The organism is Trebonia kvetii (assembly GCF_007827045.1).
Taxonomy (GTDB): domain Bacteria; phylum Actinomycetota; class Actinomycetes; order Streptosporangiales; family Streptosporangiaceae; genus Trebonia; species Trebonia kvetii.
The window spans coordinates 335388-393058 of sequence record NZ_RPFW01000002.1; the positions used below are offsets into that span (position 1 = coordinate 335388).

General features: G+C 68.5%; 44 protein-coding genes (2 of these 44 cut by a window edge). 21 read left to right on the forward strand and 23 right to left on the reverse strand.

Translation table 11 applies throughout. From position 1 onward, the window contains the following. Positions 1-409: the 3' portion of a TetR/AcrR family transcriptional regulator gene (locus EAS64_RS10290; protein ID WP_145852710.1), read on the forward strand. 179 nt of this gene lie to the left of the window's left edge; 409 of the gene's 588 nt are visible here — the last part of the coding sequence; the start codon falls outside the window, past its left edge; the stop codon is at positions 407-409. 148 nt (positions 410-557) lie between these two features. Here the strand turns inward: EAS64_RS10290 and EAS64_RS10295 are convergent, their stop codons facing one another. Then, positions 558-3719 (reverse strand): ferritin-like domain-containing protein, encoded by a 3162-nt coding sequence (locus EAS64_RS10295; protein ID WP_145852711.1) that lies wholly within the window; start codon positions 3717-3719, stop codon positions 558-560. A 31-nt stretch (positions 3720-3750) separates the two neighbouring features. On the opposite strand from EAS64_RS10295, the gene EAS64_RS10300 reads away from it, so the two are divergent. After that, positions 3751-4656 carry a LysR family transcriptional regulator gene (locus EAS64_RS10300; RefSeq protein WP_145852712.1) on the forward strand — a complete coding sequence of 302 codons (906 nt, stop codon included), beginning with the start codon at positions 3751-3753 and terminating at the stop codon, positions 4654-4656. Between the two features lie 4 nt (positions 4657-4660). On the opposite strand, the gene EAS64_RS10305 is transcribed toward EAS64_RS10300, so the two are convergent. The 3 genes from EAS64_RS10305 to EAS64_RS10315 all read right to left on the reverse strand — a co-directional run bounded on the left by EAS64_RS10305 (position 4661) and on the right by EAS64_RS10315 (position 9111). Further along, entirely contained in the window at positions 4661-5092 is a 432-nt protein-coding gene (locus tag EAS64_RS10305) for a GlcG/HbpS family heme-binding protein (protein WP_145852713.1), read from the reverse strand. 151 nt (positions 5093-5243) lie between these two features. Continuing rightward, positions 5244-6179, reverse strand: a complete 936-nt coding sequence (locus tag EAS64_RS10310; RefSeq protein ID WP_145852714.1) for a glucoamylase family protein — start codon at positions 6177-6179, stop codon at positions 5244-5246. 568 nt (positions 6180-6747) lie between these two features. Beyond that, the gene (locus EAS64_RS10315) at positions 6748-9111 is read right to left on the reverse strand and encodes a glycoside hydrolase family 3 N-terminal domain-containing protein (RefSeq protein ID WP_222849182.1); all 2364 of its coding nucleotides are present in this window, start codon (positions 9109-9111) and stop codon (positions 6748-6750) included. Positions 9112-9521: 410 nt separating this feature from the next. Here EAS64_RS10315 and EAS64_RS10320 point away from each other — a divergent pair, with 410 nt between their 5' ends. Continuing rightward, the gene (locus tag EAS64_RS10320; protein WP_145852715.1) at positions 9522-9941 is read left to right on the forward strand and encodes a hypothetical protein; all 420 of its coding nucleotides are present in this window, start codon (positions 9522-9524) and stop codon (positions 9939-9941) included. A 62-nt stretch (positions 9942-10003) separates the two neighbouring features. On the opposite strand, the gene EAS64_RS10325 is transcribed toward EAS64_RS10320, so the two are convergent. The 5 genes from EAS64_RS10325 to EAS64_RS10345 all read right to left on the reverse strand — a co-directional run bounded on the left by EAS64_RS10325 (position 10004) and on the right by EAS64_RS10345 (position 15931). Further along, a complete protein-coding gene (locus tag EAS64_RS10325) occupies positions 10004-10282 on the reverse strand; it encodes a hypothetical protein (protein ID WP_187365821.1) in 279 nt (92 codons plus the stop codon). A 119-nt stretch (positions 10283-10401) separates the two neighbouring features. Further along, positions 10402-12927 (reverse strand): CHAT domain-containing protein, encoded by a 2526-nt coding sequence (locus EAS64_RS10330; protein ID WP_187365822.1) that lies wholly within the window; start codon positions 12925-12927, stop codon positions 10402-10404. 102 nt (positions 12928-13029) lie between these two features. Beyond that, positions 13030-13539: a hypothetical protein gene (locus EAS64_RS10335; RefSeq protein WP_145852718.1), complete on the reverse strand. Its 510-nt coding sequence runs from the start codon at positions 13537-13539 to the stop codon at positions 13030-13032. Then, entirely contained in the window at positions 13536-14075 is a 540-nt protein-coding gene (locus EAS64_RS10340) for an RNA polymerase sigma factor (protein WP_222849183.1), read from the reverse strand. The genes EAS64_RS10335 and EAS64_RS10340 overlap by 4 nt, the downstream gene beginning before the upstream one ends. A 74-nt stretch (positions 14076-14149) precedes the next feature. Beyond that, entirely contained in the window at positions 14150-15931 is a 1782-nt protein-coding gene (locus tag EAS64_RS10345) for a S8 family peptidase (protein ID WP_145852720.1), read from the reverse strand. 729 nt (positions 15932-16660) lie between these two features. Between EAS64_RS10345 and EAS64_RS10350 the strand changes: the two genes are divergently transcribed. The 3 genes from EAS64_RS10350 to EAS64_RS10360 all read left to right on the forward strand — a co-directional run bounded on the left by EAS64_RS10350 (position 16661) and on the right by EAS64_RS10360 (position 20311). Beyond that, on the forward strand, positions 16661-17872 hold the full coding sequence (locus EAS64_RS10350; protein WP_145852721.1) for a GGDEF domain-containing protein: 1212 nt from the start codon (positions 16661-16663) through the stop codon (positions 17870-17872). Between the two features lie 204 nt (positions 17873-18076). Beyond that, on the forward strand, positions 18077-18448 hold the full coding sequence (locus tag EAS64_RS10355; protein ID WP_145852722.1) for a hypothetical protein: 372 nt from the start codon (positions 18077-18079) through the stop codon (positions 18446-18448). A gap of 315 nt (positions 18449-18763) precedes the next feature. Further along, positions 18764-20311 carry a hypothetical protein gene (locus EAS64_RS10360; protein WP_145852723.1) on the forward strand — a complete coding sequence of 516 codons (1548 nt, stop codon included), beginning with the start codon at positions 18764-18766 and terminating at the stop codon, positions 20309-20311. 3 nt (positions 20312-20314) lie between these two features. Here the strand turns inward: EAS64_RS10360 and EAS64_RS10365 are convergent, their stop codons facing one another. Further along, complete coding sequence (locus EAS64_RS10365) at positions 20315-20821, reverse strand: winged helix-turn-helix transcriptional regulator (protein ID WP_246115618.1); 507 nt, start codon at positions 20819-20821, stop codon at positions 20315-20317. A 112-nt stretch (positions 20822-20933) separates the two neighbouring features. Here EAS64_RS10365 and EAS64_RS10370 point away from each other — a divergent pair, with 112 nt between their 5' ends. Beyond that, on the forward strand, positions 20934-21641 hold the full coding sequence (locus EAS64_RS10370; RefSeq protein WP_145852724.1) for an SDR family oxidoreductase: 708 nt from the start codon (positions 20934-20936) through the stop codon (positions 21639-21641). A gap of 41 nt (positions 21642-21682) precedes the next feature. Here the strand turns inward: EAS64_RS10370 and EAS64_RS10375 are convergent, their stop codons facing one another. Together EAS64_RS10375 and EAS64_RS10380 are read right to left on the reverse strand one after the other, a co-directional pair. Then, the gene (locus EAS64_RS10375) at positions 21683-21811 is read right to left on the reverse strand and encodes an NAD(P)-binding domain-containing protein (RefSeq protein WP_145852725.1); all 129 of its coding nucleotides are present in this window, start codon (positions 21809-21811) and stop codon (positions 21683-21685) included. A gap of 134 nt (positions 21812-21945) precedes the next feature. Continuing rightward, complete coding sequence (locus EAS64_RS10380) at positions 21946-22557, reverse strand: TetR/AcrR family transcriptional regulator (RefSeq protein ID WP_145852726.1); 612 nt, start codon at positions 22555-22557, stop codon at positions 21946-21948. Positions 22558-22701: 144 nt separating this feature from the next. On the opposite strand from EAS64_RS10380, the gene EAS64_RS10385 reads away from it, so the two are divergent. The 8 genes from EAS64_RS10385 to EAS64_RS10425 all read left to right on the forward strand — a co-directional run bounded on the left by EAS64_RS10385 (position 22702) and on the right by EAS64_RS10425 (position 31798). Beyond that, on the forward strand, positions 22702-23436 hold the full coding sequence (locus EAS64_RS10385; protein WP_145852727.1) for an SDR family NAD(P)-dependent oxidoreductase: 735 nt from the start codon (positions 22702-22704) through the stop codon (positions 23434-23436). 33 nt (positions 23437-23469) lie between these two features. Further along, complete coding sequence (locus tag EAS64_RS10390) at positions 23470-24093, forward strand: NADPH-dependent F420 reductase (protein ID WP_145852728.1); 624 nt, start codon at positions 23470-23472, stop codon at positions 24091-24093. A gap of 334 nt (positions 24094-24427) precedes the next feature. Further along, positions 24428-25540, forward strand: a complete 1113-nt coding sequence (locus tag EAS64_RS10400; RefSeq protein ID WP_145852729.1) for a MerR family transcriptional regulator — start codon at positions 24428-24430, stop codon at positions 25538-25540. A gap of 523 nt (positions 25541-26063) precedes the next feature. Continuing rightward, positions 26064-27044, forward strand: coding sequence for a LysR family transcriptional regulator (locus EAS64_RS10405; RefSeq protein ID WP_187365823.1), 981 nt, complete (start codon positions 26064-26066; stop codon positions 27042-27044). After that, a complete protein-coding gene (locus EAS64_RS10410) occupies positions 27041-27379 on the forward strand; it encodes an SDR family oxidoreductase (protein WP_246115619.1) in 339 nt (112 codons plus the stop codon). Before EAS64_RS10405 ends, EAS64_RS10410 begins: the two co-directional genes overlap by 4 nt. A gap of 1067 nt (positions 27380-28446) precedes the next feature. After that, complete coding sequence (locus EAS64_RS10415) at positions 28447-28722, forward strand: hypothetical protein (protein ID WP_145852731.1); 276 nt, start codon at positions 28447-28449, stop codon at positions 28720-28722. Positions 28723-29097: 375 nt separating this feature from the next. Next, positions 29098-29457 carry a hypothetical protein gene (locus EAS64_RS10420; RefSeq protein ID WP_145852732.1) on the forward strand — a complete coding sequence of 120 codons (360 nt, stop codon included), beginning with the start codon at positions 29098-29100 and terminating at the stop codon, positions 29455-29457. Between the two features lie 1345 nt (positions 29458-30802). Continuing rightward, on the forward strand, positions 30803-31798 hold the full coding sequence (locus EAS64_RS10425) for a hypothetical protein (protein ID WP_145852733.1): 996 nt from the start codon (positions 30803-30805) through the stop codon (positions 31796-31798). Positions 31799-31964: 166 nt separating this feature from the next. On the opposite strand, the gene EAS64_RS10430 is transcribed toward EAS64_RS10425, so the two are convergent. The 8 genes from EAS64_RS10430 to EAS64_RS10465 all read right to left on the reverse strand — a co-directional run bounded on the left by EAS64_RS10430 (position 31965) and on the right by EAS64_RS10465 (position 43835). Next, positions 31965-33152, reverse strand: a complete 1188-nt coding sequence (locus EAS64_RS10430; RefSeq protein WP_187365824.1) for a Wadjet anti-phage system protein JetD domain-containing protein — start codon at positions 33150-33152, stop codon at positions 31965-31967. After that, entirely contained in the window at positions 33149-36538 is a 3390-nt protein-coding gene (locus tag EAS64_RS10435) for an ATP-binding protein (RefSeq protein ID WP_145852735.1), read from the reverse strand. Before EAS64_RS10435 ends, EAS64_RS10430 begins: the two co-directional genes overlap by 4 nt. Next, positions 36535-37257: a DUF4194 domain-containing protein gene (locus tag EAS64_RS10440; protein WP_145852736.1), complete on the reverse strand. Its 723-nt coding sequence runs from the start codon at positions 37255-37257 to the stop codon at positions 36535-36537. Before EAS64_RS10440 ends, EAS64_RS10435 begins: the two co-directional genes overlap by 4 nt. Next, a complete protein-coding gene (locus tag EAS64_RS10445; protein WP_187365825.1) occupies positions 37254-38762 on the reverse strand; it encodes a DUF3375 domain-containing protein in 1509 nt (502 codons plus the stop codon). Before EAS64_RS10445 ends, EAS64_RS10440 begins: the two co-directional genes overlap by 4 nt. Positions 38763-39024: 262 nt before the next feature. Beyond that, a complete protein-coding gene (locus EAS64_RS10450; RefSeq protein WP_246115620.1) occupies positions 39025-40362 on the reverse strand; it encodes an AAA family ATPase in 1338 nt (445 codons plus the stop codon). Continuing rightward, positions 40359-41858: a hypothetical protein gene (locus tag EAS64_RS10455; RefSeq protein ID WP_145852739.1), complete on the reverse strand. Its 1500-nt coding sequence runs from the start codon at positions 41856-41858 to the stop codon at positions 40359-40361. The genes EAS64_RS10450 and EAS64_RS10455 overlap by 4 nt, the downstream gene beginning before the upstream one ends. After that, positions 41855-42994 (reverse strand): hypothetical protein, encoded by a 1140-nt coding sequence (locus EAS64_RS10460; RefSeq protein ID WP_145852740.1) that lies wholly within the window; start codon positions 42992-42994, stop codon positions 41855-41857. The genes EAS64_RS10455 and EAS64_RS10460 overlap by 4 nt, the downstream gene beginning before the upstream one ends. Positions 42995-43031: 37 nt before the next feature. Further along, positions 43032-43835, reverse strand: coding sequence for a serine/threonine-protein kinase (locus EAS64_RS10465; protein WP_145852741.1), 804 nt, complete (start codon positions 43833-43835; stop codon positions 43032-43034). Between the two features lie 127 nt (positions 43836-43962). Between EAS64_RS10465 and EAS64_RS10470 the strand changes: the two genes are divergently transcribed. Together EAS64_RS10470 and EAS64_RS10475 are read left to right on the forward strand one after the other, a co-directional pair. Further along, positions 43963-45312, forward strand: coding sequence for a metallophosphoesterase family protein (locus EAS64_RS10470; protein WP_145852742.1), 1350 nt, complete (start codon positions 43963-43965; stop codon positions 45310-45312). Then, positions 45309-48521 (forward strand): AAA family ATPase, encoded by a 3213-nt coding sequence (locus EAS64_RS10475; RefSeq protein ID WP_145852743.1) that lies wholly within the window; start codon positions 45309-45311, stop codon positions 48519-48521. The genes EAS64_RS10470 and EAS64_RS10475 overlap by 4 nt, the downstream gene beginning before the upstream one ends. Positions 48522-48602: 81 nt before the next feature. Here the strand turns inward: EAS64_RS10475 and EAS64_RS10480 are convergent, their stop codons facing one another. The 3 genes from EAS64_RS10480 to EAS64_RS10490 all read right to left on the reverse strand — a co-directional run bounded on the left by EAS64_RS10480 (position 48603) and on the right by EAS64_RS10490 (position 52258). Then, positions 48603-49166: a hypothetical protein gene (locus EAS64_RS10480; RefSeq protein WP_145852744.1), complete on the reverse strand. Its 564-nt coding sequence runs from the start codon at positions 49164-49166 to the stop codon at positions 48603-48605. Between the two features lie 234 nt (positions 49167-49400). Beyond that, complete coding sequence (locus EAS64_RS10485) at positions 49401-49664, reverse strand: hypothetical protein (protein WP_145852745.1); 264 nt, start codon at positions 49662-49664, stop codon at positions 49401-49403. Between the two features lie 413 nt (positions 49665-50077). Further along, complete coding sequence (locus EAS64_RS10490; protein WP_187365826.1) at positions 50078-52258, reverse strand: WD40 repeat domain-containing protein; 2181 nt, start codon at positions 52256-52258, stop codon at positions 50078-50080. Between the two features lie 449 nt (positions 52259-52707). On the opposite strand from EAS64_RS10490, the gene EAS64_RS10495 reads away from it, so the two are divergent. The 4 genes in view from EAS64_RS10495 to EAS64_RS10510 are tightly spaced (at most 31 nt apart) and all read left to right on the forward strand, a layout consistent with a single transcriptional unit that may run on beyond the window. Further along, positions 52708-54405 carry a hypothetical protein gene (locus EAS64_RS10495; protein WP_145852747.1) on the forward strand — a complete coding sequence of 566 codons (1698 nt, stop codon included), beginning with the start codon at positions 52708-52710 and terminating at the stop codon, positions 54403-54405. Between the two features lie 31 nt (positions 54406-54436). Further along, positions 54437-55471 carry a hypothetical protein gene (locus tag EAS64_RS10500; protein ID WP_145852748.1) on the forward strand — a complete coding sequence of 345 codons (1035 nt, stop codon included), beginning with the start codon at positions 54437-54439 and terminating at the stop codon, positions 55469-55471. Next, positions 55468-56331 carry a hypothetical protein gene (locus EAS64_RS10505; RefSeq protein WP_145852749.1) on the forward strand — a complete coding sequence of 288 codons (864 nt, stop codon included), beginning with the start codon at positions 55468-55470 and terminating at the stop codon, positions 56329-56331. The genes EAS64_RS10500 and EAS64_RS10505 overlap by 4 nt, the downstream gene beginning before the upstream one ends. Beyond that, positions 56328-57671, forward strand: the 5' portion of a protein-coding gene (locus EAS64_RS10510; RefSeq protein ID WP_145852750.1) for an ATP-binding protein. Its footprint extends 684 nt past the window's final position; only the first 1344 of its 2028 coding nucleotides appear in the window; the start codon lies at positions 56328-56330; its stop codon lies beyond the right edge, outside the window. Before EAS64_RS10505 ends, EAS64_RS10510 begins: the two co-directional genes overlap by 4 nt.

Genomic DNA, 57671 nt, shown 5'->3' on the forward strand with positions numbered 1-57671 from the left:
GGCCAGCGTGGCCGTCGCAGTCATCGACTCGCTGCGGATCGAGAGCATGACCGACGGGTCGGGGCCGCCCCGCAGCCGCGCTCTCGCGGTCCTGCGGAACTTCCGCGCCAACCTGCTGCGCAGTAACTCCATGGCGGTGGTCGGCACGCTGCTGGCAGAAGAGCACCGTCACCCGGAACTGCTCGCCGCCTTCCGCGGCCGGCTAGTCGAGCCACGCCGGACTGCGCTGCGCCAGGTCCTGGCCGAGGGGATCAGCCGCGGAGAACTGTCCGACTCGGCAGACCCCGACGTCCTCGCCAGCATGCTGATCGGCTCGTTCTACGCACGGTACATCGCCACCTCCGACATACCCGATGACTGGGCAGAACAGGCCCTGCGGCATGTGTGGCCAGACGCGCGCGACACCTAGCCCCCCGGCGGCGAATTCCGTCCCGGGCGGGACAACGCCACCGCGTGAGCCTGGCTCACAGCGGCCCGCTCAGTGCTTCGGTGAACTCATACCGGGAGTCTCGCCCCCGGGGCCAAACCCCGCAATCCCCGGGAGACGACTAGGCGTCCTACGGCTGGAAACCAGACTCTGCCCACCGCCGGAAAACCTCCGTCCACGACTGCGGCCAGGCCCCGTCGCACGGCATGGTGCCGTTGCGCAGTTGCCGCAGGATCTCGGTGGCGTGCTGCTGCACGTCGTCACGGGACCACAGGTCGAACGCGAACCGCATGGACGTCCGGTCACGCTCGCGGAAAAGCGGCCGTATGTGCGCCTCGAATCCCACCGTCTCATCCGGCCCCGGCAGCTTGACGCTCGGCTCGGAGGCGCCGGCCTGCTCCCCGGATGTATCCGGCCGCCCACCTGGGCTCCAGTCCCAGCTGGGCACGTGTCCGGGGGAGTCGGCGGGGACTCGCGACGCCCACTCCAGGAAGCCGGCGAGGGCAGCACGGAACGCCGGGTCGTCCGGCAGGCCAGCCTGGTCAGCCGCCCGAAGCGCCAGCGAGGCCCAGCGCGCTCGCAGTGCGGGGGTGAGGTCCCGGCCCGCCAGCGACGTCACGCCGCGCCGCTGAGGGCCGCCGAACGCCTCCGCCAGCCAGGCCGCCTCGCGCTGCGGAGCGCCGGGCGGCAAGTCGGCGAACGCCGGCGCGAGCAGGTCGTCGGCGGGCAGCAGGCTCTCGTAAAGCATCCTGGTCATCCGGGTCAGCGCGGGCAGCCCGCCGGCCCACTCGAACAGCGTCGGATCGGCGGTGCCAGCCGGGTCGCGGAACTGCACGTACCAGTGCATGCCGCTGCAGAATGGCTTGTTCTGCGAGTGCCCGCACCGGCAGAGCGCGTAGTGCTCACGCGATGACCCCAAAGCCGGGGGTACGTCCTTTCCGGCGGCGTCCGCCAGCGGGATTGCGCCGGTCACGCGGTACGGCCCGTCCAGCGAGACCTCGATCGCCGGCTCCCGGATGCCATGCCATTCGGCCAGGTCACGGGCTTCCGTTCCATCGAATGCCAGGCTCAGGGCCCCGGACGGGCAGTCGCGCACCGCCCGGACGATCTCGTCCATCCGGCCGCCGCTCGGCGCGACAAACGGCTCAGCGTCGCTGCGGAACACCGCAGGCAGCCGGTCGGTGCAGAACCCGGAGTGCTGGCAGATGCCCCGGTTATCGAAGACCGTCACTTGCGTGCCGGGGTAGGTATCCCGCTGATCCGGAACCCGCTTGGGATCCTTGGCACCGCTGAACCCTGTCCGCGCGTGCGATCCATCGCAGAACGGCTTGTCGCCCGACTCCCCGCATCGGCAGAGCGCCAGCTGCGGTGGCACCCGCAGCCGCTCGCCGAGGTACGAGCGCACCGCGGCGGCGTTGGTAACCAGATAGGGCCCGTTCTCCGCGACCACGATCCGCGGGCGCAGACCGCGCTGCGTCTCGGCGAGCTCCGCGGCCTGCCCGGCAGCGTCTGGCGCCAGATCCACGGCGACCCGCTGCAGTGCTGCGACCGCCTCGAGCAGCTCCGGCGGTGCGGTGTCCGCCAACTGCACGCGCAGCTGGGTCGCGTCCATTGCGGCCCGGCGCGCTAGCTCGGGAACGGTCCCGTCCGGCACGCGGGGCTCCGGGACTCCTGAGGTGTCCGCCGGCCTGTCCCGGCCGAGGCGATCGGCGAGCGGCCGCAGCACGGAGTCGGTAATGCGCGCCACCGTTACGGTTTCCGCCGCCGAGTTTTCCGAACGGGTGGTGTGTTCCAGCAGAAGGTAGGCGGATCTCGCGACGTCGGCGAACGCCGAGGAGACGACGTCATCGAGAGAGCCGCCCGCACACGTTCGGTAGAAGGCACGGGCGCGGTCGAGCATGACGGGCACTTCCTCGACCGCCGCAGCTGGGGCCGGGGCTGGGCGGGAGGGCAGGTGCGCTTGGAGGGAGCTGGCGATGCCGGCCAGCGCGTCGCGGACCTCCGCCAGCGTCTGGGTGACCTCCGGGGTGGAATCGGTGCCGGACGGCTGGCAAAACGTAGCGGCCGCCTCGATCCGCTCGGCCAGGAGAACCCAGGCCGCCTCCCGGTGCGGTAGCACGTAGTCGCTCTCGTAGAAGAGCTCGAAGCTCGGGCCGGCGGTCTGGCCGGGGTACTCCGGGCCGGCGGGCAGCCTGGTGATGACGTCACCGAGCGGCTTGATCGCCTGCACCATCAGCGCGTAGGTCCCGTCGGCGAGCACCTTGAGCTGGGCATCGGTCTCCTCGGCATGCGCGAAGAAACGCTGCAACATCAGCAGGAGAACCTCGTAGCAGACGTTGAACAGGTCCATCACACGCTGCGCGAGCTGGTCGGTAACAAGCGGCACGTTGGGGTCTCGCTCGCTGGGGCGGACGTTCAGCGGGACCACCGGGCGCACCGGGTCAAAGCCGCGGTCGGCCTCGCGGAGCTGCTCGAACTCGTCGAGGATCTCGACGAACTGCCCGAAGTGCGCGTTCCGCCAGTCTCCGCGCGGCCCCTCGCCCTGCTCAAGGATCTCGCCTATTGCCCGCCGCGCCGACGTCACGTCCGTCACCGCGACCAGCTCCGGCCATTGGAAGTACTGCTGCGTGGCCTGGGCCCTGGGCGGGCCGACGAACAGCCCCCTCTCGCCGTATTTCTGCGCCAGGTGCTCGATGCCAGCCTCGATCGACCGGTACAAGTGGCCGACGGTCGCGAAATCCTGGCCGTGCGGCGCGATGTCGCCGGGTTGCATCGCCGGCGCCGCCCGGCCGTAGGCGGCCAGGCCGGGCGCGTCGTGCAGCGCCATGCCCTCCGGGCGCTCAAGGAACATGAAATGCCGCAGCGCCGCCTCGCCGAACGGCAGCAGCGTCAGGTTCACCCCGGCCGGGTAATGGCTGGCAGGCTGCGGAAAGTTCGGCCGCGACAGGTGCGGGGCCGCGCCGATCGCGGACAGCAAGTTCTGCACCAGTGCCAGATGCAGCATCTCCTGAGCGGCGACATGCGAGATCCGTTCCCGCCAGCGCCGGACAGTCGCGACCTGATCGTCCGTCAGCCCCTCCGCCGCGTCCTGCTTTATCGAGAACGCCGCGAACAGGTACTGGCACATGATCCCGTGCTCAAGCTCCGCAGCCTCGCACAGCATGTAGATCAGCGCCTCACGGTGCTCGATCACGAACGGGGCCTCGGGCGGCGCCAGGCCGCCTCGGGTCGCGATCACCTGGGCGAGCCTGCCAGGCAGTGCCTTCTGCTGCTCTTCTGTGCTCTCGGACATTGTCTTCCCCCGCAGTTAGGATGAGCTAGCGATGAACATTGAGCTGCGCCACCTCAGGTACTTCGTCGCGGTCGCCGACGAGGCGAGCTTCACCGCCGCCGCGCAACGTGTCCATGTCGCGCAGCAGGTCCTCAGCGCGCAAATCCGGCAGCTGGAAGACGCTGTCGGGACCCAGCTGCTGAACCGGACGAACAAGGGTGCCACGCTCACGCCAGCGGGCGCCGCGTTCCTCACGGTTGCCCAGGAGACGCTGGCCAGCCTGGACCGCGGCGTGGCGGCCGCACGCAACGCTGCCCGTGCGGTCTCCGGCAAGCTGTCGGTAGGGATCGGCTCCGGCTGCGAGAACGAGACCAGGACCCAGCTGCTCACCGCCTTCGAGCGCGCGTACCCGGACGTGGAGATACACCTGCGGGACTTCGACATGACCCAGCCGTCGGCTGGCCTGCTCGACCACAGCAGCGACGTCGCACTGCTGCGCCCGCCGGTCGCGGCACCCGGGATCGAGCTGGCGGTGGTGCGGTCGGAGCCGCGCGCATTCGTGCTTCCAGCGGGGCACGCGCTCGCGGCAAGCGAAAAGCTCACGTTGGCCGACGTCGCCGGGCTGCCGTTCGTCACCGCAGACCTGGCAACCGACGGCTGCGAGCCGCGGGCCTGGCAGGATGCCTGGCTCGTCAGGCCCCGGCCCGGCGGCGACGTGCCGATCATCGGTGCCACCGCCCGGACCGTCGACGTTTGGTGCGAGCACGTTGCAGCCGGGCACGGCATCGGCCTGTGCCCGTCTTCGGCAGCCACGTTCCACGGCCGTCCCGGTGTCTGCTTCATCCCGAGCGCCGGGCTGACGCCGACCACGATGTGCGTCGCCTGGCGGACAGGCGACACCAGGCCCGCCGTGCAGTGCTTCGTCTCGCTCGCGACGGAATCCGTCGCGGGCTCGTAGCACCTCACCCGGCGGCACCCGCCAGCGCCGCCTCGGCGATCGCGCGGTCCTGGGCCGCCGTCATCGCCCCGGCGATCCCGATGGCACCCGCCACCTGGCCGTCGGCCAGCACTGGCAGGCCGCCTGCGATCAGGGCGAGCCCGGGCCGGTTCGCGAACGACGCGACCGCCGCGGGGTCCGGCTCGATCGCGGCAAAGAAGTCGTCCGGCGGCATGCCGATGGCGGCGGCCGCGTACGCCTTGCTCATCGCTGTCTGCAGGCTTACCAGCGGGGCGCCATCCATCCGGCGCACCTCCCTGAGCACCCCCGACTCATCGACAGTCACGACGGTAACGCGCAGCCCGCCTGCCTCGGCCGCGGCCACGGCTGCGTCCACCAATCGCCGCGACAGCTCCAGGGAAAGCGTTGGCCGCGTTGCCCATGTGCTGGTTGGCATCTGGCTCACCTCCGCTTTGTGTTCTTCCGGCCATCCTCGCGGGCAACAGTGCCGCTAGGCCAACACTCCTTGCGGATGGGGCTACAGCCCACGGCTGTAGCCCCAGCCGCCAGCCATGATGAGCCGTGGGGGGGAGCAGGCGAAGGCTGGTTTAAATGGACATGTGCTCCAGTGACAGGTAGGTGCGGGCCGCCCAGGACACTGGGTCGCGCGCGAAGTCGCGCTGGATGGCGCGATTATTGAGCGCGTTGTCGAGGGCTGCCATGATCATCGACTGGTCGAGCACCAGGTAGCGGTGACCGACCGATCCGGTGGTGGGGCTCACGGCGTCGAAGAATCCGTCAGCGCCGTAGCTGCCCGGGTACAACGCGGTCAACCGCTGGATGTTGACGTAGGCCTGCTCCGGGGCGACATCCAGGGCGAGGAACGACGCATACGGCGTGATGACGTCCTCCGTCGCGCAGCCGTGGCACTGGGACAGTCCCAGGTTCGGATGGGCGGCGTCGGCGCCGGTCCCGTAATAGGGGAATTCCAGGCCCTCAACACCGTATCCGGCGTAGTTGCCGGTGTCGTCGGGGGTGCTTGACGGCGACATGCCCCAGACGGGGTAGTGCAACTGCTGGACGGCGTACCTGATCTGCACGTCGGCGGTGCGGGTGTCCGCGAGGCCGAAGCTGTGCGTGCCCCAGCTAGTTTCCGGGACGACCTCGTTAGGCATCAGCCCCTCGAACATCCCTCCCGAGTAGGTCGGGATGAAGGTCAGGCTGGAGCCCGGGTAGGTGTAGTGCCCCTCCCAGACCGGGAAATGCCTGCCGGACTGCGGGTCCGTGTAGGCCTGCCAGGAACCTCCCATCGGCCACTGTCCCTGCCAGGAGAAGTCAGGGTCGCTGGCCTGGCAGTCGGCGAAGGGGGCCGCCGGCGGCAACTCCCGCCAGCTGCGCCACCACACGTTGCCCGGCATCTGGCGCAGCCCCATGCCGATGTAGGCGGAGATCCGCGGGTCGCTGTAGAACGCGCCGTTGTGGTAGTAGTGCGTCCGGTTGTCGCCCTGATCTGGCGGGAGTCCGGCGTAATAGCCGCCGTACATCTGACCGGTTGGCTGGTTCCCGGCTATCGTCGAACGTGGGCGTGGGTTCTGCGGAGCAGTCGATGTCTCCCGGATTCCTGATGACGTCCCCGGTGGTGGTGTCGTACCACTGGTACAGGAATCCGTCGAACCGCTTCAGGTGCGCTACTTCGTGCAACGTGGCCGTCACCAGTTCGCGGGCTCGCGGCCTGGTGACCAGCCCGAGGTCTTGAGCGGCGACCACTGCCCACAAGTACACCCCGATGTTCGCGGCGGAGGTGTACCTGCCGTATCCGGTCGGGGTGGCGGACCCGGCCGCGAAGGTCAGGTTGTCAAGCGGCAGGTGCGTGATCGGGTCGACGTCAGCCTGGTAGAACTTCCAGGTGTCACGGGCGATGCCGAGCAAGGTCGCCTGCTGCGCCGTGGTCAGCGCGTGGTAGCGGGAAACCGGGCGTCCGGTTCCGGCCCCGGCGGCGGTCGCGGGGCCCGTGGTCAGGGTGAGTGCTGCGGTGGTGACGATGGCCATCGCGGGCGCGGCCAGCCAGCGCCGCGCCCGCGATCCTCGCCCGGATGTCGCGATTCTCATGAGTTATCCGACCGTGAACTGGCCTTGCGTGCCGCCGGTCGAGCTGTCACCGACAAAGACGTCGACGGTGCCGGGATCCACCTCGAACTGCCCGAGGTTGTTGTAGAAGCCGATGTTGCTCGGCCCCAGCGTGAACGTGATCGTCTTGGTCTGGCCGGGTGCCAGCGTGACCCGCTCGAAGCCGTTGAGCCGGCGGACGGGCTGCAGGATGCTCGTTCCGTCCTGGTGGGTGTAGGGCTGGACGACGTCGTCTCCGGCCACGGTTCCGGTGTTGGTGATGTCCGCGCTGACGCTGAGCGTCCCCTTTGTTGAGACGCTGGCCGCCGACACGTGCAGGTTTGACAGCGCGAAGGTGGTGTACGACAAGCCGTACCCGAAGGCGTACTGCGGCGTGTTCGCTACGTCGAGGTACTTCGATGTGTACTTGTTGTTCGGGTCAGCGGGGCGGCCGGTGGGCAGCTCGTTGTAGGAGATCGGGATCTGCCCCACGTTGCGCGGGAAGCTCATCGGTAGCTTGCCGCCCGGGTTTACCTTGCCGAACAGCACGTCGGCGACCGCGTTACCGCCTTCGGTGCCTGGGTACCACGCCTCGAGCAGCGCGGGGGCGTTGTCGGCGACCCAGCCGAGGGTCAGCGGGCGGCCGTTCATCAGCACCACGACATAGGGCTTTCCGGTCGCGGCGATGGCCTGGATAAGGGCGGTCTGCTGCCCGGGCAGGCTGATGTCGCTGCGGGAGGATGCCTCACTGGAGTCGGCGGACGGCTCGCCGGCGACTATTACGGTGACTGCCGACGCCTTGGCGGCGCTGACCGCAGCGCCGAAGCCGGATGTCGATGTGCAGGAGGTGTCGCAGCCCTGCGCGTAGCTGACCGTGGCGTTCGGTGCGGCCGTCTTGATGCCATCGAGCACGGGGACCACCGAGTTCAGGTCCGACGACGAGTACCCGATGGGCACGTCCGGGCCCAACTGGTCAGACGGGTTGTCGGCGAGCGGGCCTACGACAGCGATCGATGGCAGGCTGGTGCTGAGGGGAAGCGCGCCGTTGTTGTTGTTCAGCAGCACCATGGACTTGCCGGCCATGGTCCGCGCCGCCGCCAGGTTCGCCGGCGTCAGCTCGGCGGTCTTCACCCGGTTCGGGTCGGTGAACGGATGGTCGAACATGCCGGCCAGGAACTTCAGGTTCAGCACATGCCGAACCTCATTGTTGATGGTCGCCATGCTGACCTTGCCGCTCTTCACGAGGTCGGGTCCGTACAGGGTGTACGTGGAAAACTGGCTGGGTACCTGCACGCCCATTTCGATGTCCACGCCGGCGGTCAGCGCGAGCTGTGCGGCCTGCGCCCCGCTGGTCGCGTAGCCGAAGACTTCCAGTTCCTGGATCGCCTGATAGTCGCTGAGCACCGTGCCGCCGAACCCCCACTCGTCACGCAAGATCGTCGTGAGCAGGTACGGATTGGCGGAGGCAGGTACCCCGTTGAGCGAGGTGAAGGCGCTCATCACCGTTGCGGCGCCCGCGTCGACAGCGGCCCTGTACGGCGGCAGGTAGATGTTGCGCAGCTGCTGCTCGGACATGTCCGTGGACGCGTACTCGCGGCCGGCCTGCACCGCGCCGTACGCCCCGAAGTGCTTGATGGTCGCGGCCATCTTGTCCGGCGCGCTGTAGTCGCTGCCCTGGTAGCCGCGTACCTTCGCCGCGGCAATCGCCGCGCCGAGGAATGGATCTTCTCCGGCGCCTTCGACGACCCGCCCCCAGCGCGGGTCCCTGCTGATGTCGACCATCGGATTGAAGGTCCACTTGATCCCGTCTGCGGTCGCTTCGCTGGCCGAGATCGATTCGTCCCTGCTTATCGCGGCCGGATCCCAGCTGCTCGCCTCGCCAAGCGGCACCGGGAAGATCGTCTTGTATCCATGGATCACGTCGAGCCCGAAGATCACCGGGATGTGCAAGCGCGACTGCAGGGCGGCCTGCTGCACCTGGTTGATGTTGCTGACGCCGACGAGATCGAGGACGGAACCGACCGTTCCGGCACGTACCTCGTCGAGTAGCGTCTGCCCGGGGGTGCCGTTCGGGCCAGTAGGGCCGGACATCTCCAGCTGACCGAACTTCTCCGCGAGCGTCATCTTGCCGATCAGCGAGTTGACCTTGTCGCTGATCGACGCAAGCCGCTGCCTGGTCGCGGCAGACAGGCCGGCGCCGGCCTGCTGGGTGGCGGCAAGCGCCGCCTGGCCTCCGGCCCTGGCGGCAGCGTTGGTGCTGGTCGGCCCGGCCGTGGCCGCTGGGACAGTGAGAAGCGCCAGCGCCGTGAGTGCGCCGGCTCCGATGGCTAGCTGCGCGGCACGGGGGCGCCGCAGGGGACTACGCATCATTGCCCGTCCTCCTCTGCCAGGAGTCGAGCCGACTGTGCTTCGCCACAGCCGGTGAGATACCCGTCTGCTGACGCGGTCGAGTTTCCCACTGTTTCACGCAACGGAAAAGATCGAAGCCCAACAAGTCTGAAATGTTCTACGTTTTATTTCGTAATTTCTAGGCCGACACGATTGAAATCGGGCGTTAACAGTGGCTTCTTGCCGTTTATCCCGCAATCGGCTCGCCACTCGGCGACCTGTTATTACAGTTACTTATCGGTGTCAAAGTTCCTTGGGGGAATGGGGTGAACGGAGACTGCCTAGGCCGCGCATACGGATAAGTGCGCGGCATAACTCAGGTGGTATCTGGACAGCCGGGTCGCGCTCTGTACGGGCGAAAGCGCCAGTTTCGAACTCGAAGGAGACGACTCATGAGTCATGGCGGAAACCCAGAGGCCGGCACGAATTCCTTCATCGGAATCGACGGCACGGCTCTCACAATCACCAGCCCCAACGGCCCGGACACCTGGGTCATCCCGGTGAGCGACGCGTTCACCGTGTCGATGACCTGGGAACTGACGGGCATCTTCGCCGCTTGGCTGGCCGGTCTCGGCCTCACCTACACCGTTACGTACACGTTCGCCGGGGTGGGTAACGCCAACGGCACGCCGCTGTCGGTGGTGCGGACCACCGTGGCAGGACAGACCACCTACGGGGCCCCCGACACGACCGTGACCGTGCCGGCCAACTCACTGCCGGTGGGCACGTACGAGGTCCTGGCGCGGGTGACGTTCGGCGGCAACCCGCCGATGTCCGCGTACATCGAGATCCCGGTCCTCGACATCTACTAGGCCTGACGAGAGATCCGAGGCCGGCCGTGGCCGGCCTCGGATCGCCAGTTCCGAGCCGGTTCTCAGGCCGAAGTGCCGTCCCAGTCGATGCCCTGGCCGAGCAGCCACTGCCGGTCGGCGTCCGGCGGCTCCGCGGTGGCCGTGATGCCGCCCGCGCGCACGCCGCCCGTTCCGCCAACGTGAATCGCGGTAACGTCCCCTTGGTCAAGCACGAGTTTTTCCAGGTGAGGAGGCCACGGCAGCAGCAGCCGCCGCCCGCAGCGCAGGCAGGTCCACTCCTCTTCCCCTGACTCCACGCGGCTGCTGAGGACCATCTCGTGCTTCTCCGTCACGGTGTTCACCCATCCCGTTGTTCCGAGGCAGCATCGGTACGTTGTGTGCCATCAGGGTCTCACCTGCCAGCGTTGCCCGCTCACCTGCCAGCCTGCCCGCTCACCTGCCAGCCTTGCCCGGTCGGCGGCTAGCCGCCGCCGAAGCAGACGAACGGGCTGAACTTCTCGACGAGGGCGGCCTCGGCGAGTGCCTCGGCGGGCCGGGCCCCGGCCGCGAGCAGTCGATGGTAGGCGATCATCAGGTTGACGGCACTGGCGTCCGCTACCCGGGTGACGCTCGATATCACCGACGCTGTCCCGCTGTAGAGCAGGGCCGCGGTGAAGCCGAGGATCTCCTCACCCGGACGTATCACGGTCCGCCCTACATCGCACGATGACAGGACCACGTGCCGGGGAGCGGCCGCGAGCTGCTGAATGTCGTAGGCCATCAACGGACCGTCGGCCAGGTCGAGCCGCGAGAACAGGAAATTCTCGCGTTCGTGATGCCCGTGTGCGGCCAGGTGGGCTAGCGGCGCACCATCCAAGGCATGCAGGGCGGCACCGACGGTGGCCCGTTCCGCCAGCAGCGGCTGGCAGCCGGCATAACACCGTGCGATGTCGGTGACCTCCCGGGCCGCATGGTCCAGATCCGGTCCCGCGACCAGGAGCGGCGGGGCGACCCGCGGCGGCCGCGCCGCCGCGGTGCCGCTCAGCCAGGCGGCCAGCCAGGCGGACGCGGACGGGCTCACCGTGACCGGGCGCCCGCGCAGGGACGGCAGCACGCTCCAGGGGATGCTCGCCAGCGCGCCCGCGGGGACGAGGACCACGCCGTCATCGCCGAGCCAGGACCCCAGTGGCTCGATGATCTCGGCGGTCAGCACTGCTGTCTGGCGCCCTATCGACTCCCTGATCACCGCCTCCAGCCTGGCGGGCATCAGCCGTCCGGCCAGCGTGTCCAGGTCGGCGTTCAACCGCCTGGCCGCCTCGGCGGCCGCGTCGAAGTTACCGAGCCTGGCCAGCCGCACAGATCCGGGCCGGACGAGCACCGCGAGTATCTGGCCGCGCCGGACGAGGATGCTCACCAGGCACTGCCCGCTGCCCGCCAGGGCGCCGCTCACCTCACTGAGGCTGGCCTGGGCCGTGGCCATGCCGCCGCCGCTCGCCTGCCAGTCGCGCTCCCTGATCTCACGCTGCAACTCGGCTTGCCTGGCCATCTGCCGGGGGTCTCGTTTGCCTCGCAGCTCGGCCTCGCGGGTCAGGCGGCCGAGCAGCCGCAGTTCGGCCAGGGCCGCCGCCGTCTGCGGGTCGGCGGGCGGGCGCACCGGCCTGACCCGGAATGCCTGCGCCCGAGAGCGTTCCAGCCAGGCGAACACCAGCGGCGCCGAGTTCCGGTCCAGCGCCACCCGCAGGCCGGCGGCGGCAAGCTCCGCGCCGAGGGCCCCGGTGCCGGTTTGCAGGTCAAGGCTGCCGAGCCGGCCACGACGGGTCTGCACCATGGCCAGGCCGGCGCGGAGCTCGGCCAGCGCTGCCCCAGACCGCCTTTGCCGCTCCGCCAGTTCGGCCCGCGCCAGCCGACGCATCAGGCTGACCGCCAGCGGTGCCGCCGGCCGGCGCCGGCGGACTGCCGCGATCAGCCGGCTCGCCTCATCGAGGCGGCCGGCGACGAGCAGGTTCCGGGCCGCGAGCAACTCGGCCATCTCCGCATCGTTCGCCAGCCCGCAGCCGCGCAGCCGCTCGGCTAGCCGGATGGCCTCTGCCGCGGCGGCCGCCCGGCGGCCCACAGCGACCGACCGGGCCCGCAACCTGGTCAGTGCCGCCAGGCATGCGTACGCGTCGTTGCCGTGCCGGCGGAAACGGCGCTCGGCGGTCGTCGCCCAGCGCCGCGCGGCGTCAGCCTCGCCGGCGCCGAGTGCCGCCTCAGACCTGGCCAGCTCGGCATCCGCGAGATCATGGTCAAGGCGCTGCCTCCGGAACGAGGTCATCGCGTCGTCCAGTTCACTGGCCGCATCACCGGCCAGGCCGGCGGCCAGCAGCGCACGGGCCTTGTCCATCGCCAGGATCGGCAGGATGCCGGGCGCGCACCGCCGGTAACCGTCGGCGGCCGCGTTGAAGAGCTGCAGCGCGGCGGGAATATCGCCAGCAAGCAGATCGCAGTACCCGAGGTTGTGCAGTGCCTTGGTTGTCATCCGGTCATGGCCCTCGGCTGCCGCGACTCGCTGACACCAGAGCAGGTCGGCGCGTGCTCGCCGGACATCACCGGCGTTCAGGTGAGCGAAGCTGCGGTTGAGCAGTGCCGCGATCAGGTTCGCGGTCTCCGCCGGATCCCCTTCCAGTCGCGCGACCGCGCTGTCGAGCATCCTCAGCGCCTCACCTCCCCGCCCGGTCAGCGTGAAGATGCGGCCCCGCTGAAGAAACAGCAGGCCGTGGTTCTCCGGAGCCGCCAGGCCGTGGGCTCGGTCTAGCAGGCACAGCCCGTATTCGGTGCGGCCCTGTTCGGACTCCCACAACGCCAGGATCGCGAGCAGCCTGGCGGCCAGGGCGTGATGCGCCTCGTGCACCTGCTGCGCGTCGGGTTGTTCTCCGTCTTCCCGCCAGCCCAGGTGCCGTAGCCCGGCCCGGGCATAGCGGGCGCCCGCCGCGGGGTGCCCGATGTTGCCCTCCCGGATGCCGCGCACGCGTGCCTCCAGGGCCAGGCTCTCGGCACGGTCCAGCGAACGACGGGAGCGGACTGAGGGCCGCTCAGCGGGTGGCATTGATCGGCCGCCTCCAGGAGCAGGTCACAAGATGAGCGCGGGAGTCACCACGGACGGGCCGGCGCCGTTCTGCCCCGGTTCGGCTGACCGGATGATGAGCTGCGCCGTTCCCCGTGGCACCCGGGTGAAGGCGAAACGTCCCTGCTCGTCGCTGCTGACGCTCAGGGGATCCGCGGTGGTCTTCATCTCGATCTCCCGGCGCTGCGGCGGCGCCAGCCAGCCGTCGATCCGCACCGTTCCGTCGCTGTTCGCGTCGATGCGGATCATGACGGTAAGGCTTTCGCTGTCGAAGGTAATCGTGCGGCTCTGCTCCGCGCCGCGGACCGCCGCGGCTGACAGCTCTTCATCGACGAACCGCGCCATCTCGATCTCGAGGTCACGCAGCGAGAGGAGGAAGCGAAGCCGTTCAGGAAGATCCGCCGGCATCGGGTCAACCGCCTGGTACATCTCCTGGATGTCGTCGAGGAGCCGGAAGTCGAAGTCATCAAGCGGGCCGTCAGCCGACGCGCCGCTGCCCGCGTCTGGGTGCGTCATCGCGGATTCTCCTCAAGGCCTTTGGCCAGCAGGAGGGCGCGCAGCTTGGCCAGGCACCGGCCGCGGGTGGGATCCACGCTGCCCACTTGCATGCCGAGTTCGGCGGCTACCGCGGCGTAATCCGGACGCGGCACGAAGGCGATGATGCGCAGCAGTTCCTGGCACCGCGGCGACAGCTGGCGGATGGCTGTCCACAGGGCACGGCGCTGGTCATCGATCATGACTTGTTCCTCCGATCCAGGTCCCTCGTCGGGCAACTCGGCGAATGCCTCCTGGTCCGTGGGAAACTGCTTGCGCTCGGCCGCGCGCACCCGCCATGCTTCCCGCCTCGTGGTGATGACTAGCCAGCCGGCGAGCGCGGTCGGGGTGCGGATTTCGTCCAGGTGCTCGAACAAGCGCATCCAGACGGTCTGCAGTACATCCTCCGTGTCGCCCGCGCTCAGCCCCGTTGCCCGCGCGACGTGCCACAGCAGCGGGCTGAATTCGGTCACGATCTGGCCGAGCGCATCATCGCTGCCCTGTCTGACCGCACTCACCAGGGCCGCGATGCGGGCGGCGCGGTCTGGCTGACTCGGCCGCACGGGGGCCGGCCTTCGGTCATCCACGGCGATCACAGGATGCGACGGGGCAGATTGTTGCAGGCGGCCACTGCTCGCTTGCGCCTCTCCTCGTCCCCGGGGCTGTCCAGTTTCAGCCCAGATCCGACAGCGCCCTTCAGCAACGACTTGGCGATGAGCGCCGCCCCGTACGGGGCCGAGAACGACGTACCGCTCCAGAGTGCGAAGCCGGCCGAGTAGTCGTTGGGGTCAAGCGCCTCGCGGCCGGGTGGCCAGTGCCCTGATGGCATCCTGTTGACGGGAATCCTGAGCGCGGGAGTGCGGCTGGCGTCGGCGTCGATGGGGTACGTGCTGACCACGCAGGCACCCAGCGCCCAGGCGGTCACCCAGTGGCCGTCGTTGCTGAACATGGCCTTGGTGCCGTTGGGGTTGAGGGCGCCGACGCTGATCAGCGGCACCTGGCCGGCCGGGACGGGCTCAAGTGCGAACGCGGCGGGGTAGAACTTGCGGTTCGTCGCGTAGTTTCCCGCCGCGGCGACGACCACGACGCCCAGCGAGATCAGCACCTTGATCGCCTGCCAGAGCCCGGAGGTCACCACCTTGTCGTGCGCGGACTCGCTGAAGTAGCCGAACGACAGTGAGACGACATCGACGCGTGCCACCGGGTCGTCCGGCCTGGCGCGCGCGATCCGCTTGGCCAGGTGGCCAAGCGCGCAGATGATGTCGCCCTCGTTGAGAATGTCATCGCTGCGCATCACGCGCACGGCCAGGACCTGGGCCTCCGGGGCGACCTGGCGGACGATGCCCGCGATGAACGTGCCGTGGCCAAGGGCCTCGTTGAGCTCGCCGATCAGCGGGTTGTCCGCCAGCGGTGCGTCCCAGGCGTTCTGGATCACCTGGCGCGGCTTGTCGCCATGCGCTCTCGCCCGCTCGCCCTCGTGCCGGATGTGCTCCTGGATCCTTTCGTCCCACGTGACGAAGCCGGACGGGGACGTGGTGTAGCCGCCGGCCGGGTTCACGCCCACGTCCAGCCACTCGTGGGCGCGCACCCCGGTGTCCAGGACGGCGATCGCCGGGCGACGGCCGTAACGGGACGCGCAGGTGGCATCCCGCCTGCGGCGCGGCGGCTTGACGAAGACCGCGACCGGAGTGCGCGGGTCGCCGCCGCTAAACAGGTAAGAACTGGTGGTGCTCGGCCCGCTGACGTCGCTACCGCTGCCTGGGCCCCCGGTGATGCCGCCGCCTCCTTCGCCGACCGGGCTGCCGGTGATGGGCGAGCCGATCAGCAGATGCTCCAGCTCGAAACGGTCGATGCTCGCCTTGTCGAGGATGGGCGGCTCGGCGGCCGCCGATTCCTCGTTCGCCACCTGTTCTCCAGGGGCGGCGGCCGCGCGCAGCGTCTGCAGCGCTGTCCAGGCGTCGATTTCTACCGGATGGCGATAGCCCGGGAGGGGGACCAGGGCCGCGGGCCGGGGCAGCCGGGCCAGGTCCTCGAAGACCCGCCGGTCGCCGTCGCCTGCTGCGAGGTCCGCGTCGGCGTTCTCCCCGGGCGGCACCAGCATCATCCCGGCGATCCCGAGGACCGCGTTGACAGTGGTCATGAAGCCGCTGTCGCCTTGCAGATCGTCGGGGACCAGCAGCGTCCTGGCCCGGTACACCGTCGGCCGCGGGCGAGGGTAACCGTCTACGGCTACGGCGCGTGCGGGGTTGAGTACCCGCCCGCCATGGCGTTCCAGCAGGGATGCTGGCAGATCGAGCAGGCCGGGCGGAAAATCGTCGTCATTATCCGGTGCCGCCCCGGCGCCGTCGAGACGCGGCTGGAAATACCATTTCATTGCGACCCCCCGCGTACAGTGCACCGAAGTTCTGGGCGGCTGGATCGCGAGCGATTCAGCCTCGTGCGGCGGATACCGTCAATCTGGCAGAGTGGTGCCGACGCCGTGAAGTACACGATGTTGATAACGAAATAATAACGACCTCTGCTCTGCTGTCCCCGCGGCGAGCAGGCCCGGTCCTGGCCAGTGGCTCGGCTTGAGGTAGCGCCGCCGGCGGGCGAGGTTCTGGCTGACGGGCGGCGGCGCAGCGCCTTCAACGAGACGCCTGTCCAGTCTCAGTTGAATTGACGATTATTTGTTTCCCAGCTGCTGAATTCAGTCTAACTGACGCCGGCCGTTTCGGCTTCAGGCTTTTTGCGCGCGATGCCGATGCAAAGCGGCGCGCTCTAGTGATACCTGACCACTGAGGTCTCAATTTGTAATTGGTGCCACTCAAGGCACGGAGCCGGATCGTGCATTTGCCGAATATCTCCCGGAATGAGCAGGCAAACAGGAAGTGCCGTGCTGGGGGAGTGGAAGGGTTGAAAGCCCCGCGCTGATCGCCCGGCCGCGATGCCGCGGGGACCGGGAAGCCCACGGTCTCTGGCCACCATTAGTCACGGAAAGTGGCCGCATCGGGGGAGTAGAGTTACTGCCTCGGAAATGTGCGGCCTCGGACGGCTCGGCCGCGAGCTGGGAGGACACCGGGAAGCAGGCCCGTCCGAGCGGTGGCGAAGGGAGCGCGCAGTCATGGAAGCGGATGCCGAGCTGCGGATCCCGCGCTCGGCGCTCGGCTCCATTCAGCGTGCACTGGCCTCTGTGCACGCGGCCGTCGGGTTGCCCGCGACGCTCCAGGCGATCGCGGAGGGCGTGACGAGTTCGACGCCGTACACATGGGTCACGCTGACCACGGCCCGGGAACCGGACGCGGTGGACCTGCACGTCGAGGTGGTGGTCGGGCCGCCAGACGCGGTGGCGATGCTGCTCGGCACGACATGCCCGCGTGCCGCGCTCGTGGAGCACCTGGCCGGTGGCGAGGCGTGGGGTGCGCTGCGGTTCTGGTCCCATTTCGGGGAGACCGATGGCGTCATCATGTTCGTTCCCGACTATGCGCCGCTGGATGTCCCCGATGCCTGGCGGCCCGAGTACGAGCTGATGGCCCCGCTCTACGGGCCGGGCGGCGAGCTGATCGGGACGATGGGCCTGGACCGTCCCAGGGACGGGCGCATCCCGCCGCCCTGGGTCAACGAGTTCCTCGAGCTGTTCGCCGAGCAGGCGGTGATCGCGATCCTCAACGCCCGACGGCACGAGCAGGCGCTGCGCGAGATGCGCACGCTGGAGCAAGAGAGGGCCGCGCTGCACGCCGCGTACGCCGAGCAGCACGCCCGTGAGACCGACCTGCGCCACCAGGCTCGCCGAGATTCGCTGACCGGCCTGGCCAACCGGGTGCTGCTGGAGGAGCGGCTTGAGGAGCTGCTGGCCGCGCAGATCCCGCTCGCTGTGGTCTTCTGCGATCTAGACGACTTCAAGCGGATCAACGACACGCACGGTCACGCGGTCGGCGACGAGGTGCTGCGAGTCATGGGCGTGCGGCTGGCGCGGCGCCTGGCGGCAGTGGACGTGGTCGCCAGGATCGGCGGGGACGAGTTCGTCGTGGTCGCGCCCGGGGTCCAGCAGGCGGACGCGCCGGGGTTGCTGCGGCGGATCGAGAAGGCGTTCGCGCGCGATCCGGTGCGCATCGCAGACCTGCGCCTGCACCTGTCGTGCTCGCTGGGCCTGGTGTGTGAGCCCGGCGGTGCGGACGACCGGGCCGGATCAGCGGCGGAGCGCGCCGAGGAACTGCTGCGCACCGCCGACCGGGAGATGTACGCGCACAAGCGCTCGCGGGCGGGTGTGCACCGGCTGCTGCAGCTGGCGGAGAGCCGGCCGCGCTTGTCGCGTCCGGTTACCGATCAGGGCTGACGCCGGAGCGTGGCCAGGCCGGTGGCCCTGATCCCGGTCGTGCCTCAATTGGGTCACAAGCCCGCGACGACAGGCCTTGCGGCCTTCTCGATCGGCAGTCCGCAGCGTCTCATCAGGAGAAGATGCCCCGGGCGAGCGGAGAGCCGACAATGCGCAACAGGGCCATCGCAGTCTTGACTGTCATAACCGTAGTGGGCGGCCGGCGTGTACATCTGGGTGCAGGCTACGTATGTCTTGCCCGCCGCCGGCTGCGGCCTGTGGGGAATGCCCGGTCAACCCGCTGGCACTCCAGGTGCTGCGCAATGCTTTACGGCCGCGTCGCGCACCTGCGCTGCGGCCGGCGTCCGGGTCCACTGGCAGGGGGTAGAGAGCGGAACCGACGCCGTCTACGTCATCCGCGCGGGCGGGACGCCAGGCCGGTGCCAGGTCACCGCCTACAGCCAGGTGAGGTCCATCGGCTTCCCTGGTCAGGTGAAAACCATGGCCTGCCAGTCGTCAGTCACCGACGCGGGCGTTACGATCTCCTGCCCTCCCGTGCCGACGTCGCTCACGATCAGGCCAGAGCCGAGCAGGTGATCGGACTACGCGCCTGACTGCCAGCGTGACCTGGGGAGGTGTCCAATCTCACAAATCAGGTTGTTAGGCATGCTCGGCGGAGTCTCATGCGACGCGAACCTCAGGCGGGCGCGGCGTTCGCGGCGGTTCAGGGGGAGTGGCCGCCTAGGCGCCCGCCTGGAACCTGCCAGTCGAGCCGGCACTTTCACTTCAGACACTTGGCTACCGTGAGTATCAAACCGTGCGCAACCACCCCAAGTACCCGGAAGTGCTGATACGCATGCTCCAGCTTCCCGTTGACCGGCAGATTCGACTGGCATGAATGAGGTGGCCTTCATGACCGCGAACGACGGGGGAGATGCCGATGCCGCGCTAGTGCTGCGGTTCAGGCAAGCTCAGACCAGGCAGGAAAGCGCCGCGGTGTTCGCCAACGTTGTCCGCCGGCATCGCGACGAGGTGCTGGCTCGCTGCGCCGAACGACTATGGCCCGACGCCGACGCGGCGGTCGCCGCTGCCGGTGATGTTTTCATTGCCGCCGGCCTGGCAATGGCCGACTCCGCGAAACTGGCGCGTCCGGATCTGCTGCGGGCCTGGCTGGTCGGCATCGAGGCCCACGGCATTCATGACATCGACTGGGAAGCGTTGCAGGCCGATGTAGCTGCTCATTTTTCCGAGCTGCGGGAATCATCAGCTGCGCGGGCATCGGTGCGGCACTGGCTGGACCAGATCGTGGCCACGCTTCCTGAACCCCGGCAACGGCTGTACGACCTGTTCGTCACGAGGGGCCTGAACAGCCGGAACGCGGCACTGGAACTAGGCAGCGACGTTTCCGAGGTTCAGCGGCTGCGCCGCGAGAACCAGCAGGCAATCATGCGCGCCTTCGAGGTCACCGCGCTCACCGCCGCGGAGACCGCCTCGGATCCGGGCAATGAGGCTCCCGGGTGCTGGGAACTGCGGCAGATACTGGCCAACGCTCCGCGTGACGGCGATCCGCGAGAAGATGGCCAGCGGCACATCGCGGTATTGCCCGCTGCACTTCGGCTGGCCGTGACACGCCACCTGAGCCAGTGCGCCATCTGCCAGGAGAACAGTGACGACTGCATGGCGTGGTGGGCGCCCGCACTCCTGCCTGTCTTGGCCGGCGCCGAACTGAGCGAGCAAGTCATGGAAGACCTGCGCCGCATTCCCGAGTTCGGGAGGCCCCGTGTTGCACCCGGTGCCCACCGACGCGGCGCTCCGGTTGGCGCCTTCAGGAAGGTCTTCACACGAACGGCCGCCACCACGGGAGGCGGACTACTAGTGGCGCTGCTGTTGCTCGCGTTCGTGCGGCCGGGGTTCCTGTACGGAACGGAGGCTGCCGTTCACCGAGGTTCCACAGCACCGTCAGCGCCGGATCCCAGCGGCAGCCGTCTCAGTACCCCGCTGGTGACAGGCGAAATCGGCGCAGTTCCCAGCCGCAACTCCGGCCGGCAGGTCAACGGGCGTGCTGCTGGCCCGGTGGGCAATCCGTCGCAGGCGGCGACCGGGAGCCTGACCGTGCCTTCGTCGTCCGCCTCGCAGACGTTCCCCGTGCGGTCCACGGTTTCGCCGTCGAACGCGTCAACATCACCCTCAGCTCAGACCACTTCCGCTCCGGGGCCCACTAGCACGCCGTCTCCGAGGCCCCCGTCCTCAACTGCGCCTCGGCCAACCCCGACCGCATCGCCGTCTACGTCGGCGCCAGCGACCCCGGTACCCAAGACGTCGGCTCCCGCCACGCCGACGCCGACGCCGACCACTGCGGCGCCCACGACCCCAGCTCCGTCCACTTCCACGCCGACGCCTTCGGAACTGGCATCAGCCACGGCGCTGTCGGCATCCCCATCGACGTCGGTGTCGAGCTAGCCCCTAACCGGATGTCCCGTCTGAGTCATCACGTCGGACTACGCTGACACCCCTGCCTGGAAAAGCGGTGACGCTTTCGGGAGTCACCGGGGCTCCGCAGTGCCGGCAGGTGGGGACTGCGTGCGGCGGGTGCCCGCAATCGTGCACGAGCTGGACCGCGGGCTCGGCTACGGCCCATGTATTGCCCCAGTCCTGCAGCGCGAGCAGCACGGGGAACAGTTCCTGGCCCGCCTGGGTGAGGTGGTACTCGAAGCGCGGCGGGTGCTCGCTGTACTGCCGTCGCTCGACCAGTCCGGCGTTTTCCAGCTTGCGAAGTCGGTCGGCCAGCATGTCGCGCGAAGCACCCGTGTACGCGGCGATCCGCGCGAACCGGTGCACACCGTAGCCCATTTCCCTGATCGCCTGGAGAGACCACCGCTCGCCCACGATGCCGAGGGCGGCCGCGATGGAGCACGGCCTGACGCGGAGCGGCTGCTCCGCCATGACGATCTCTGTGCCGTGCTCGGCCACGTGGACGCCTCCAACCGTGTGTTGCGTTTTCCAACAGACTATAGCTAAGCTCGGGTCAGCAGTAAGTCCAGAAATCCAACTCACTAGCCGTCAGCAGCAAGGAAGGCAGCTCATGACGAAGCTCGCTGGGTCTGTTGTCCTGGTCACCGGAGCGAACGGGGGACTGGGGACCGAGTTCGTCCGCCAGGCCGTGGCACGGGGCGCACAGCGCGTCTATGCCACCGCGCGCAAGCCACGCACATGGGACGACGACCGGGTCGTGCCGCTCGCTCTCGACGTCACCGAGCCCGAGTCGGTGGCTGCCGCGGCAGCCACCGCGGGTGACACCACCATCGTGATCAACAACGCCGGCGTGGGTGCGCGCGGCAGCCTGCTGGCCACGCCTCTTGAGCAGGTGCGTGCCATCTACGAGACCAACGTCTTCGGCCCGCTCGCCGTGGCACAGGCCTTCGCGCCGGCGCTGGTGAAAAACGGCGGAGGTGCGCTGGTCGACATCCACTCGGCGCTGAGCTGGCTTTCCACCACCGGCGCATACCCCTCGACCAAGGCCGCCCTGTGGTCGGTCACCAACACCCTGCGGCTCGAGCTCGCCGCCCAGGGCACTCAGGTCGTCGGCGCCCACCTGGGCTACACCGACACCCCGCTGACCGCCGGACTCGACGTGGACAAGGAGGACCCGCGAGACATCGTCGCCGCGATCTACGACGGCCTCGAAGCGGGCGACTATGAGGTCCTCGCGGACGACACGAGCCGCTGGGTCAAGCAGAACCTCTCGCAGCCGCTGACGGCGCTCTACCCACAGCTCGCAGACGAGACGTGATCTAGCTCCACAGGAGGAGTGCAGGAACTGTCCCGTGACAGTCATCCCGAGGGCCCCATGTAGGCGACGGTGCGGGAAAACGTGGCAAAGACGGGCTCGCGCTTCTCGTACGCCTTGCGGTCGCCGCCGGCCATCGTGGTCAGGGTGCGGACCCGAGCTCCTTCTGCCATGGCCTTCAGCAGGCGGGCGGCCAGTTCCGTAAAAGCCAGTAGGTCCGGGCCAGGTGCCGGGCGGCTGGTGTCGCGTACCAGCAGGTGCAGCCGCGCGACCGGCCGCGCGTCCAGCCCGGCCGCGGAGTGCCAAGTTAACTTGACACTTCCTCCCGTCGCCGGTCATCGCTGGCTGTGGCGGGGATGGCGTTGTCGATGAGGACGGCGGCGATGGCGGCGGCGGTGGGGAAGGCGTCGGCGTTGAGGACCCGGGTGCGGGCCGCGGCGCCGTCGATGAGCAGCGCGAGCTGCTCGCCGAGCTGTTCAGGGTCGGCGGCGCCGGCTTCGCGGGCGGTGTCGGCGAGCCGCGCGGCGACGGCTTTCTTGTAGTCGCGTGCGTACTGGGATGCGGGGTGCTGGGGGTCGTGGAGTTCGACGGCGGCGGCGATGTAGGGGCACAGGGGAGTGGTGGGGGGGATGTCGAAGGCGGCGAGGAGCCGTTCGCGGGGCGTGAGGTCGGTGCGGTCGAACACGCCGGACAGAACAGAGGGGTCGAACCGGCGCAGGTACTCGGCGACGAGTTCGTCCTTGCCGGTGAAGTGCTGGTAGGCCGTGCGCTTGGACACCTGGGCCGCCGCGCAAAGCTGGTCCATGCCGGTGCGGTTGATGCCTTGCTCGCGAAACAGCTGCTGGGATGCGCTGAGGATGCGCTCGCGGGCGCCCCGGCCGCGGCGGCGACCCCTGGGGCCCTTCTCCAACTCCGTCATGGGTCGATGGTACCCCCAATGGGTAACGACCGGTGTACATAGTTTGCGTCCCGGCCGCGCGCCCGGTACCGTAAGCACACGGATCGGTGTACATAACACCGTCACCCCAAATGCGCACGGCACCACCGACCCCAGGGAGCGACCATGGGAAAGCTTGACGGCAAGGTAGCGGTCATCACCGGCGGCACCACCGGCATGGCGCTGGCCGGCGCGAAGCTGTTCGTCGAGGAGGGAGCGCACGTCTTCATCACCGGCCGCCGCCAGGACGCCCTGGAGGCGGCCGTGAAGCAGATCGGTCGCAACGTCACCGGCGTCCAGGGCGACGCCGCCGACCTGGACGACCTGGACCGCCTGTACGACACCGTCAAGCGGGAGAAGGGCAGCCTCGACGTGCTGTGGGCCAGCGCCGGCGGCGGCGAGCCCGCCCCGCTCGGCGAGATCACCGAGGCCCACTTCCACGCCGCGTTCTGGCTCAACGCCCGCGGCACCCTGTTCACCGTCCAGAAGGCCCTCCCGCTCTTCAACGACGGCGGCTCCATCCTCATGACCGGCTCCAACGCCTCCCTGGGCGCCTTCCCCGGCTGGAGTGTCTACGCCGGCAGCAAGGCCGTCCAGCAGGCCTGGGCCCGCGTCTGGCTCAACGAGCTCAAGGACCGCCGCATCCGCGTCAACGTCCTGACCCCCGGCCAGGTCGCCACCGCCAAGCAGGAAGAACTCTTCGACGAGGCCACCAAGCGCCAGTTCGAGTCCCTCATCCCCCGCGGCCAGATGGGCCGCCCCGACGAAATCGCCACCGCCGCCCTCTTCCTCGCCTCCGACGACTCCAGTTACGTCAACGGCATGGAACTCGTCGCCGACGGCGGCACCACCGCCATCTAAAGCGAACAACGCACAACAAGGGCAGGACATCTCATGAGCAACATCAGCATCATCGGCACCGGGAACATGGCCCGCACCATCGGCGCGCGGGCGGTAGCGGGCGGCAACACTGTCGAGGTCATGGGCCGCGATCAGTCCAAGGCCGCTGACCTGGCCAAGGCTCTCGGCGGCGGCGCCACGACGGGAGAATGGGGCACCGCCCCGGCCGGGGACATCGTCATCTTCGCCCTGTTGTACGACGGTGTCGTGCCGGTCGTCGCCCAGTACGGAGACGCTCTCGCGGGCAAGATTATCGTCGACATCAGCAATCCCTTCAATTCCACGTTCGACGGGCTAGCCCACCGCGAGGAGACCTCGATCGCGCAGGAAGCCGCCAAGGCGGCCCCGGCCAGCGCCAGCGTGGTGAAGGCGTTCAACACCATCTTCCGTCATGTCCTGGAGAAGGGTCGGCCCGACGTCTTCATCGCTGGCGATAATGCGCAGGCCAAGGCAAGTGTGGAGGCGTTCATCGAGAGCCTCGGGCTGCGCCCGCTGGACGTCGGCGGCCTGAAAATGGCGCACTGGCTGGAAGGAGCGGGCGTGGTCACGGTGGGCCTCGCCAACCACGGGGTGGGGAACTTGGACTTCGCCCTCAGCATCACCGAACTTCCCGTCTGAGCAAACGGTTGACGGATCACCGAAAGGACTCGCCAATAAAACTTGGCACACACCTCCCATAGTCGGGCCCGCTATCAGCAGCGCCGCTGGCCTCCTTCTACTACGAGCCGCCGCACCTGGCCCGGATGCTGACCACGCTCGACGTGCTCAGCGACGGCCGTTGTCCCGTCTCACCCATCGTGTCGAGCCAGTCCTGCGAGGTGACACGGTAATGAGACGCCAGAACGCCTGGCTGTCTCACTCATCATGTCGATTCCGGAGAAGTTCGGCGTGAGGTGCCACCTGGAGCCAGGGGCTTGACCCTCACGTGACGTCATGCGGCATAGTCGGCGGCGTGGAGCAACACCTGACCGTGGGGCGCGTGGCCGAGCTGGCCGGCGTGAGCGTCCGCACGCTGCACCACTACGACGAGATCGGCCTCGTGCGCCCGTCGGCGCGAACAGCAGCCGGGTACCGGGCCTACTCGGCGGGCGACGTGGAGCGGCTGCGCCAGGTGCTGGCCTACCGGCGGCTGGGCTTCGGGCTGCGCGAGGTCGCGGATGTGGTCGACGACCCGTCCGCCGACGCGGCCGCGCACCTGCGCCGGCTGCGCGGCCTGCTGCTGGAACATCGGGACCGGGCCGATGCGATGGCTGCGGCTATCGACAGGGAACTCGAGGCACGGGCGAAGGGAACGGCAGTGACACCAGAGGAACAGCTGGAAATGTTCGGCGCTCGGTTGTATGACGCCATCGGGGGCGCGTACCCCGCGACGCGGCGCACCGACTCGCGGATCGCCGCTCAGGTCTGGGACGCGCTCGGCGACGCGCGGACAGTGCTGAACGTCGGGGCCGGCACCGGCTCCTACGAGCCGCCCGGCCGCGACGTCACCGCGGTGGAGCCGTCGGCGGTCATGCGGGCGCTGCGCCCTGAGGGCTCGGCGCCGTGCGTGGCCGCCGCCGCGGAGAGCCTGCCGTTCGAGGACCAGTCCTTCGACGCCGCGATGGCCTTCAGCACCGTCCCCCACTGGCAGGACCCGGTCGCCGGGCTGCGCGAGATGCAGCGAGTGGCCCGCCGCGTGGTGGTGTTCACCTACGACCCCAGCGAATTCGCCTGGCGCCGGCGGTTCTGGCTCACCCGCGACTACCTGCCCGAGGCCGGCGGCCTCGCCGACGCGACCTGGCTGCCGCGGCTGGCCGATGCCATCGGGGGACGGGCGGAACCGGTGCTCATCCCGTGGGACTGCGCCGACGGCTTCCTTGAGGCATACTGGCGCCGCCCCGAGGCCTACCTGGAGGAACACGTGCGCCGGGCATGCTCGGTGTGGACACGCGTCGGGCCGGAGGCCGAGCAGCGGGCCGTGCGCAGCCTCCGCGACGACCTCGCCTCGGGGCGCTGGGCCGAGCGCAACCGCGACCTTGTCGGCCTCGGTTCGGCAGAACTCGGCCTTCGCCTCCTCGTAGCCTGAACCCTGCCGCGCCGTCAAGCTGCACGGTCCCTAAGCGGCGGGGCGATCGTAGGCGTTGGTGATGTCGATGAACGGGATCTTGCGCGGAGTCACTGCCGGCGCCGTCTTCCTGGCGAATGACCTTCGCCTCCGCCAAGTCATTCGCCAAGATGAGTGAGATTCGCCAGCTTTCAGACGGGACAGTGTCCCGTCTCAGCCATCATGTCGGACAGAACCTGCGAATTGACACGTTCCTGAGACAACGATGCCGCACTGCGTCTCCGTCATCATGACAATTCCAAATCTCCAGGCCCGCGCGCGTCAGGATGGTCCGGCCAGGGGACTGCGTAGGTCGGGTCTCTTCCTGTGCGGGCGCGGGCGAACCGCAGCAGTTCGCGGATGATGCCGGCGTTGTCGTTTCCGGAGCCGACCGCGTCTCGTTCGCACCGCATGTCACCGAAGACTGGGGGAGCAGCGGCGGGAGCGTTGCAATAGATGAGCAGTCGGCCGTCATACCCTGAAGGCATCGTCGCTGGAGGGCGCTATGGACCTGGACCTGCGCAAGCTGCGCTACTTCGTGGCCGTCGCAGACCGCCTGAACTTCGGACGGGCTGCGGAGGCGCTGCACATCGCGCAGCCGGTGCTGTCCCGCCAGATCCGGGCGCTGGAACACGAACTCAAGGTCCAACTGTTCGAGCGCGACAACCGGATGACGCGACTCACGCCTGCCGGCGAGGCACTGCTCGACGAGGCGCGGCCCCTGCTATCGGCAGCGGACACGGTGCGGCGCAAGGTCCGAGACGTGGCCGCGGGCCAGCGGATCTTCACTGTCGGTTTCATGCCCGGCCTCATTGTGACGTCGGCCGTCCGCGAGCTTTCCCGTCGGCACCCCGACGTTGCCGTCGAGGTCTTCCGGACCGACTGGTTCAACCAGACCGATGTAATCCGGGACGGCCGCGTCGACATCGGCTACATCCGGCTGCCGGCCGATCTGCATGGCCTGGAAATAGAGTCGCTGAACCTTGAACCACGGGTTGTGGTCGTGCCGGCGGATCACCGGCTCGCCGATAAGGACTTCGTGGCAGTCGCCGATCTCGCCGACGAGCACCTGCTCCAGGATCCTGACGCCGTGCCGGAATGGCGTGACATCGCTGTCGAACTGCGCGGAAAGAAGCCGCGTAACGCACTGCCGCGGCTGCGGAGCGTCGAGGAGAAACTCGAGCACGTCGCAGCCGGGAACGGGATCGTCGTACTGCCGGTATCCACCGCCACCTTCTACACCCGTCCCGACGTCACCCACATCCAAACGTCACCGACATCGCGCCCAACCAGGTGTGCCTGGCTTGGGACAACGCTCGCGACAGTACCCGCGTCCGCGAGTACGGCGAGATCGCCCGTGCCGCCGAAACCGGTAGCTGACCTGTCATCATGCCCCGCGGGTATCGCAGGTGCGGCGAAGAGTCGGCGTTCGACGCGATCCGCCTCGCCGTGCCACACATCCGCCCGGGGGGCTCGATCACGATGACCAGCGGGACAGCGGCCTTCCATGGCGGCGAGGGCTGGTTTCTCGGCGCCGCGGCGTCCGGGGCGACGATCTCCGCCGCGAAGTCACTCGCGGTTGAGCTCGCCCCGATACCCATCCGCGTGAATGTGGTCGCGCCCGGCATAATCCGCAGTCCGCTGTGGTCACAGCTGCCGGAAGCCGACCGGGAAGCGATGTATGAGGGCGTCGGTCGCGGCCTGCCGCTCGGCCGCGTCGGTGAGGTCGAGGACGCTGCGAAGGCTTACGTACAGCTGATGGACCAGGATTACGCGACCGGGACCGTCAGCATAGTCGACGGTGGCACTCTCCTCGTCTAGCCGTCATAAGCCAGCCGGGGTACCAGGCAGCGGGACGACTTCCTGCGCGGTCGATGATCCGGACCGGGCCGTTTTGCGGAGGGCGGTCGGCGAGGTCGCGGGCAGCGGCGACACGATGGCTGGCATACGGCATGTTCGATGGCACGGGACAGCCGTCTCGAGGTCAGTGATTTGCCAGACTCCCCCTAAGTGCCGATAATCGACATTATGTAAAGCTGAGTCCGTACTCGATCTGGCCCGAGACCGCGACCGCGTGGCCGGCTGTCCCGTCCGCGTTATCTTGACGCAGTCCGCGATATCTGACGTATCCGGTCCTCATCCGCGCTAAGTTGACGCATGATCATGTTCAATTCGCTGGCGTGTTCGATAGGTTTCCTGTCCGGGTTGACCTGATACGTCCGCGTTTGTGCTGGCACCCTGACGCACCCCGCTGCTGGTCCCGGTAATCTTGGCGGAAGATCCCCTCCGGGTTTCTCTGGCCAGCCCACCGGGTTCGGCAGTCGGCTTCTCGCTCGCCTGGACCAGGCCTTTCCGGCAGGCTGCGTCGGGATAACGCGGACGCATAGCGCCCTGTGGCCAAGTTAAACCGCATATCCCCGCAGGTCACGGACCCAGAGGCGGCACGGCCATTCGTCCGCGTTATCTTGACGTATTTGGTGCCCGTCCGCGTTATGTTGACGCGAGATCGCGGTCCTGCCCGGTTGGGCTGGCCAGATCTCACTCTTGGTGGCCAGTACGGGGCGTTCTCCGTCTCTGCGGGTCACCACATGACGGGACGGCGGGAGGCCCTCTCAGGCGCCCGGTGTGTTCGCCTGCGTCTGGAAGTGACACTGCAGGCAGTGCCGCCAGTCGTTGACACCCCGGCACCGGCCGCATACAGTGCCCGCTGGGTAACTGCGCGTGCCTGCCGGGGCGGCTTACCCTCCAGCTGTCTGCGTGTCCCGGCGAACCGAGCCGTCGCTCCGGGCATAAGTGTGATCGACACGTAAAACGTGTCTTCGACAGCCGCCAGGTGCGGCGCGGGCTGGGGCGCTGAACCGTGGCGGTGCGGACAGGACCGGCACGCTGTGACTACTACTAATCCCACGAACCGGAAAAGGCTTGCCCGGGCCCTGGCGGACGCTTCCGGGATCGGCTACCAGAAGGCGCTCTCGATTGTGGTCGAGGCCTCCGCGGAGGGCTTGCTCCCGGGCAGGCTGGACGAGGACGGCAGGCACCTGGCGCTGGAGGCGCTGCTGAGCCGCAACCCGGCGAAACCCTTGCGCACGAAGAACGCGGCGCACTATCCGAAGGCTGAGCCGCGGGCCGCGCGGGAGGCGGGCCGGCAGAACGAGGGACAATAGCCGGCCCTCCTAGCCGCCGCCCGGCCGGGCAGGCCGCCTGCACGATCACGATCACTCCGGGCGGGCGGGCCGCTCGCCGGGCGGGGTCTTCGAAGGCCAGCGCAGCCCGGCTTCCAGAAGCCGGGCTCGCCCACCGCGAGTGAGGGCGGCCAGCCGCGCAGTGCTGGCGGCAGGCACCCCCAAGCACGGCGAGCGGGTCCACGTCCCGATGTTGTCCGACGCCCGCAACGGCACCGTAAGCGGCACTTGCGCCGAGGACAAGGCCGAAGGGCCGCCCAGCGCCGGGCCGGGCACCGCTGGACACGCGGAGTAACTTTCGTGCTACCGTTCGTCTGCGGCCGCAGGGAATGGCCGGAGGGAGGTGCTGCCCTGGTGATGAGCGAGCCGGTTGCCGCCGATGAGCGCCTGTACGCCACAATGGAGCGCCTCCTGGCCGGGTACGCCGGCCGGCAGGCTTGCGTGATCCCGGGTCCCCGCGGCGTCGTGGAGCGCCAGGACGCGCTTGATGCCGTGATCCAGGTCGCGGCGGTCGTTGACGAGGCCGTGCACGCCGGCGCTATCCCGGCCGACCGCGGCATGCACGCCGCAGCGATGCTGATCGTCCTGCGCGAGTTCGTCCAGCCGCTGCCGCCGGAATGGGACGGTGACGGCTGCACCGATTACCTGACCGGTGACCTCGCCATGATGGTGGCGGCGCTGCGCGAGGCCCGGCAGGCCACCGGGCGCAAAGGCTAGCCCTGATGCCGGGGAACCAGCGGCCGGGCCTGGCGGGTCAGGCACCGCGGTGGCCAGCAGGCACCAGGCGCTCCCCTCTCGCGCGCACGTCCCCCGCATGCTTCCGGGTGCGCGGACGGGGCCAGGGACCCGTCCCTGACTCTTGTGCCAGCTTCACGCGGACGAAGCAGGATGCACCAGGTCCGCGCGCACGGACCTGACTCGAAAACAGGTACTGAACGAGGTCGTGAACAGCTAGCTTTACATAAGGTATCTTATCGGGCATACCGGACAGAGGAGGAGGTCGTGGGGTCCGGGGGTGTCGTGTCCCGTCTCACGCGAGTTGGACGGGACATGTCGCTCGCCTCACGAATGTGTCCATTCCGAGTGCCTCATCCGCTAGCGGGCTTGAGGGACACAACCTCGAGCAGCCCCGCGCGGTGCCACTGAGACTGACCTCTCCCCCGTCGAATTAAGTTCGCTACAGCGTTGCCGCTACGGGTTTGTGAAGCCGATGCTAGTCATGATGCCGACCGCCAATGGCACATCCCAGCTCGGCACCGCAGACCCTTGAGCAGTGATCTCGCCCGGCAAATCCATTGGCACCCATTTGGCACCTATCAGGTTGGACGCGATTCGTAAAGCCAGACGGTTAGGCTTGATCCAGTCAGGGGCACTGATCAAGCATGGAAAATAGCACGCCAGCACGGAAACTGCTCATTGTATGTATCTCAGGAAAGACATATGTAAGCAATCTGGAGATATCAGCTCACTTACTATCTGGCCGGGGGTTTGGGGGGCCAGGGGTGCGGTCTGGGCGGTTGGCCCGGGACCCACGGGGTGGGGACCCGGGGAGGCCGGGGGCCCGGGGGTTTGGGGGGCCAGGGGTGCGGTTGGGGTGGTTGGGGTGGCATCAAGCACCTCCTGATATTGCCATTTCGTATGGCTATCCTACGTCTATTCACGGAAACTGTATATTGTCATGCTCTTCTCCCTTCTCTTTGCCAGGTATCGGGGCTCGGGAGCGGCCGGAAGTACCCGGAATTCTGCCTGCCCGGCTGCAAACGCCACGCGAAAGCGCGCAACTCAACATCGCGGAACTCGATCGGCACCTCTCACCCGTTCGCGCTCGCGAGCTGGGCGGCTGCTTCGATCAGGCGGAGCAGTTCTGCGGCATCTTCCCCACGTAGACGGCCACCAAGGTCACCCGCGACGTCCACCCCCGGCCCGCAGACATGCGCCGCACTCGCCAAGGCCCTCTCGCTAATCGCAGCGCGGCTGGGAACGAGCTGGACACCGCCCGATGCCCCGGGGGCGGGGCAGTGTGCACCAACGGTGGATACCAGGTAGCGCTAGCCTCGTCAGCATGGCCGATCCCTTCAGCCCTGATGCGTTCTATGAAAGCGCCAGGGACTTCGCGCAAGGCGCGCTTGAGGCTCACCACGCCGGCAATCGCCGACGCGTTCCGGTAGACGCCGGAACAGCCCTTGAGCACCTGGCCAAAGCCTGCCTGGCCCAGCGGTCGCCGGTGCTGCTGGCCGAGCTGAAGAACGAGTCCAGCGTCAACTCCGTGATCGGTCTGCTGCGCCTAGAAGGCACTGGTGTTCCTCCCTCGGCGATCCGGACGGTCGGCCTGTCGGACGCTCTCAAACGGGTGAGCCGGTTCACCAGATCAAAGGCAGTGGAGGCTGACCTGAACGTTCTGATCGCCATGCGCAACGGAATCGTCCACGCCGCCGAGAGCAGTGAGGTCGAGGAGCGGATTCTTGCAGCCTTCGCGCAGCAGGCCGACGCACTGCTCGCCGACCTCGGCCGGGATCGTGCCGACTTCTGGCGCGGCCAACTCCCCGTCGTTGACGCACTTCTCATGGACGCCAGCAACAAGCTCGCGCACCTTATAGAAGTGAGGCTCGCCTCAGCACGGGCGAGGCTTGAACAAAGGTACGCTGCTGAAGGCGAAGCTGTCATAAGCCTGATCAAGGCTCTCAGGAAATCCGCGCCCGAGACCGCCACACGAAGGCTCTGCAAATGCCCGGTATGCGAATCGTTCGGCACCGCCGCAGGTGAACACAGTGTGGAATGGGACGTGGACTGGGACAAGGAGACTGGCAATGTCACCAACGCTGCGCCCTCAGTCTGGTTCACAGCATACGCATTTCGCTGCCAGGTGTGCGGCCTGCACCTCGACACGCAGGCGGAGATCGACGCGTGCTTCGACCCTGTATGGGAAATAGAGGACGCTGACTGGCGCGATTACGAGCCAGATTACGAAATACCCGACGTGGACTGGCGCGAATACGAATCAGAAGACGACGCACTAGCCCCCTACGCGGAATGGCGCGAATATACGGATGAGTTATAGAAGAGGCACGGCATCACCGTCCGTGGTGCCCCGACGGAGCGGAACCGCATCGACAGTCGCCCCTCACGCGCCAGCGAACTGTTTACCCGTCGCAGGGCTTTCTTGTCCGACCTGGTACCAGCCGAGCTGAAGGCAGGTAACGCTCGGGACGCTCCCGCCTGCCCGCTCAGGCACTTCCGGTCCGGCGTAGGCCGGTCCTGCGCTGGGTTTCGATGCATGATGCGAGCCGCTGGGCGGCCAGGCCGAGCGGTATCCGTTCCTGCTCGACGCGGCGCACCCTCGTCCATGCGGGGTCGGTGAGGCGGAGGTAGAGATCGTGCTCGTCCGGGGTCAGCAACGTGAGGTTCCGCCTGGCCGCGCACGGGACGGGCCGTCCCTTCTCGTCAGTCCAGGCGCCGTACTGCTCATAGGCCTCGTACGTGCAGTAGTCCATCAGGATCGTGTCGGCCTCGATCCCCGCGCTGCGCAGGTCGTTGACGATGGCCAGCCCGGCCGCGTCGATATCGCCCCAGTAGATGACGTGCGGGCAGTTCCTTATCCATGGGATAAGCGGGATGGCGCCTGGCGCTTTCCCTCCTTCCCCCTCAACCGATATCCCCATGGGGACCGGGGGAAAATAGACGGCCGTGTCCTTGTTCTCCAGGATGACGGTTACTTCCGGCTGGTAGGCCGGCTCGGCGGTGTCGCCGATGGTGAGGCTCTCGTGATGTCTTCGCCCGGCGGCGCGGTGCTCGGGGTCGAGGTACGTGAAATGCACCCGGGTCGGGCGGCGGTTCAAGCCCAGGTCGTCTCTGCCGGTCAGGGTGCGGATAAGTGCCTGGTTGGCGTTCAGCCACTTGCCGTGGAACCCCGGCAGGGGAACCTGCCGGGGAGTGAGTCCGGCGGCGCTGTTACAGGCGAACCACTGTGCCGCCTCCAGGAGGAGGGTGAAATCGGCGTCCGGCAGGGAGTCTGCTGCGCGGATGATCGCGGCATGGTCAGCTTGCGGGAACCCCTCTCTGACCCGCATCAGCCGGTGTCGCCCCCGGGCAATGCGCGCAGGCCATTCCTGCCCGGCGATCCGGGCCGCGGCGTTGATGTCGCGGATCTCGACGTGGCTCGGCATGGGCTGGGTGGTGCCCCGGACGAGCCGCGTGCGCCAGTCGATGACGGCATCGTTGGCTGACGCCCAGTCTTCCCAGTTGCGCGCCCAGGCACGGGCGCGCTGGAAGTCGGCTTCCAGCGCTCCCCCTGCGGGCGCTCCCAGGGCGCAGCGGAACGGCCAGTCCGCGCGGGACGGCGCGGCGATCGCCAGGTGCCACCGTTTTTCCAGGCGCGCCCTAACCTCGGCGGCTACCTGCGCGGGTGTCTTCACGGCCGGCCCGGCTCCGTGCCGGCAGCGGTGACGGGATGGATTTTCCGGATGTGGGAGTGCTTCCTGTTGTTCTTCGTCACCTGGTACAGCTCGTCCATGTAGGGCTCTATGCCGGTGACTTTGTCGAGCGGGGCGCCGATGATCAGCTGGAAGCCGAGAGCCTGCCATGCCCGCACGGCGCGGCCCGTGAATTCAGCGTCGGACTTGACGAATCCCTCGTCGAGAAACACCGGCGCGTACCGGGGCCGGGCGAGGTCGGCGTCTCCCAGCTGGTAGCGCAGCGCGGCGCCGACGATGAACGCGACGAGTTCCTGGGACTCTCCGCCGGATTTGCCGCCGATGCTGGTGTAGACGCTGAGCTGGCGTCCCTGCAGGTCGCGGCGTTCCGCGTCGATCTCGACATGGCGGCGTACGTCGATAAGGTACTCCCGCTGTGTCATCTTGTCGGATTTGCGGATGAGGTCGATGAAGCGCTTCAGCCGGGCGAACCGGGCTTCTATTTCCCGGCCGTCGCGAAGCTGGGTGGTGTCGGATGCGAGCGTTTTCAGTTCCCTGCGGAACTGGGCGATATCCCTGGACTCGGTGCGCCGCAGGTTGATGCAGAGCCTGTCCCGGTCCGGGCCGAAGGGGAGGCTGGCGAGGATCTCGTTGACCGGCACGAGGCGGGTCTCGATCTCCTCGACGGACTCCTCGTACGCTCCGTGCAGTGCCAGCAGGTCGACGCCTGTCCAGTCGCTGACCTGGCGGCTGAACTTCACCCGCCGCTCGTGCAGCCCGTCGGCCACCAGATGGTCGAGTATCTCGCGGTAGCCGTCATAGGAGTCAGCGCTCGTGCCGAGGTTGGGTCGTTCCCAGCGGTCCTGGAATCGCTGGAACACCACGGACAGCAGGTTCGCCTGGTGATCGGCTTCCCTGCGGATCCGGCTGGCCTGCTCGGCGAGGGCGTGCCTGACCCTGGGAATGGCGAGGCGGAATTCGCGGAGACTCCACGGCTGGCCGGTCCGCTCATACTCGGCGCGCAGCCGTGCGCCCTGCTCGGGTGTGAGACCGGCCGACGGGTCGCTTTCGAGCTGGCGGAGCTGGGCGCCATTCCCGTCGGCCTCCCGGAGAAGCTGCACGTGTTCCTCATCGAGTTCCTTCAGCCGTTTCTCGGCCGCGTACATGCCCGGCTCGGTCTGGTCGAGTTCCTCCTGAGCCTTCGTCTCGAGCCGTTTGAGTCCTTGGAGGATGTCGTTGTCGGCAAGCAGACGCTCCAGGACAGCGGACTGCTCATTGATGGCTTCCTCAACTGACCGGACGTCGATCCGGGCCCAGGTCGTCGCCGTGACGTGCATGTGGCCGTCGCGCTCGCCATCGAGGGCTGCTTCCTGGTTTTCGTAGCCGTTCGCTACGCGCTGGAGCCAGGTGAGGCTGTTGTCGATGACCGTGATGCGCTCGGCTATCTGGCGGATCCGTCCCTCGTTGGAGAACCCGATGACGTGCGGGGCGCCATGTCCTCCGTGGGCGCCCCGCTGTCCGTCCCGGGTCTGCCCGGCGACGGTCAGGCCGAGGCCGGCCGAGTCGAGTTCGGCTGCGGAGCCGACGCAGGTGAAGCCGAACTTCGCCGTGAGCGTGTTGGTGAGCCACCCGGTGAACGGGCCCTGGCGGTACGCGAGCCTGCCGGGGAGGACGGCAGTGTCCGGCAGGCGGCGGATTTCCTGGCGGAGAGGGACTCCCTCGAAGCGGAGCCGCCTGCGCATCTCGCGCGAGTCGATGCGCCGCCGCAGTTGCGGCAGCAGGTCCTGGTCGACGAGCATGGTGAGCGCGAACCCGGCGAGCGCGAGTTCGGCTGCAGTCCGCCATTCCTCGAACTGGGGCTGCATGTCGATGAGTTCCGCGACAAACGGCAGGTTGTCAGGCGTAAGTCCCATGGCCGCGGCAGCCGCGAGCCGGGCGGCATGCAGGTCGTGGGGCACCAGTCCGTGCCTGCCTGCCAGCGAGTCGGTTTCCCGCTGGAGATTGCCGCGTTCCGTCAGGAGCGGCTGGGCGTCCCTGATGGTCTGGTCGCGCAGTTCCCGGAGCTCGGTCTTCCTGGCGGGGAACGCTGCCAGGAAAGCCTCGCTGGACCGGCGCAGGGCTTCGAACTGCTCGCTGGTCTCGGGATGGCGCCCCAGCGGTTCGGTTCGCGCGTCGAAATCTGCTCGCTCAGCCCTGGCGGCGGTCAGGTCGTCGTGAAGCTTCGCCAGCCTGCGCTCTGCGGCCTCGAGCGCGTCTCCGCCGCTGAGCCGCTGCTGTTCCTGCAGGTCGGAGATCCTGGCCTTCAGTTCGGCCCGCTTGGTGCGCGCGGCCTTGGCCGTGCCTGCGGCCACTTCGTGTTCGGTGCGGTTGGCAGCGGCTGCCTCGCGCAGCAGGACGTCCTCGGCGCGGCACTGCCACCGGGTGAAGGGCGTTGCCGCTCCCGGAGGGTCGCTGATGCGGAAGGTGTCAATGAGTTCCGCCTCAGCGATCGCGGCAGTCATCGCTTGGTGGATGCCGGGAACGGCCTCAAGAACCTCAACCTGCTGCTCGGCTGTCTTCATGGTGTTGTAGGCGGTCTGGATGTCGTCGAAGTGCTCTACCGCCCGGTCCGCGGCCGCGAAGGTCGCCGGCTCCTCGAGCACCATCTCCTTGTACAGGGTGTCGACGGTGACGAACTGGCGGCCTCCCTGGATGCGGGCGAGAAGTTTGAGCGCCTTGGCCCCGTCGCCGTTGGCTCCGATCCCCAACCGGGCGTGCAGGGTGGCGGCGAACGCGTGGTAGGAAGCCTCGAACGCAAGCCCGGGGAACCTGCGCTCCATGGCGCGTTCCGGGAACTGCTGGGCGGCGAACTCTGCGACCTCGGAAAGGTCAAGAGCGTCCCTGATCGTGGCCAGCCGCTTGACTACATCTCCGATTGCCTGCGCGCTTACCGGCGCGTAGTACATGCGCAGGGCGGTGAACCGCTCCCCCGCGTCACTCCGCCAGGTCATCGCGATCCCGGACCAGGTCGCGGCGCCGCTGCCGCGCAGCACGTCGTCGCGGAGGCGACCTGTTCCAGATTCGCGGCTGGCATCGGTCTTGCCCCGCATGTACGACAGGATGCTGCGCTGTTCCGCTCCCCGGGCCCGTCCCATGACGTTGTCGTTAGACGCGCCGTTGAACGGCGTGCTGCTGTCCATCATCAGCGCGATGTTCGCATCCAGCAGCGTCGACTTGCCGGTGCCGCTCCCGCCGGTGAGCAGCGTCGCGGTGTCGGCGAAGGTCACCCGGTGGTGGCCCTCGAAGCCGCCCCAGTTCACCAGCTGCAGCGACTCGGCGAGCCACTGCTGCGTCCGGCCGCGCGTGCCGCCAGCCGGAACCGCATGGCTGGCCTGCTGTGTTACCGTCACGCCGTGACCTCCTCATCCGCCACTCTCCCGGCCGTCGCCGGGACCTCGGAAGGACCTGCGTTCTGACGGGCAAGGGACTCGGCCAGCTCCACAAGCCTGCCAACAGGGAGCAGCACCTCGATGATCGGGGAGATCCGGTAACGTCCCCGCTCCGCGGTCTCCAGCAGGATGTCGCTCTTCGCCAGTGCATCGACGGCGCGCTCAGCGGCGCGCTGCGCCTCAACGTGGTTGGTCGTGCTGGCCGGCAAGTAGTTCGCAGCCTCGTCGGCGAGCTCGCGGCCGTCCACGAAGACCGCCTCTTCCCCGGCGCTGGTGGCGCTCCGGAACAGGCCGCGGAGGTGGACCATGAGCACGGTCTGCTCCCTGGTGTAGGCGAGATTATGAAGCAGGGTGGGGTAGGCCCCGCCGCCGTCCGGGATGGCCTGGCGTTTATAGGCGACGCCGTAGTCCCGGTCCACGACCAGCTGGAGGAACATGTCGTTGAGCCGACTTTCCAGCAAGGTGCGGTTTTCCGTCATCACGCGCCATACGTCCGGCTCCCGTTCCGCGGATATGTAGCGCCGCTTGAGGATGGCGACCAGCGCGCGGCGCACCTCCTGGGCCAATTGCCCGCAGTCGCCCTCGAATAGGGAGGTCCCGTTGTCCTCCCACAGGCCGTCATCGTCTCGCTGCGGGTTGCCGGCTGTGTCGCCGCGCGGCGCGGCGGTGTCGTCAGTCATGACTGCCGGTCCAGGTCGTGGGCTTCCAGCGCACCCAGCTGCTCGTGCGTGAACACTGTCCGGGTGGTGGTGAAAGAGCGCCGGGTCCCGTCCGGCCGCACGGCCTCGAAGAGATCGGCCTCGCCAGAGTCGCGGAGCTCCTTCGCCCCCGTCGCTGCGGCGATGTGAAGGAGGCCGAATACTTCCACGGGCCTTCTGAGGCCGGCCTCGGCCGATGCGAAGACCTCGCCGGCGGACACGGCTTCGAGTTCCTGTACGGCGGCGGTCACCAGCTCGCGGAGGGCACCGAGATCCGGGCCGCCCTGCCTGCGCAGCTCCTCAAGTGACGTGGGGTCCGCCGCCTCAGCCTGCGTGTCAGCCAGCGGCAGCGGCGGAATGTGGTCGCCGGGGTTGTAGAACCGCTGCCGCAGATGGGCGACCTCAAGCGACGGCAGGTCGAGGGCGATGCCGGCCCGGGACCGGGGCCCGGATTTCTCCATCCAGGAGGCCAGCTCCGACCTGCAGCGGCGCAGGGCCTCGTCCAGTTCCCGCTCGCGCAGCGCATCATGCCGCGCGATGTGCGCCCGCAATGTCGCCGACAGGCGCCTTCGCTGCTCCTGCACGATGCCCATTCCGTGGCGTACCGCGATGACGGTGTTGCGGAAGTCCCTGGCCTCGGCCGGGGTTACGGCGACCGCGAACGGGTGCTCGAGGATGGTCTTGAGGTCGTCTCGAAGTTCCTTCAGCAGCCGGTCGTCACGCAGCAGTTCAACGGCACCGACGAACGCCCGGCCCTCGGCCGACTCTGTCATGAGGTCGGAGGATCTTTCCAGGTACAGGTCAAGCACGTGGCCCGCGCGCCGGCCCTCAGCACGGAACTCGCCGACGATCACCCGCTGGATCGCCTTCACGGCCTCAGAGACGCGCAGGAAGTCAGCCGGCAGCTGCGCGATCAGGTCCCGGAGATTCAGGTACTCCTCCAGGACCCGGTCATCCGGGGCGATCTCGATCTCGCCGCCGCCGCAAATGCGGTCCCGCTCTGCCGTAAGGCGCCGGATTTCGTCATCAAGGCGCCGTACCCGCTCCTCCCGGTCCGGGTTGGCATCATTCGCGCAGCGGCGGGCTGCGTCAAGGATTGTCTTGATGCGCGACTGGCTGAACATCGACCGGTCACCTGAGAGCCGCTTGACGTAGTCGATTGCCTCCTGCGCGTGTGACGTCAGCGCGTACTCCTCCACGTGATCCTCATTTGCCGCCAGCACTAGCCACTGCTCCTTGACCCAGCGGCGGCACAGCACCCGCGGCGGATCATCCGGGACTTCCTCGCCCGCTGCGGCCAGCTCTGCTAGGTAGGTCCTGACCTGCGCATGAAGCTGCTCGGCAGGGACTGGGTCCTGGTTCTGCGAAAATGAGGACATCAGTACCGCCAGGACGACAGGTCCCCGCTTCCCCCGGCTCAGCAACGCCAGCGTCGGGCGTTCGAACGCCTCCCTGATCTGGGCCAGGCGCCCGGCGATTTCGCTCAATGTCTTCGCCCCTTGCTCAAGCCGAGGACTAGAGGACAGCCGGATGCGGCCCCGGGCGGCATCGGCCCGGATGCTGGCCCGCGAATTCCATTGGCGCTCCGCTGAATTGACTAGCGCTTGCTAGAAGGACGTTACCGTCGGCCTCGGACATTTCCCGGTGCCGGCGATAAGAACCGGCATGTTGAAATTTGCAGCGAACCTTGCCCGGAGTTCAATTGCACGGCGGTCCCCCGAAGGCGAGAACACGGTAGCGGGGCGGCCCTCATGCTCGCACTTTGTGCCCGGAAAGGTGGGTGAGCAGCGACTGGTTCGCTTCCCAGCCGTCAGGGAACTTGGCGCGGACACCAGGGCGGACCGGCTCACTCGGCGGGTAGGCGTCCAGGAGCTCGGCAATTCCGGCCCGGGCTACGACGATGCACGCATGCCGGTGGCGGGATGCCAAGACGCACAGGCGCCCGGCCTCAAGGTGGAATTCGGTCGCGTCGCGCCTGCCGGACAGCGGGTGGAGAACGACGGTGACATCGTATTCGGCGCCCTGCAGGCGGTTGGCGGTGTCGACGCGGACCTGCGCCGCGATGCCAGGGGCGGCGCGGGCCAGTGCCTGGCGGACCTGGTCGGCCTGATCGCGGTGGGTAACGCCGATCGCCATGCGGTCCGGCCCGACCGGCCGCCCGCCCGGTTCGCGTTCGCACGTGGCAACGGCGCCGCGACTGATCAGCCGCGCGGCGAGGGCGGCTGCGGCTGCGGCCGCCTCCACGTCGGTGCGGACGGTGTGCCGGGCGGGCAGCTCGTGCAGTGCCCAGCCGGCCGCGGCCGCCATATCGAGGGTCGCGTCGACGGCGCCGCGCATTCCCGACGCGGTGAACTCGAGACGGCGCACGCCCGGCCCGGTGCCAGCCTGAAAGGCGGAGAACGGGTAGAAGGAGCTCGAGATGGCGGGCGCTGCGGACGCCGGCAGGCGCCAGGAAACCGGGAGCCGGTGAAGTGGGAGGTCAGGGTTGTGCGCCTGCAGCACGCTCACAGCGTTCAGCGTCGGATCGTAGGGAAGTCCCGTCCAGCGCTGCGTTTCGATGATGGAGAAGGGGTCGAGCTGTCCCGGGTCGCCGACGAACAGGCCGCGCTCGAACTTGTCGGCAATCAGCAGGAGCATGTCCGAGCGCATCTGGTAGGCCTCGTCGATGATGGCCCACGGCCAGCTCCTATCTGTCACGGTCGCCCATTTCGCCGCAGTGCCGAGGATCACGGCCGCGCCGCCGAGCCGGTCAATCTTGTCAGACACCTGCACGCCCGGCAGCGAGAGCAGGGCCGGCGGGACGTTGTAGTCCGACGCGGTCAGCCTGCCTAGCGCGATTCCTGGCCGGGCGAGTCGCACGGTCAGGTCGTCCACCTGGTTGTTGGTCTGCGCGACGATGATGCAGCGCTGGCCGGCGCCGGCCAGGGCGGCTGCGGCACGTACAACGAGAGTGCTCTTCCCCGCGCCGGGCGGCGAGTCCACGATGACCCCGCGCTGGCCTGGTGCTGCCATATCGGCCATGACCTCAGCCGAGACCCTCTCCGCATCGGCGGCGGCCGGGTACTGCGATGGTCCGGTCTCGGTCACGGTCGCGGCACCTGCGCCAGTCCGGCGGCCGCCTGGGCAGGCGGCCCGCCGTGGGTCCATGGGGTCTGCCCGGCAGGTGGGAACTGCCTTGGCGCCCAGTAGCCGGGATCGATGGTGTAGCTGACCTGCTCCCCGACCACAGGCACGGCGCCCGGTGTCGGCTTTGTGACCTTGCCCATGCCCGCCACCACTTCCAGAGTGACATCCGTCGACTCGCCGGAACGCGACACCTGGGCGATCCTGGTCTGCTGGAGCGGGCGCGACGGGCAGGCCAGCGTGCACTCGGCTCCGATGCGGACCGGGTCTGCGGTCCGGACGGTGAACCGGGGCCGCAGCAGCAGCAGCCCCGAGGCGCCGCGCGTCGTGCGTGTCGGATCGGCGGAGATCACCTGCCCGGCGAAAGCTTCGCCGGTGGTTCGCAGCCCGGCCAGGATGTAGGGGTCTTCCATCGCGCGTTGCGCGTCGTAGGCGGCCTGTGCGCGCTCGAGGCGGGCCAGGCGGGCCGCCGCGGCGGCTGCAGAGTCGTGCCGCGGCTGCGGGCGGCCGTCTTCGGCGAGGTAGCTGCCGTACCTGGTGAAGGAGTCCCTGTCTTCTGCCCAGCGCCGCGCCGCGCCGGAAGTCTCAGGCAGGGCCTGCAGGAGCGCGATGGCGTTCCACGCGACGTCCCACGTCAGCTGGAGCTGTGTCCGGAGGGCGTCTTCAATCTCGGCGGCGGCTCGTTTCATGCCGGTATCGCTGCCGGCCTTGACGGCCCGGTCATAGGAGCGGACGAGCGGCTCCAGCACTGCCTGGTCGAAGCTCGGGTCGGTCGCCGGCCCGGCCGGCGGGCAGCGGAGCGGGTCTTCGGCAGCCAGGGCAGCCTGCAGGCCGGTCATGCCGGCCGGCGGGTCGATCCATGCCATCTGGGCAGCCAGGTTGGCGTCTTCGAGCGGGCTCTGCCCGGTCGCCCAGTGCTCGGCCAGGAATCCGGTGAGCTCGACGAGCAGGGCGCTGCCAGGATGGTCGGCACTGTCGGCCAGGAACGTCAGCCACTTGCCGAGCGCCGGCACTGCGGGGCCGGCGGCGTACGGCCCGTCGGCCTGCTGGAACCGCGTGGCCCGTCCGAGCAGGCCGAGGTAGTCGCGTGCGGCCCGGTTGGGGACGATAACCTGCGGTGCCTGGGCGTAGCGGCGGCGTGCTTCCCGGTTCCTGGACGCCGGGACGACCTCGGTCGCCTGCTGCCAGCCGGCGATGTAGCCGAGAATGGCCTGCGCCAGGCTGGTGAGGAACGCCAGCCGCAGGTTGCGATTGCGCGGCTGGGCTACGGTCAGGAGCTGGCCCCTGCCCCGCGCCGTTCCCGTCATCACGGCGACCGGGGTCGCGGGATCTCCGGCGAGCGTTAGCGGGATGATGACGAGCGGCGTGCTGGCCAGGCGGCGGTGCCGTACCCCGCTCAGCTGAACGGCACGCCCGGCTTCGGCAGCCCGCAGGCGCGCCAGGGCGGCGAGCAGGGTCATGCCGCCCCGCCTTCCAGCGCGCTGGCGATGCTCATGGCGTGGCGCAGCGCCCAGGTGATGTCGGCCTGGTCGGCGGACGGCTGGCGGGTGCCGCGGGCCAGGGCCAGCGCCGTGCCGATCGTGTCCAGTCCCCCGAGGTCGTCGCGCGCAGCCGCTCCGAGGACGGAGACGGCGCCGGCGGCGCGTGCCTCGTCGCGGCAGAAGGCGGCCAGTTCGCAGGTCTTGAGACAGCGCGGCACGTACCTGGCGTCGATTGCCTCCAGGGCGGCGGCGATCTCGCTGCGCGGCCGCCCTGGAGTCCCGTCCGGTCCTAGCCGGAGGTCCAGGGTCAGCCCGGGTGGCAGGCCCTCGAGCAGGATGCCGATCCGCGCCATGCGGGCCAGCTGGCGGCGCAGGATGGCGATCTGCTTGCGCACGTCGAGGAAGGCCGCCGTGGCCCGGGGCGTGAAGTCCTCCGGAGTGACCAGGATCGCGTCGGTGGAAACGATGCCGGCGGGCACCGACTCGGCGGCGAAGAGGTCCTGCAGCGCGATGATGTACACGGCCGCCTGCAAGGCCGCCGCCTGGACGCTCTCCTCGTCGGCCTGGCCGTCGATGAGAGCGAAAGACTTCACTTCGATGACGTGGAACCGGCCGGCGGCCTGGAACGCGATCACGTCCGGCTCCAGGTAGGCCCGGTGACCGCCGATTTCCAGCCGCAGCATGGGATGGTCGTACAGGGTGCCCGCATCGTCGGGGTGCCGGGCCGCGCGCAGCAGCAGCGCGCGGGTGCGACGCCAGCGGAGTTCCAGGTCTGCGCTGCCGCCGACCTCCTCCAGGACGGCGTGGGACACCTCGGGAAGCGGCAGGCCGGCTTTCTCGCGCAGCAGGCGGATCACGTCGGCGCCACCGCCGGACTTCACCTCTGCTTCGAAGACCGCCCCGCGCCGCAGCGCGAACGGCGACTGCGAGGCGCCGGATTGCTGAGGAAACCCGGCGCACTCTGCGATTTTCGCCTTGTCGGCGCCGGCGGCGTCCAGGACCGCCCTGCGGCTGCAGCCGGGATTGGCGGCGAGGGCCGCCACGGTGCGCGCGGTGTAGCTGAGCGGCGGCACGGAGCCGCGAAGCTGGTCGAGCCTTGCATCTACTGAGGTCACGCTGCCTCCTGGCAAGATTCAGGCATCTACTTGGCAGTTACCCGGCCGTTCCGGTGTCCGGCACGGTGGTCAGGCGTACTCCGAAAAGCTGGTCGGCGTCGCCGAGCTGGTGCCTCGCGCGCTGCGCCGCGTTCGTCCGGTCGTCTCGGTCGCGGTCTGCGTGGATGGCGAGCTCAGCCGCAGCCGCCGCGGCGGCTGCGGCCGGTGATACTGCTTCTCCCGGGCGGGCGGGCCCCGCACCGGGGATGTTGACGGCGAACCGGCGCAGCAGGCGCTCGGCTTCCGCGCTGGCAGCGCCCGCATTGAAGAGGGCGGCGGTTGCGTCGGCGATGCGGACCGCCGCGGTCAGGAAGTCCACCCGGGGGCTGAGCGGGCCGATAATCCGCTGTTCGAGCGGCCAGATGCTGATGCACGCCAGCGCCCGGGCGGGCGAGAGCAGGTCTGAGGTGAGGGCAGGGCACAGGTAGTACGGGCGGGCCGCGGGCGCCGACCGGTAGGACCTTTCCTCGTCGCGGCGCAGGCTCGCCAGCCCGGTAGGGGCCAGCGGGCCGCCGAAGAACGCGGAGTGCACCGCACTGACCAGTTTGGGCGCCGCCGCGACGCCGATCAGCGTCAGCGACTGGTGTACCTGCTCGCGGACCGGAAGGAGCGACGCCAGCCCCTGCCGGTCTTCTTCCGGCCGTTCGGGCGGGGTGACGAGCGCGTCCCATGACCGCTCGGCGCGCCGTAGTTCTGATCTCAGCTCGCGGACCCGTTCCTGGTCACGGTCGGCGAGCGCGCCGCGGACAGCGCGGCGGAGCTCGGCGATCCGGTTCTCCAGGGCGTCAAGTGGTTCCTGCATGGCAGCAGACCCTACCAGAGGTTCCAGAGTTTTCCTGACACGTTCCAGAGTTTCGGGTGTATGGTGTGCCGGGAGACGGGCCCGGTGTTCCGGGCTGCCGGGTTCATGAGCGGGGGGAGGCCTGCTGATGCGCTTGCTGCACACATCTGACTGGCATCTGGGACGGACAGTAAGGCAGCGGTCCCGGGATGAAGACTTCGACGCGGTACTGGCGGAGATCATCGCCATAGCCAGGGAGTCGAGCCCTGACCTCATCGTCCATTCGGGAGACCTTTTCGATTCCTACCGGCCGGGCGCCGCTGACCTTTACCGGTGCCTGCGCGTGCTGCGGGAACTGGCGGAGATCGCGCCCGTGGTGGTGGTGGCGGGCAACCACGACTCGCCGGCGCTGCTGGAGGCGCTGGACTTCGCGGTGTCGGCGTTCGCGGCGCCGTCGGGCCGCGACGGCGTGCCGGGGCTGAAGTTCGTCACCCGCCTCCGGCTCCCCCGCGACGGGGGCATCCTGGACTACCCCGCGCGCGGCGGGGAGCAGCGTGTCCGGCTGGCCGCGCTGCCGTTCATCCACCAGAACAGGTTCCTGGACGAGTTCGCGGGCCCGGCCCCGGCCACCCGCGGCTACGCGCACCGGATGCGCGCGGTGCAGGCAGAGCTCCAGCGCGGCCTGCTTGCAGGCAGCGATCCGGACCGGGACGTGCCGGTCCTGGCCGCGCATCTGTACGTGCAGGGCGCCGTTCCCTCCTACACCGAACGGCCCGTCGACATCAGCGACACGTACCTGACCGAGGCTGACGCGCTCCCCCAGGTCAGCTATGCAGCGCTGGGCCATATTCACCGCCCTCAGGCCGTCGCCGGCGGGGCGATAGCTGCCCGTTACGCGGGCAGCCCGCTGCAGCTCGACTTCGGCGAAGCCGGGGAAGAGAAGAGCGTCGTCATCGTTGACGCTGACCCGGGCCGGCCCGTCCGCGTCGAGGTGATCCCGCTGCACGCTGGACGCCGCCTCGCGGACTTTACCGGGACCCTCGAGGAACTGCGCGCCAGTGCTGCAGGAATCGGCGACGCGTTCGTCCGCGCCGTCATCGTCAGCGAGGACCCCATCCCTGATCTCGCCGCCGCAGCCAGGGAAGCGGCGCCGCAGGCAGCGTTTGTTGCCATCGAGCCCAGATGCGCCTCTTCCCAGGTGGCAGTCCTGGAACGGAGCGACGCGGAAGGCCGGGAACCGGACCTGCAGGACCTGTTCCGCGACTACCTGGCGGGCAACATCCCCGCCGGCTCGGTTGCCGGCGACATCCTCGGGACATTCAACGCGCTGCTCGCCGACGCGAGCATGGAGAACCCGGCAATCTTCGGTGAGGAAGCTCGGCTGCTGGAGCTCCTCGAAGGCGCCTCCGCCGGAAACCAGGACAGGGCAATCCTCATCCCGCGGGGTCCGGCCGCGCAGGCCGGTCCGGCGCTCGCCGCCGCCGGGGAGCAGGCATGAGACCGCTGCAACTGTCCTTTTCCGGGATCCGGAGCTACCCCGGGCCGGTCGGGCCGCTGGATCTCACGGGCAAGAGGCTCATCGCGATCGTCGGGGACACCGGGGCCGGGAAGTCCACCGTCCTGGAAGCGATCAGCCTGGCGCTGTACGGCAACTGCACCTGGGCCAGCGGCGAGCACCGGGAACTCATGGCCGAGGGCGCCGTCCAGATGACTGTTGACCTCACCTTCGCCCACGACGGGGAGCGCTGGCGCGTCCGCCGTGTGTATCACGCCAACACCACGCCCAGCAGCCACCTGCTGGAGAACCTTGACACCCATGAGCAGACCGACGGCAAGAGAGCAGTTGACGCCAAAATCGTGGCGCTGCTCCAGCTCAGCTTCGGCAGCTTCGCGAGTGCCGTCCTGCTCCCGCAGGGGAAGTTCGACCGGCTGCTGACCGCATCGGGCACTGAGCGCACCGTGCTGCTCCGGAGCATCTTCGGCGTCCAGGTCATCGAAACCGTGAGAGACCGCGCCGCCCAGCACCGTGAACAGCTCACCGGCCTGCTCCACAGGGCCGAACTGGCCCGGCGCGACCTTCTGGCCGACCCTGCAGGCACGGCCGTCCTTGAAGCGGCGAAGGCCGCCGAGGCAACCAGGATCGCCGATGAGCTAGGACTGGCGCTCGGTACGCTCCGCACGCTCCGGGCAGAAGCATCCGCCTCCCGCCGGCGGCACACGGCAATCAGCGACGCCCTGGACAAGCTCGAGCAACGCGAAACGCGAGACGCCGCCGCCGAGCTGGCCGGGATCTCTGCCGCCGACACGGAGCTGGCCGGCTTGGAGGCATCCGCAGCGCAGGCGCAAGCACAGTGGGCCGTCCAGCGCGGCGCAGCTGACGGGCAACTCGCGGCCGCCTCACTGGAGGGTTTCACCCCGGAATCACTGGCCTCCGCGGCAACCGTCCTGGACGCTCTCCCGGGCAGGGTCGCCGCCCTGCTCGAAGAGCACGGGCAGCTTAACGCGGACGAGGCGGGCCTGTCGTGCGAGGCTGGGCAGCTGGCCGAGATGCGGGCCAGGCTCGTCGGCCTGCAGTCTGCCGCCGGAACGCTGGCAAAGGCCCATGCCGACGCCAGCGCGGAGCATCAGGAATACCGCGATGCCCGCCGCAGCGCGGAAGAGGCGGCCCGCACGGCCATGCACCGGGCCGCCGGCGCCGGCAAAGCGCAGCGCGAGGAGGAGGCGGCCCTCAGCCAGGCGAGCGATTTCGCGAGCAGCATCACTGGCTTCGAAACGGCCGCAAATGCGGCCGCTGCCGAGGTGCAGTCAGCCGAGGACCACCTCGCCAGGGTCCTCAGCCAAGACGCCGCTCACGCGGCGGGCGCGCACCTGGCACCCGGCGAGCCCTGCCCGGTATGCGTCAGGCCCCTGCCCGCCGGCTACCAGCCCCCCGCGCCATCTGATGCGGAGGCGCTGAGCGCAGCCCAGCTTTCCGTGAACAACATGAAGAAGGCGCACGGCCAGGCGAGAGACCAGCTCGCGGCCGCCCGGGCAAAGGCCGACAGCGCGCAGCGAGCCCACGCTGCCCGCCAGTCGGACACCCAGGCCGCAAGGAACCGTCTGGAGCAGGCCCGGAAAGCCGCCGTCGACCGCATGCAGGCCCTTGAGCAGCGCAAGCCGTCCGCTCAGGCCAGCTCGGCGGGAGAACCGGCATTCGAGCAGGCGCTGGATACGGCTTGCATCCGGCTGGCCGGGACTGCCGAAGAGGAACAAGACGAACTGCTCGGCAGGCTCCTCGCCCAGCTCCTCAGCGCGGCCGCCGAGGCCGAGCGGCAGTTCAACTCCGCAGCCATGCTCGCCGGCGAGAAAGCAGGCGAGGCGAAAGCCGAGGCGGGCGCGGAAGCCCACGCGATTTCCGTGCGGCAGGAAAGCCACCAGAAGAAACTGGCCGCAGTTCCGTCCGCCCGGGAACGGCACCGGAACACGCTGGACGTCACCGCTCAAGAGCTGACAGCCCTGCCTGCCGCGCTGAGGCAGATGCTTCCCGGTGAGGTGCTGTGCATCACCTCGGAACACGCCCGGCAGGCACGCCATGCCGTCACCGTGCAGCAGGAGAAGGTAGCGGAGCTCAGCCGGCTGCGCAATCAGGCAATCGGCGAGCTCGAGGACCTTTCCGCAACACTGCGGCGGCTTGAACAGCGACGGCGCAGGGAAGTCTCCGGCCCGCTTCACTCGATCGCAATTTACCTGCAACGCTGGCAGGACGCGGTAGAGGAAGCTGTCCGCGCGTGCCACGGGAATTCCAGTGTCATTTCCGTGCCCGCCAGATCCGCCGCCGGCAGCGTCGATGCGATCACGAGCTACGCTGGCGCGCTCGCGCAAGCAGACAAGGCCGTGATCGCCAGCCTTTCGCAGGCAGCCGAAGCCGCCGCCGGCGATGCCGGCACCCAGCTGGTGAAACTTCACCGGGCAGCCGGCCGGCTCAAAGCCGGCAAGTCCGGCCTTCCCGTCATCGCCCTTCCCGAAGGTGACGGGCTTCTCGAGCCGTCATCCCTCGACGCGCTGGTATCGGGGCAGACAACCGCACGCGATGATGCCAGCCGGCACCGCAAGAACCAGGCGACTGCGGAAGGCCAGGTACAGCAGGCAGCCAGCCTCGATGCGGCTCTGCGGGACGGCAAGGCCCGGCTGAGCGCGGTCGAGACGCTGCGCGGGCTCCTGGCAGACGGCAAGTTCCTGAGATACCTCACTGACAGGCGCACCCGCGCTCTGCTCGCGGTCGCCAGCGAAAAGTTCGGCACCCTGTCCGCCGGCGAGTTCGGATTCACCGAGGATTTCCACGTCGCCAGCCGCCGCAGCCAGGCCGTCCGCAGCCCGAAGACCCTTTCCGGCGGGGAGACCTTCCTGGCCTCCCTTGCCCTGTCCCTGGCACTCGTCGAACTGCACAGCCGCTCAGGCCCGCGGCTCGGCGCGCTCTTCCTTGACGAAGGGTTCGCCTCCCTGGACGTCGACTCGCTCGCCGGCGCGCTTGCCGTCCTGCAGGCGGAGACGGGCGGCGACAAGCTGGTGGCCGTTATCAGCCACCTGCACGCGGTCGCCGAGGCCGTCGAGGACGTCCTGTGGGTGGAGCGGGGACCGGCGGGTTCCGCCGTCCGGTGGCTGAGCGCTGACGAGCGCGACGCGCTGGTCCGCCAGGAAGCAACAGGCGGCCTGCTCAGCCTCCTCTGACGGCGACCCGGCAGCAGCGACCGCTTGCTTCATCGCGGCCTGGGGTGGCTGCCTTACATCCAACCCGTGCCTGTGCACCGCCTAGCCCTTGGCGCACTCCTCCCGCAGAGCGCTCGCATATTCGTCCAGGTTGGCAGTGATCTTTTCCAGCACGTGAGGCGCGTACGCGGCGATATCGCCCAGCGAAGAGCTGTCATCAACCGGCCCGCCCGGGACCTTGCCCCGGTGGTATCGGTTGAGGAACTCGATGACTTCCCCGCGGTCTTCGTACGCCTGGAACGGGTCGAGAACGGCATAGTCATGCGCGTTGGTCAGGTGCACGAACGTGTTTCCGAACCTGTACACGGCTTGCACCCAGCCTTCCTCGCGGCCGGCCTCCGCTGCCATTTCGCGGTCGCTGATGCGCCTTGGTCCTGCCCTGAATCCCCCGCCAGCAACGCAGGACGCGAGGATCTGCTCCCTCGTGTCTGGATGGCGGAGGATCCAGATCAGCCGGATCATGGAATCCACTTCCATTCTCAGCACACTGCCGGCGATTGCCAGCCAGCCGTTGTCGAGGGCGACCCGCAGAGCGTCGCGGTGCTCGCGTGACCGGGCCTCGACCATCCGGCAGAAGGTGCCGCCGTTCTCCGCGGTCGTCGTCATGGAGGGATGCTAACGGTCCAGCCCGGCAAGGCGGGCGGGGTGAACCGGACATTGTCCTGTTACGGCTCCAGCCAGACAGTACGAGCCGGCGACAACGCGGTATTGAATCTGGCAACGGAGTGTGGCGGCGCCAGGCAACCTGAAAGAGAAACCTGGCCGCGGAGGAGGCGGCGGCGAGGCATCCACTTCACTCACAAGACTTGAGTCCCGAATAACTGTCCGTTCATCGCTGCATCAGCAATTGGCAAGGATCTGCTCCTCCGATAGATCCTTCGTCTTGGAATCGAGGAACGGGTCGCCAAACCAGTCATCACCACGACCGTCGCCGCCGTGCTTTACGACATGAGTGACCGCATAAGCCGGAAGGTAAACGTTATGGGAGACCCCTGGTCTGGTCGTATAGACATCTCCCTGCCGCATAATCCACAGCCGGATGCCATCTCCGTCAAGCTCAGCGAAGGCAAGCCACCGGTCTTGCACGATGTAAGTTTCGAGCACGCTCTTGTGATAATGGCTGTTTTGCCATCCGCTCTCGGCGGACGCCTCGGTCCTGACGTAGGAGCTCCCATCCTTGGCGACTAGCCGGTATCGCAGCTCCCCGTTATCCATTCTGGTATGGAAAGTGCTGATTCCTAGATCGCCAGCCAGGTCTGTCGATATATTCTCCATACGTTTCCTTTGCCGACTTGCTTCGCGGGCGACCCCTGGTCCCGTAGGCCTGAAATTGACCGGATATGGGTCGCCTTATTCGAGTTCTATCGTAGCACAGGCACGCGGGTTACGTTATCTCGCGGCCGAATTGGGTGCGTTCGCGACAACTCACAGAACTGTCTTTTCTCTTTATCGCTCGCTCCAAATGTTCCTGTACATGTGTCACGATACGACTAAAGGTTAAGCGGCTTTCGCGAACATCATTTCAGCTTCCAGCGCACCACCGCCAGCACGTCGTCCCCCGCGATGAGGACTCCGGGATCGGGCGCGTCGAAGCAGGAGATTGCCCGCACCGTCCCTGGAATCGGCATCGGGTCAAGTAGGGGATCCGCCGACCTCAGATCCCACACCCTCAAAGTCTGGTCGTCGCTTCCGGTCACCACGACCCGGCGGTCCGGAGGACCGCCGATGGCGACGGCGGTCACCGGACCGTCATGCCCGGCGAACTCGAGGGGGCTCGGGTCCGGCGCGAGCAGGTCCCAGGCCCGGGCCACGGCGTCTTCCCGGCAGGCGGTGACCGCGACGAGCCTGTCGCCGGCGTAGGCAGCCGCGACGGCGGTGATCAGCCGCTTGTGCCCGTGCACAGTAGGGCCGAACGGCTGTCCGGCGTCCACGTCCCAGGTCCGCAGGGTGGTATCCGCGCTCCCGCTTACCACGATGGCCGGACGACCAGGTGCCATGGCACTCGCCAGCGCGGTCACCGTTCCTGAGTGCCTGAGCAGCTCCTGCCCGAAGGGCTCAAGTCGCTGGATGTCCCAGACCTTCAGAGCCCGGCCGCGCCCGGCGCTGACAGCCACCGGCCGCCCGTCGGCGCACACGGCGGTGACCACCGACGTGACGCCAGGATGCAAGACTGTGCCGCTCGCTCGCGGAGGACGGTCGGGGCAGGGGGTCAGGTCCCAGAAGGTAATGCGGTCGTCGGTGCTCGCCGAGACCGCCACGACCCGTTTCCCCGGCAGGGTGGCCGTCGCCATCGACATGATCGAGCCGTGAACGGCGCCCAGTTGCGGATGGGTGCCCGCGTCGGTCACCGCGACTGCGGTGCCGTCCGCGAGACGGACAGTAGCGACCGCGGCCATTCGGTGGGAGTGCGCCCCCGCGTCCGGTCCCAGTTCCAGGCCGTCGTCCAGCCGCCACAGCCGGATGGGCGGCGCCGGCGGACGCGCGTGGTCGTGCCGTCCTGCGGTCTCGCCCATGGCCGGGCCGACGGCCGGCGGATACGCCGGAATACCGCCGGCCAGATCCCAGCTGCGCACGGTTCCGTCATCCCCGCCGCTGACAGTGATCGAACGGCCGTCCTTCGTATCAGCGAAGGTGAGCCCGGTGATGCGGGTGCGGTGGCCTTCCACAGGACCGTGCACGATCCTCGCCGTGTAGGGGTCCACGACGCACAGGCGCCCATGACTGTCGCCGGTGGCAAGCAGCTGACTCTCCGGGCCGGCCACGGCGGCCAGGGCGGTGATGTCCTGGTCGTAGCCTGGCACCTGCCTGCTCGCCGGGGCTTCCGGAGGGAGGTCCCAGAGTCTGAGCGACCCGCCGTCGCCTGCCGTGGCCGCCACTACCCTGCCGCCCTTCATTTGCACGGTGGCGACCGCCCTGATGGCGTTGTTGCCGGAACGGAACACGGGCACCACCGGGTCCAGTCGCTCGCGCAGGTGCGAGAGCTGGATCGTCCCGCGCACGCTGACGGAAACAGCCGCGGGCACGCCGCCGGAGAGCAGAACGGGACTGATCCCGGTGACCGGGCCATCGTGCAGCTGGCGGTGCTCGAGCAGCGTGCCCGAGGAGAGGTCCAGGAGAGATACATAACCGTTAGCCAGCCCTGCCACAACGCACGGCCGGCCAAGGACGCTCGTCACGGCCAGAGCCGAGACTGCGTCCCCGACGTCGCACGGCTCAAGCTCCCGGACCACAGCGGGCGACGACGCGTGACGCGGGCCGGGACGCCGCACCTGCCAGGACCGGATGCTGCCGCCTTCGCTGCCGACGCTCACGAAGGCGCTGCCGTCGGGGGCCGGGCCGGCTGCGATCACGCTGACGTCGGCTGACCGGTAGCGCAATCGGTCCGGCTGGCCGCTAGGAACATCCCACAGGTCAACCCGGCCCGGCCGGGCGGCCGTTACGACGGCGATCCTGCCGTTCAGCCTGGTTGCGTCGAGCGACACGAAGGAGTCGATCCTGGCAAGGATCTCGCTGGGGCCGGACGACTTGGCCCAGGCCACGCGCCACGCAGTCTGCAGATCGGATTCCCTGATGTCGTATTGCTCTGCCGCCGCGATAAACCGCAATGCAGCGGCGTTCCTTCCCGGCTGGTCCCACGACCACGCGTGGGCGATTTTGCGGATCAGCGGCATAAGGCCCAGCCCGGCCGTTGACGGCACTTCCCTGAGGGTCGCTACGTCCAGGTAAGGGAGGCTTGCGTGATGGATGATACGCTCATTCAAGCAATGCCCGGCGGCCGCGTGTTCTGGCAAGTGCCGGCGAGCATAGGCAGGGATCTGGAACTCCGAAGTCAGTCCTGGGTTTATAAGCGGCGACAGAGCCGCGGCGATCCGGGCATGTATAGTCTCCGGCTCAGAGAGCGGGTTGCTATGGGAATCGCTCATCGGAACTACCCTCCGGCCGCCAACGATAGCAGCCGTGCGCCGGAAGCCTGTTATGAAAGTGACGTGAGGCGGTCCCGGGCGGATAGTGGCTCCCGTCCGAATATCCACGCCCGTCACACTCTCGTCAAGGAAGCAGGCATCGCTTTCCCCGGCAGGGAACCGTGACGACCCCACACGTTTCCCCGGAAGAAGCCAGGAAAATACAAAATGCCATACCGCCCGAAGTGGCGGAGCTGGGCCTTGAACCCGCCCTCTCGCTTCTCGTCACGGTCTATATCCTGCACATAGGCCGGATAATCGCCGAGGAGATGGCGGCGACGGCTGGCTTCCCGGGTTTCCCGGATGACCCGGGCAAGCGGCTCGAATTGACCCGCTGCCTCGAAAACAGGAACCTGGATCCCCTGTGGTCGGCCAGGCTGATCGAGCAGCTTGACCGGCGGGTGCACGCTGCGGCAGACGACGCAATGGCAGACGAAGCCTGGTCACCGGAGGAACTGCTGCTCGCCACCGCGATCCTCAGCCGGGGCGAGCGTGCCGAGCAGCAGACCAGGGAGATGTCGAGGGTGCTGTCTATCGTCGGCACGAGGGCGGCACACCGGGAGGACATCGAGTACTGGACGCCCGGCATCAAGGGGATAGCCCAGATCACCCGCCTGATGATCGAGGCGGTCATCCCGACCAGGATCGGGACGATGCAGAACCTGGCCGATCCGGATTCCGGGCTGCGCCTCATCGCAACGCTCGGCGGCGCGCTGTTCCTCGGGCACAGCATCGCACTGCTGACCAGGCAGGACGCCGCGCTCCCCCGGTCGCCGTACGCTGCGTTTGGCGAGCGGATCGCCATGCAGACCAACGCGATGGGGCAACAGCGGGTACGTGTCCCGGGGCCGGACGAAGCCGAGCGGTACCGCGCCGGCGTCGAGCGGTTCGCCCGGTCCGGCGACTCGGTCTTCGCGATTGAGCATCCGTTTCACTTCCGCGTGCTGCTCGAGGTGCTGTCTGATGAGAACCGGCGCTACCCGGCCGAGCCGGTGCTGAACGTCGAAGCGCTGCGCCGCATCCTGCCCCCGGGCATCTCCTTCTGGTCTCACGTCGTGTGGTCGCGCGAGCAGCTCCCGGTCGTGGCCAACCGCCTGCGGCACCCTGACCGGCCAAGGGCCGACGCCTTCATCCAGCATTACGCCGCGTTCGGCCGCACGCCGCATACCTCCTCGTTCACCCATCTCGACTACGAAGTGCGCAGCCCGGTCGGCGACGCCTTCTCCACGGCACCATGGCCGGCCGCTTTCGAGGACTACCGCGGCAGGAAAGACGTGCAGAACATGCCGAACTCGGTGTGCCAGGCGATGCGGACGATCGACCAGGAGAAGTCGGCCGGCAGGATGTGGCGCGGGAAGCCCGAGGAAAGCGACCTGCGGTGGCTCGGCGGCCAGCTGGTGACGTGGGACGGCTACGGCGAGCCCGACGGTGCGCTCGCCGACCGGATATGGCACCCGGAGCACTGGACCGGGCAGGCCTTCCCGATCGCCGCCATGGCGGAGATCAGGACCGGCGCGTGGCTGCTTGAGGCCCTGCGGCTCCGGCTCGCGACCGCCGTCTCGCTGCTGACCCAGGCTGGCAGCGAGCGCCATCAGGATCAGCAGCGTTACGACCGCGAAGCCAAGGCGGACGAGGAGCTGCGCTGTGTCCTGGAAATCATGGTGCTGTTCGCGACTGGCTACCTGTCAGGCGACGACGACGGGATCCCCGGCCTGCGCATGAGCCTATCGCGGCTGCGCGGCAGCAGCTGGTTCACGTCCCTGGGACCTGCGATGCACGAGCGGCTGGATTACCTGGTGTCCTGCCTTGACGAACTCGGCGGCAAGCTCGAGGCAGAAGTGCGAATGGCCCGCGACGCCGTCAAACGCCTCCCGCCGCAATGACAGCCCACTGCCACCTGAGGAGCTCTCGCGCATGACCGGACCGGCCGCACCCGAGGGCGTTCCGCCATGGCTGCGTTCCCTGCTGCGGACAATGCACGAGAACATCAGGTCGGCGGTCCGTGAAGACCTTGGCGCGAAGGAGAAGTCATTCCTCGCGGGCGAGGCACGCAGCGGCGCCGGCGATGTCAGCTTCCAGATCGACGTCCGCCCTGAGGAGATTGTCGAGCAGGCCTTCGATACCGTGCCCGAGGCAGTCATGGTTGTGTGCGAGGGACTAGGACAGCGCGTTTTCCCGGCACGGGCCGCGAAGAGCGAGGCCGCATGGTGGGTGATCATCGACCCGCTCGACGGAAGCCGGGAGATCGCCTACGGCAAGCGCAGCGCCTGGGTGCTGAGCGGGATTGCCCCTGCCGGCCCCGCACCCACGCTCGCCGACATCGTCTGGGCGATCCAGACCGAGGTGCCAGTGCTGTCCCAGCAGAACGGGGTGGTCATCACCGCGGGCCGGGAACGGGCTGCAGTCCTGGAGTCGTGCGACCTGACGACCGGTGTCACCGCCCGGACCGCGCAAGGCCTGCATCCGTCTGCCGCCACCACAGTGCGCGGCGGGTACGCGGTATTCACGGACTACTTCGCCGGCAGCCACGCGCTGACCGCACGAGTCGCGGACCTAGTCTTCGACTACGCGCTCGGGCCGGTGAAACCGGGCGAAGCACTTGCCTTCAACGATCAGTACCTCTCGACGGCCGGCTGCCTCTACCTGATCGCCAGCGGTACGTACCGGTTCTGCGCCGACCTCAGGCCCGTTATAGGCCAGCTGGCCGCACGATCAGGCCGCAACGTCGGACTGTGCGCACACCCCTACGACCTCTGCACGTACCTCATCGCACAGCAAGCCGGCGCGCTGATCACCGACCCGGCGGGCGCGCCGCTGTCCTATCCGCTCGCCACCGACGTGGACTGCGGGTGGGTGGGATACGCCAATCAGGACATCAAGAACGAAATGGAAACCCCGCTCCACGCCGTCCTCGCGGCCGGCGGGTGCCCGGGCCGAGGCGAGAGATGACGGCCATCATCGGGATCCATGGGATCAGGAATGAGCAACTGGGCCGCAATCAGCTCATCCCCGAATGGGCGGGTGCTCTCGCCGACGGCCTCGAGCGCGCTGCCGGGCACGAGGTTGCGGTCCCCGACCTGAATATCGTCTACTACGGTGACCTCTTCGAGCCAGATCCGGCTGGCAAGGACGCAGGCGACGAGCTAGCCGGGCTTACCGAGGAGGATGCCGTCGCGCTCAGTCCGTTCGCGGACGAGGTGACGGGCAGGCTCGCATCCGGTCCGCCGGCGGACGGCGAACCGGCTGCGAAAGGCCGGACCGCGGTTCCCCTGCTGCTGCAGGCAGTCCTGCGGAGACTTGACAAGCAGTTCGGTTCGCCGAAGGCCTCGCTGCTGTTCCTCGGCGAACTGAAGCAAGTGCGCAGCTATCTACTTGACCCCGAGGTCAAGGCGGAAGTCGACAACCGGGCGGAGAATGTCATCACCCGGGGCGGCCGGGTGCTCATCGGCCACTCGCTCGGCTCCGTGGTAGCGTTCGAGTTCATCCGCCAGCATCCCGGCTACCCTGTAGACCTGCTGCTCACACTCGGCTCGCCGCTCGGCCTGCGCACACTGCGGGCGCTCATGCCAGACCCCGACTACGGGGCCGGAGGGCTGCCGCCGGGCGTCACACGCTGGGTAGGCCTACGGGATCCCAGGGACCCAGTCGCCTGCGCCGGTGACCTGAGCAGGTACTGGCCTGGCGTGTGCGACTTCACCGTGCACAACCAGAGCGATGCCCACTCGGTCTACCGCTACCTGAGCAAGCGGCCGACAGGCACGGCTCTGCTCGCAGCACTGCCCGGCCTCGCGGACTATGAGCCATCGTGACCGCCGAGCCGGCCGGCGCGGAGATCCTGCGCCGTCACTTCGTCGCGATCGCCACTTCGGCCTACGACGATCCGCTGCAGCCCCCGCTACCACAGGTGCACGACGAGGTACGGACGCTCGCAGAGTGGTTCTGCGACGCCGAGCTCGGCGAGCGGCGCTTCACCTGGCAGTACCCCGAGCTGGCCGACAATCCGACGGACGAGCAGATCAGGGCCGCCATGAAGAATCCCCCTCCGGCCAGGAAGTGGAGGGAGGCGGACGCCGCGGTAGTGTTCGTCACCGGTCACGGCAAGACGGACCGCTACGGGCACTGGCTGATCCTGCAGCACACCAACCCCGACGCGCCGCAGAGCACGGGGCTGTTGACAGCGCAAATCGCCGGCTGGCTAGATGAGACGCGGATCGAGCATCTGCTGTTGATCATCGATACCTGTTACGCCGGTGAGGTGACCAGCGATATAGTCCGGTTCCCCCGGGAGCTGCGCAGGAACTGGCTGGTACTCGCGAGCGCCGCGAGGGACGAGGCAGCGCAGGCTGGCGCGCTCACCAGCGCGGTCCGACGTGTCCTTGATGACGTGCAGGGCAGGTACGGACAGCGGTTCGGGACCGACGAGTACCTCCCGGTCGAGGAGTTCGTTCGCGCCGTTGACCGCGAGCTTGCGGGCACACAGAGGCTTGTGCTCGTGCAGGGCAGCCAGTACCAGGGGCCGCACGCCTGCCTGCCCAACCCGAACTGGAAGGCCTCATTCGCGCCAACCGGACCGCCGCGCCGCGATCTTGCCATGCCGCTGGCAGACCTGCAGTCCCACTGGAAACCGCGGCTGCGGGGAAGCGACCAAGGCTGGCTTCCCACCGGCCGAGCGGCGGTGATGCGCAGGCTGATCACGGCGACCGCCGAGCCCGGCGCCGTCCTGGTGACCGGGAGGGCGGGTACGGGCAAGTCCGCCGTTCTGGCCCGGCTCGTGACACTGAGCGACCCCGAGTTCCGGCGCCGGTACGCCGACAAGATCGCGCACATCCCCGATGACCTGAGGCCTGCCGAGGGGGCAGTCGACGTGGCGGTACTGGCCATGCGCAAGAGCGCCGCCGAAATCATGACGCAGATCTGCCATGCGACCGGCGCGCTCGACGCATCCGTCCGCAATCCGTCACTCAGTGAAGCCGAAACCGCCTGGCGGCGCTGGCTCAGTCAGGGCACGGAACCGGTCACGATCGTCATCGACGCCCTCGACGAGGCAAGCAAGCCCGATGAGGTGCTCGCTGATGTCCTGGCCGAGCTCAACGTCGATTCGGGTCCGCGCCGCCTGCGGCTGATCGTCGGCGTGCGCTCGGTCGGCCGT

Coding starts and splice junctions, on each gene's coding strand:
- EAS64_RS10295 (WP_145852711.1), bottom strand. CDS start 3,719: ATGTCCGAGAGCACAGAAGAGCAGCAGAAGGCACTGCCTGGCAGGCTC.
- EAS64_RS10300 (WP_145852712.1), top strand. CDS start 3,751: ATGAACATTGAGCTGCGCCACCTCAGGTACTTCGTCGCGGTCGCCGAC.
- EAS64_RS10305 (WP_145852713.1), bottom strand. CDS start 5,092: ATGCCAACCAGCACATGGGCAACGCGGCCAACGCTTTCCCTGGAGCTG.
- EAS64_RS10310 (WP_145852714.1), bottom strand. CDS start 6,179: ATGTACGGCGGCTATTACGCCGGACTCCCGCCAGATCAGGGCGACAAC.
- EAS64_RS10315 (WP_222849182.1), bottom strand. CDS start 9,111: ATGATGCGTAGTCCCCTGCGGCGCCCCCGTGCCGCGCAGCTAGCCATC.
- EAS64_RS10320 (WP_145852715.1), top strand. CDS start 9,522: ATGAGTCATGGCGGAAACCCAGAGGCCGGCACGAATTCCTTCATCGGA.
- EAS64_RS10335 (WP_145852718.1), bottom strand. CDS start 13,539: ATGACGCACCCAGACGCGGGCAGCGGCGCGTCGGCTGACGGCCCGCTT.
- EAS64_RS10345 (WP_145852720.1), bottom strand. CDS start 15,931: ATGAAATGGTATTTCCAGCCGCGTCTCGACGGCGCCGGGGCGGCACCG.
- EAS64_RS10350 (WP_145852721.1), top strand. CDS start 16,661: ATGGAAGCGGATGCCGAGCTGCGGATCCCGCGCTCGGCGCTCGGCTCC.
- EAS64_RS10360 (WP_145852723.1), top strand. CDS start 18,764: ATGACCGCGAACGACGGGGGAGATGCCGATGCCGCGCTAGTGCTGCGG.
- EAS64_RS10370 (WP_145852724.1), top strand. CDS start 20,934: ATGACGAAGCTCGCTGGGTCTGTTGTCCTGGTCACCGGAGCGAACGGG.
- EAS64_RS10375 (WP_145852725.1), bottom strand. CDS start 21,811: ATGGCAGAAGGAGCTCGGGTCCGCACCCTGACCACGATGGCCGGCGGC.
- EAS64_RS10380 (WP_145852726.1), bottom strand. CDS start 22,557: ATGACGGAGTTGGAGAAGGGCCCCAGGGGTCGCCGCCGCGGCCGGGGC.
- EAS64_RS10385 (WP_145852727.1), top strand. CDS start 22,702: ATGGGAAAGCTTGACGGCAAGGTAGCGGTCATCACCGGCGGCACCACC.
- EAS64_RS10390 (WP_145852728.1), top strand. CDS start 23,470: ATGAGCAACATCAGCATCATCGGCACCGGGAACATGGCCCGCACCATC.
- EAS64_RS10405 (WP_187365823.1), top strand. CDS start 26,064: ATGGACCTGGACCTGCGCAAGCTGCGCTACTTCGTGGCCGTCGCAGAC.
- EAS64_RS10410 (WP_246115619.1), top strand. CDS start 27,041: ATGACCAGCGGGACAGCGGCCTTCCATGGCGGCGAGGGCTGGTTTCTC.
- EAS64_RS10420 (WP_145852732.1), top strand. CDS start 29,098: ATGAGCGAGCCGGTTGCCGCCGATGAGCGCCTGTACGCCACAATGGAG.
- EAS64_RS10425 (WP_145852733.1), top strand. CDS start 30,803: ATGGCCGATCCCTTCAGCCCTGATGCGTTCTATGAAAGCGCCAGGGAC.
- EAS64_RS10440 (WP_145852736.1), bottom strand. CDS start 37,257: ATGACTGACGACACCGCCGCGCCGCGCGGCGACACAGCCGGCAACCCG.
- EAS64_RS10455 (WP_145852739.1), bottom strand. CDS start 41,858: ATGACCCTGCTCGCCGCCCTGGCGCGCCTGCGGGCTGCCGAAGCCGGG.
- EAS64_RS10465 (WP_145852741.1), bottom strand. CDS start 43,835: ATGCAGGAACCACTTGACGCCCTGGAGAACCGGATCGCCGAGCTCCGC.
- EAS64_RS10470 (WP_145852742.1), top strand. CDS start 43,963: ATGCGCTTGCTGCACACATCTGACTGGCATCTGGGACGGACAGTAAGG.
- EAS64_RS10475 (WP_145852743.1), top strand. CDS start 45,309: ATGAGACCGCTGCAACTGTCCTTTTCCGGGATCCGGAGCTACCCCGGG.
- EAS64_RS10480 (WP_145852744.1), bottom strand. CDS start 49,166: ATGACGACGACCGCGGAGAACGGCGGCACCTTCTGCCGGATGGTCGAG.
- EAS64_RS10500 (WP_145852748.1), top strand. CDS start 54,437: ATGACCGGACCGGCCGCACCCGAGGGCGTTCCGCCATGGCTGCGTTCC.
- EAS64_RS10505 (WP_145852749.1), top strand. CDS start 55,468: ATGACGGCCATCATCGGGATCCATGGGATCAGGAATGAGCAACTGGGC.